Genomic DNA, 57,671 nt, shown 5'->3' on the forward strand with positions numbered 1-57,671 from the left:
TGAGATGGTAGCGATTTTAGTAGGTACAATTGTCTTGGTTGGATTTAAGTGGTGTTCACATGGATCAGGAATTAATAGCCTTTTAGATAAGAAACTTATTTGGTCGCAGTCTACTTTTAATTTTTGGATTGCATGTAATTTGATTTTGACTTTGGGGTTTATCCTATATGCGTTGATTGGTAAGATAAAAATTCGAAAAACTAAATTTTTAAGGGACTATGATTTCAATCAGAAAATGATTATGGGAACTGGAATATCTTGCTCTTTTGGAGCAATAGCAATGTTACCATTAACGGTATCATTTTTACATTCAGTAATATTTGAATTTTTGTATGTAATCCTTAGCGTTGTTATTAGTTATAAAGTAATAGTGAAACTATATAGAGAAGAAATGGCTGTTTTATATGGAAGAGCCTATCAGAATCAGCGCGCAATGAAAGCTAATAAATTTACGGATTGGATCTCAAAAAATATTATTGTATTAGGAGCAATTCTTTTTGTAGTTAAAGGTTTATTTTCAGGATTAGGAAATCTCCAAGGAATGTTAATTGGGGCATTTGGACCGTTATTTTGTATGGCTTGTTGGTGGTTTGGATTATGGATATATTTTGAAAAGACGCTTGAAGGTTACTATTTGAAAAAATACAGTGAACAATATCGACAACTTTATGGCTATTCGAAGGATGAATGGTATGGCGATAAAGTAGATGATTGGAACCGAATGAAGACAATCGAAAAGCATTTAAAACAAAATGAAGAAGAGCGGAAATTAAAAAAGAAAATTGAAAAGGAGGTAAAAGGGACTGAAAGTGATGAAGGATAGAACAGTTTTAGATGCTACCTTTGAGGAAAGCCGAAAATTAGTTGATGAATCATATGTTGAAGAAGCATTAAAAGTATCAAGTAATAAACAAGATCGGAATCGTTTTTGGGGCGAAATGGTATCGATATTAATTGGAACTATTTCTATTTTGTTGTTAGGCCCAGATACATGTACTAATTCTGCTTTTAATAAAGAACTCCTTTGGTCACAAAGGACTTTTGATTTTTGGATTATATGTAATTGGGTTTTGACTTTGGGATTTATCCTGTATGCCTTGATTGGTAAGATAAAAATTCGAAAAACTAAATTTTTAAGGGACTATGATTTTAATCAAAAAATAATCGTTGGATTGGGAATATCATGTATTTTTATAGCAATAATAATGTTACCGAATACAGCCGCTTTTTTGCATTCAGTAATATTTGAATTTTTATATATAATCCTTTGCGTTGTTATTAGTTATAAAGTGATGGTGAAACTATATAGAGAAGAAATGACTGTTCTGTATGGAAGAGCCTATCAAAATCAACGCGCAATGAAAGTTAATAAATTTACGGATTGGATCTCAAAAAATATTATCGTATTAGGAGCAATTCTTTTTGTAGTTAAAGGTTTATTTTCAGGATTAAAAAACATTCAAGGTGCTTTATTAACGGCCATTGCACCCTTGTTTATTATGGCTTTTTGGTGGTTTGGATTATGGATATATTTTGAAAAGACGCTTGAAGGTTATTATTTGAAAAAATACAGTGAACAATATCGACAACTTTATGGCTATTCGAAGGATGAATGGTATGGCGATAAAGTAGATGATTGGAACCGAATGAAGACGATCGAAAAGCATTTGAAACAAAATGAAGAAGAGCGGAAATTAAAAAAGAAAATTGAAAAGGATGTAAAGGGAATCAGGGATGATGAAGAGTAAAAAATTATACGGGGCTTCATTTGAAGAAAGTCAGAATTTAGTTGATAAAAAGTTTGTAATAAAGTCTTTAAAAGAATCAAGTAATAAACAAGATAACGGAAGGTTAGAAGGAAAAATTTTTACATTCCTTTTAGGACCTTTGGTGATTAAATTTGTTGAATTCTTTAAAAATCATGGAGGACCATCAGCATTTTCAGATAAACTCTTTTGGAGTAATAGTATATTTAACGCATTATTTTATATTACTTTGACATTTTCAATGATTTTTATATTGGAAAGTGTCTTTTGTAAAGTACAGTACAGTAAACGAAAGATTAATCGGGAATACAGCTATACTACTCGAATTTTAGGAGCTTTAAGCTGGTTTTGTATTTGTGGAGTGATGGCATTCCTTTCGGCAACCGGTTCAGCTTTAAATTCCGTATTCATGGAATATTTTTATGTGGCTTTAATTATTTTCTTGTACTGGCTTATTAACCATAAATTAAATCAAAATATTATTATCACGCTTTATAATCATGGGAAAAGGAACGATGTTTTGTCGAAGGCAGAAAAAATCACGAACTTTATTTCAAAATATGTGTTAATTTTAGCAGCAGTTTGGATTTTGATTAAATCAGTTATTACCGGTTACCAAGATTTGATTGGCGCTTTAACAGTCGACACTTGTCCACTTTTGATGGCATGCATTATGTATGCGGGCCTATATATCTACAAACAAGATATTGTTCAAGGATATTACTTAAAGAAATACAGTGAGCAATATCGACAACTCTATGGCTTTTCAAAAGAAGAGTGGTATGGGGTTGGAATCAAAGATGATGAACGAATGAAATTGGTTGCGAAACATTTAAAAGAAATGGAAAATTAAAAAGTTTAAGTCTAGGATAATTTATTGCTTTATATTCTTACTAGCTTTATTCTCAATTTCATTTTTTATACGATAAACAGTATTTCTTGTAATTCCAACTTGATCGGCAATCTGCTTGATAGTAATTGGCTCTCCATTTGCTTTTCTTTTAAGCAGTTCAACAACAGTATTATAAATTAGACGTCTTTTAGGATCTTTGCTATCTTTTGAGTATTGAACGACACCGCCTTTGTAAACACCACGTTCCTTGGCAAGTTTAATCCCTTGCTTTTGACGTTCAAGAATAGTTTTACGTTCCTGTTCAGCGGTGTATTTTTGGATTTCTAAGACAAGATTCGTTAATAAGTTTTTCAAATTGCGGTCTTTGATACCTTCAAAAGAAGGGAGATCCAAAATATTAATCGTTGCTCCTTTTTGTTTAATTTGTTCGATGATATTAGAAATATCACGACTATTGCGTCCTAAACGATCCATACTAATCACAACGACTTCATCGTCCTCACGAATAAAATCAAGCATCGCTTGTAATTGTGGGCGATTAGTATTTTTTCCAGATATTTTTTCTTGGAAGATTTTTTTGCAGTCTGCTTTTTGAAGCTGTTCGAGTTGACGGTCTAAATTTTGATCAGTAGTTGAAACATGAGCGTATCCGATTTTCATTTTGAGGCTCCTTATTATATAGATTAAACATGTAGATTACACATTGTTGATTTTAAAAGAAACCTAGTAAAAATGCTAGGTTTTGTTTTTATCGAATCTGTTCAATTAGGGTGTACCTTGTTTAAACAATATATGTAAAATAAAAACCTAACTGTTAGCCGGCAGTTAGGAATCTATATTGCTTTTTATCACAGTTAGATTATAACATAATTTTTTCATAGTGTATAATAGCAATTGGCAACTAGCCTCTGAAAGGGGGGTGGCTACATTGCTTTTTATCACTAAATATATCCTTGCACCAACGCTTGTCGGGTGCTTGGTAGCTTTATTTACGCATTGGTTGAACAAGCACTAAAAGGTTGCTAGCTAGTGCGCGTATATAAAGAAGTCGTCCGTTTGAACTTAGCCAATTCATTCGGGCGTTTTTTTTTTAATGAAGCTAAAAAACTATTAGTTTAATTGCTAGCAGCATTATATCCTTGGTCAAGATTTTTTGGCTAAGTTTTGGCTAGGTTTATAGTGAAAAACTATGATATTCTATGAAAATAAATGAAACCACTAAGATAATAAAAAAGCCGTTATATCAAGGATAGTTAAGCCTGACATAACGGAACGAATAAATATTAATTGGGTATACTGGATTCGAACCAGTACATTAAGGATTCAGAGTCCTCTGCCTTACCAATTTGGCTAATACCCAATAAACCTGACTAACCTATCGTATTAAATTTTAATTTAGATGTCAAGGGATAATTTGAGGGATAACAATAAATTTTTTCTTTAAAAAAAGGCCTAATTCGGTATAATGAATTCAAAGGATGAAAAGGGGATTGAGAAATGCATAAGGTTTTAATTGTCATGCATGACACGGTCCATAATGATTATTATCGAATGAATAAGGTAGAATTTGAAATTCTTCCAACAATTGGACAGTATGTTTACAACACAGACGGAATCGTATATCAAGTTGAGGAGATAACCAATTTTGCAGGATATGTGTCAAGTAAAGGAGCAGTTGCGCTAGTAGTTGTTCACCCGGTTGAAAATCAGTTACCGGTAAATGATTTATACGGGTTAAAGATCGAAGAAGATTTAGATGACTAAATAAAGGATGTAACGACTTGAAAGTCAGTTACATCCTTTATTTCATTTCTATTCAAATGATAATTCAACTAAATAGGCCTTTTCTTTTGTTAAATGGGCGGTGGTTGCCCAAACTTCATCAAAATTAGGACGGATTTTACCAGTTGCTTCCCAGTAATCTGCAAATAAGTTTGGATGCGATTTGATAAATTCATTGGGGAGACGGTTAACCATCAGTTTATTTGATGGAAAATAAAAATCGGCGTGTTCAACCGGAGTCGTATCAGGAATGAAGACCCGGACAACGTTTTTGTATGGTGACTTGATTGCGATTATCAGTTCGGGATGTGTTTCGATTCGCTTTAGCACATCATAAATTGGTTCGAATTCAAACTCGATCAACATGAAGCCTTCTCTCTCAATGGATATACTTTCATTTTAACAGGAAAGTCTCCAAAAAGATAATTAAGTTTATTCATAAAATCGCGGTTAATCGTTTATAATTAAAAATAGATTAAAGAAAGGAGAGTTAAGATGGCAACGGTTCATTTTTATCTTGTCCGTCACGGGCAAACGAAATTAAATCGAGTGGCACGTTTACAAGGCATTACTGACTCCCCTTTAACGCGTAAAGGAATTCGAATGGCTAAACGATTAGGACGCGAATTACAGAATATTGAATTCCGAGCAGTTTATACTAGTGACTTGAAACGGACGCAAGCGACGGCTAAGTATATTTTAGAAGAAAATCAGCGAAAAATTCCGCCAGTTTATTGTGACCCTGATTTGCGGGAAATGAGTTTTGGTCAATTTGAAGAGGCTAAAAATGTAAAATTGATTCCGCAAGCTTTGCGTACTTTAGGATTAAAGAAAATCATTCGTGCATTTTTGAATGAAGAACATGTAAGTGAATTGATTCGTCTTTTTCGAACGATGGACGGAACGGAGGAAATTGAAAATTCTGCGCAGCTAAATATTCGCTTTCGACGGGCATTAAGAATGATTGGTGATGAATATCAGGATCACGAATGCAATGTTTTAATCGTTACGCATGGATTAATCTTGTCAAACTTCATTGAAAGTTTATATGGCGAAGTCCCGTTATTTTTAGTTGATAATTCGCGGGCAAGTTTAGTCGATTATGAACAGGGTGAATTCAAAATTAGATATATAAACCAATTAAAACAGGAGGATCCGAATGAAAGCAAGCGCGGTTAAAGCAAGAATGATACAAATGGTTAATGCAGGGGTTGTTCCGGGAGTATCATATGCACATTTGCATGATGGCCAAGTTGAAACGATGGTCTATGGCAATGCAGAAACCGTTCCGGTAACTAAACCGCTTAAATGGGGAATGCTGTATGATATGGCTTCGTTAACCAAAGTTGTCGGGACAACAACGATGATTTTGAAGATGATTGAAGAGGGAAAAGTTAGTCTTGATGATCGGGTAGCGGATTTAATTTGTGATTTTAAAGATGAGCGGGTTACTCTGCGTCACTTATTAACGCATACCTCAGCAATTTCAGGGTATATCCCGCATCGCAATCAATTACCGCCTGATAAATTGATAAGGGCAATTGATTCTTTAACAGTTGCTGAATGGTTCGATAAAAAAGTCGTGTATACGGATGTCGGATTGATTATGTTGGGCCAGATTATTGAAAAATTTTATCATGTACCAGTTCAACAAGTGATTCATGATGAAGTTTTAATTCCGCTTGGCTTGACAGAAAGTACTTTTACTCCCGTTAAAGAAAACTGCGTTCCAACCGAGGTAACTTCTGATCGCGGGGTGATCCAAGGTGAAGTGCACGATCCCAAGGCGTTTATTTTAAAAGAACATTGTGGATCAGCCGGGCTTTTTATGACATTAAACGATGTAATTAAATTTGCGCAGTGGATCTTAGGAATAACTTCACATGAACTTCTTCAGCGCGCAACCATTGACTCCCTTTTTAAGGATTGGACAACCCATCATTTAGGGCGCTCTTTAGGATGGGATCTGCGGTTTTCACCAGATGGTACTCCATGGATCTATCATACAGGCTATACAGGAACGTATATTATATTAAGCAAACAGCTTCAAGAAGGATTGATAGTGTTAACGAATCGCGTGCATCCTCAAGCTGATAACCAAACTTTTCTTGATATGCGGGATCAGTTGATTGCTGATTTTATCAAATAGAAAACGTTTACACAAAATGCTAATCCTGATAAAATATAACTGAGTTTTATCAGATAAGAAGGAATGATAGATGGCAGAACCAATGTTTTTAAAGCCGTATTTTCAAGAGAAAATGTGGGGCGGGAATCGTTTAGCAACTGAATTTGGTTATCAAATCCCAAGCAATCATACTGGGGAATGCTGGGCAATTTCAGCTCATCCGCATGGCCCTGCAACAGTTGAAAATGGGAAATATCAAGGGTTAACCCTTGATCAAGTATGGAAGGATCATCGTGAGGTTTTTGGAAATGCAAACGGAGATGTTTTCCCATTACTAACGAAAATTTTAGATGCTAAAACCGACTTATCCGTTCAGGTTCATCCAGACAACGCATACGCTGCAAAACACGAGCATGAATTAGGAAAAACTGAATGCTGGTACGTGATTAAAGCTGATGAAGGCGCAATGATGTACTATGGTCATAACGCTAAGACACGTGAAGAATTTGCAGCGATGATTCAAAAGGGCGAGTGGGACAAATTACTGCGGAAAGTTCCAGTGCATGCAGGCGATTTTCTTTATGTTCCAAGCGGAACCGTTCATGCGGTTGGAAAAGGAATTATGGTACTTGAAACTCAGCAAAGTTCTGATACCACATATCGGATGTATGATTTTGACAGGATTGACGCTTCAACGGGCAAAAAACGTGCTTTGCATATCCAACAATCAATTGATTGTGCAATGATTCCACATCATGATCCGCAATTAAATCAAAAGCATTATCAGATCGGTGATGTAGCGGTAACTCAATTTGTAGCGACACAATTTTTCGCAGTTTATGAGTGGAAAATAAATGGTGGGCAAGGAACATTTAATCGCGGGCAAGCTCCGTATACCTTGGGGTCAGTCCTTGATGGCGAAGGTCAAATTGAGGTTGATGGAACGAAGTATGACTTGAAAAAGGGAATGCATTTTATTTTGCCATTTAATGTTAAACAATGGACACTTTATGGGAAAATGCAGATTATTGCATCTGAACCTGGAGAAAATGCATAAAACTTTAATATTTGAAATGAAAGATTGTGGAGAACACAATCTTTTTTTATGGATATCTAAAAAATATACGCACTTTTTTCTTTAACTTGATTAAATTTTTTAGATTAGTTCTTCGATTGTTGGAATAAGTTGTATACTTAATCATGTATTCTTTATATAAGGAGATTTATATATTATGAAAAGGAAAATTTCGTGGTTAAGAACGATTTTTAGGATATCAGTCGCATTACTAACGTTTTTTATAGCATTTGGCTCTTTTCAAGGAACGAACATTCCGCTTATCAATGCAGATAGTTCGGCTAAAACCAAGAAAAAAGTAACGATTACGTTTTGGAATGCAATGAGTGGCAGTGCGGCTAATGCGTTAAAACAAATGACAAATGATTTTGAAAAAACGCATCCGAATGTTGAAGTTAAAATTGAAAGCCAGGGCGATTATTCAGCTTTGCAAGGAAAATTGAATTCTACAATGCAAAATCCTTCAAATTTGCCAACGATCACTCAAGCATATCCGCAATGGCTTTACACGGCGGCAACTGATGGTCAATTAGTAAATTTAAAACCATATTTTGATAATTCAAAGATTGGTTTTGGTTCAATTCAACGGTCGAACATTGCCAAGCCGTTCCTTGAAGGAGCAACTATCAAAGGAAAACAATACGGGGTTCCGTTTAACAAGTCCACGGAAATTTTGTTTTATAATCCAGATATCTTGAACAAATATGGCGTTAAGGTTCCAAAGACGATGGCTCAGTTAAAACAAGCTTCAAAAGAAATTTATGAGAAGTCTGGTCATAAAGTTGTCGGAGCCGGCTTTGACGCGTTAAATAATTATTATGTAATTGGAATGAAGGGCTATGGCGATTCATTCACATCAAAGCTTAATTTTAATTCTAAGGATTCAAAGAAAGTTATTAATTATTATGCTGATGGAATTAAGGATGGCTATTTCCAAATTGCTGGTGCGCAAAAGTACATGTACCTTCCATTTACGAACGGCAAGGTTGCAATGTTTGTTGGCTCATCATCATCAGAGCAATACATTAAGCCGACCCATGCCAATTATGCAGTTGCTGCACGTCCAAGCAAGAATAACTTGCAACAGGGAACTGACATCTATATGTTCAAGCACGCTAGCAAAGCTCAACGTACGGCAGCATTTGAATACATAAAGTTTCTAACTGAACCAAAACAACAGTTATATTGGGCTAAGACAACAGGATATATGCCGGTTAATAATCAAGTTTTGAAGAGCAATAGTTATAAGAATTTAGCTGGAACAAAGGTCCCGCAAGTTGTATCTAAATCAACTAAAAACATGTTTACAATGCCAGTCGTTAAAAACTCAAATACTGCGTTTGTTCAACTGAATCAAATCATGCAGGATATTTTAACTCATCCGAATAATAATCGGAATCAACTAATTAAGCAAAATGCTCAAAAACTTAAGAATGCATGGAATCAGTAATCAAAAACTTCCTTCCGAAATTAATCGGAAGGAAGTTTTTTTAATGTTAAAATTAAAAAAAGAGGGGGAGAAACAATGAAGGTTAAAGATTTGAAGTTTACCCGTTTTCTAAAGTACGGGCGGATGAGTGTTCAGGGCGAAAAGAAAAAACATTCAATTCTGATTTATTATGATACGCAAGAACATCGATTTGTAAAATTTCACGCATCGGCGAAAACTTCTAAGAAAATGCTGATTTACAATTTGATTGTCCTAGGCATTGTTATAATTCTAATTTGCTGGGATGAATTAATTTCGTGGGTTACCCCATATCAGTATTCGATTGCAACGAAAACGCCAGCACTAACACAATGGTTAAATTCGTTTGAATGCGAATTTCATTGGTGGTTTGGGCTTCTTGCTGCTTTGGTTGCCGTTGGATGGTATCTGCTTAACCGTCATGTTGATTTGAATGAATTTGAAGATTCTGCCAATTTAAAAGATGTTGCCGATTCCAATAAAGATTATGTTTTTATGTTTATCGTTATATTACTATTTGACTGCTTTTTTATTTGGTTGGTTTATAGCGGTTCAGATTACCCGTTTCCCAATTTGGGATTAAGTGATGTGTTCACGATTTTCTTGGTAATGCTTTTCACGATTTACTTCTTGTGTATTATTGTTGAAAGTATGGTTGCATATTGTAAATATCTGTGGGATATAAAAATTAGGAAAAAATAAAAGCATCTTTTCGGATAATTTCCGAAAAGATGCTTTTTTCATTAGGTAAAGCCTATTTCATTTTCTTCTTGTTTTCCATGATTCCATCGATCAAACCATAATCAACGGCTTCTTGAGCAGTCATGAAGTTATCACGGTCAGTGTCAGCGTTGATTTTCTTGATTGATTGACCAGTGTGGTCAGCAAGAATTTGGTTGATCAACTTGCGGGTCTTAAGGATATGTTCTGCTGCAATTTGAATTTCAGTTGATTGACCCTGCGCACCACCGAGCGGTTGGTGAATCATAATTTCGGAATTTGGTAATGCAAACCGTTTACCTTTTGCTCCAGCGGTTGCAAGAATTGATGCCATTGATGCAGCCATTCCCATTACGATTGTTTGAACGTCAGCGTTAACGAAGTTCATTGTGTCGTAAATTGCAAGCCCAGCTGAAACAGAACCACCGGGGGAGTTGATGTACATGTAAATATCTTTTTCTGAATCTTGAGCATCAAGGAAAAGTAATTGGGCAATGATGGCATTGGCCATGTCGTCATTGATTTCACCTGATACCATAATGATCCGGTCTTTTAACAAACGTGAATAAATATCATAAGCGCGTTCGCCTTGACCAGATTGTTCAATAACTGTTGGAACTAAATTCATGAGAATTTGCCTCCTTAAAATAAAGTAACTAGTTTGAGTTTAGCACACAAAACCGATTGATTACATTTTAATCCTTTGGTCAAAAAAGGTCAAATAATAAATTAAATATTAACAAAGCCCGCAATTAAAAGATTTTAATAAATTAATGAATCGAATATGATAAAAATATGTCAAAAAGATTATAAAATGATTAAAAAGAATGGTATACTAAATTTAACGTTTGATTAAAGGAGATGGCGAAATGTCAGGAATGCCAGCATTAAATGATCCGTCGCTGCATTGGGAAGCACGGTATAAACGGAACTGTTTTGTATACATTGTAATTTATGGATTATTAGGTGCCGTAACCGGAATCACCAATAATACTTTGGTTTCATATCTTGACCTTGCAGCACCAAAAGTCGTTACTGGGTTAAATATTTATACCGCAATTGGATCAGTTTTAATGGCGATTATGTTGATTTACATTCATAAAACCGGATATAAAAAAGTTTTAGTTGTGGCGCCAATTTTAACGATTGCAACGATGTTAGCGATGATTTTTACTGAAAATACGCAGATTATTGCAATTTCGTATGCATTATTGACAGCAGGGGTCGGGATTTACGATTTTATGTACCCACTGATGTATTCGGTTTATGTTCCGCGTAAGATTCGGACATTTATGATGTCAGCTGTTATGATTACTAATTTGGTTACTCAAGCGATCGTGACCTTCTTTGGAGGAAAGATTGTTGTTTGGGTCTTTAGTAAGATTATGGGCATCAGTTATGGAAAAGCTTCAATTCTATCTGGCCACCAAGCTCATATGACAGGAAGCACATTACATAATTATATTACCTCATACAAATCGGTAATTTATATTGCAATAGGGTTTACAGTATTAGCATTTATTTGTTCATTATTATTAAAGGAACGTCCAAGCGACTACACTGAAACCGAAGCTGAACTTAAAGAACGGAAAGCCAAAAAGGCCGTTAACTTTAAGATGCTGGCGCAAAAAGACATTGTTTTATTTGTTACATTCCTTGCATTGATTCGGGTAGGGGCATACTTGATAACACCATACTTCCCAATTTACCTGAACAACTTCTTACATATTCAACGGGGAACCGTTTCAACGATCATTACTTTGCAAACTTTTGCGATGTTGATTGGGTATACATTTGCACCATGGCTTGAAAAGAAATTTGGATCAATCGTTTCGATTTCAGTCATGACATTATCATGTACACCATTGATGCTACTGATGGCGAAGGGGAACATCTTCGGTAGCAACGTGGCAATTGCAATCGGGATTGTATTATTCTTACGTTCCGGGCTCGCCAACGCTGCAATGCCTGTGCAACAATCATTGCAAATGGCTCTTGTTCCGAAAAACTTACGGCCTGCATTTAGTTCATTGACCACAATTGTCAATGCAGTTGTCGGAATCGGAGTTGGGTTATTCACCTCCCTCTTCTTATTAAAAGATCCATCAGGATATGCAATCGCATATTACATTGCAGCTGGATTTTACATTGTTGCATGTATTCTTCTCTTGATTTTAAAGAAGAAATATAACCGAATTATGGAAAAGGAATCTGACGAAGAAAAAATTGAACGTCAGCAAGAAGAAAAAGCAGAACAAAAAGAGCAAAATGCTTAATTGAATTTAGAAGTAGAAGGACTTGTTATTTTAACAAGTCCTTTTTTAGTTCTATGGAGATAAAATTAAATGAAAAAAGCAATTGATTTTTTTGATAAAAAGGGTAAAATTAAATTTTAGTATGACTTAAGTCAAAATAAAAAATGCCAGTGAGCATTAATTTTGGAGGAAGATATTGATGAATAACTCAAAACCGACCAGTCTCAGTAAGGATCAAAAACGCGTAATTGCATCCACTGCGGCTGGTTTTTCTTTTGAAAACATGGATTTTAATTTCATGTCGTTTGCATTAACTTCAGTAATTGCAAGTCTTGGAATTTCAACGACTCAAGCAGGAATGATTAATACAATTACGAATTTGGGAATGCTGCTTGGAGGATTAGTTTTTGGGATTTTAAGTGATAAGTATGGTCGAGTAAAGATTTTTTCATATACAATCTTTATTTTTGCCGGTGCAACAGCGCTGATGTACTTTGCTAATAATTTTACGATGGTATGCATATTGCGTTTCCTTGTAGGATTCGGTGAAGGAGGAGAGTATGGTGCCGGCATGGCAATGATTGGCGAATATTTCTCATCGAAAATGTATGGTCGAGTAACGGCAATTGCAAGTATTGGCGGTCAACTTGGTGGAATCATTGCTGCTATTTTATCAGCATTAATTTTACCTCACTTTGGTTGGCACGTTCTGTTCTTGGTTGGTGTATTCCCAGTAATTTTGGCATTCTTTATTCGGCGTAATTTAAAGGAAAGTCCGGCATTTTTGAATAATCAAAAGAAAAATGACAAACCGAAAGTTTCTTTTTCACGTTTATTTGAGACACCCCAACTTGCAGGGCAAACGATTGGTCTGATTTTTATGCTGATTGTTCAAACTGGTGGTTACTATGGTTTAATGAACTGGCTTCCAACTATTGTACAAAAACAGCTGGGAATCACTGTTCGGGGATCCTCGTTGTGGATGGTTGCAACAATCATTGGGATGTGTATAGGGATGCTTGTTTTCGGCAATATTTTAGATTATTTTGGTCCCCGAAAATCGTTTGGCTGTTTTTTGATTGGAGCTGCGTTTGTAATTTATGCATTGATTCAGGCTCGTAACATGATTGAACTGGTTATTTTAGGAGCGGTTGTTGGATTCTTTGCCAACGGAATGTATGGTGGTTACGGAGCAATCATGACTTACCTGTATCCTGCTGACATTTCTGCAACAGCGAATAACTTGATTATGAACGTTGGAAAGGCAGTTGGCAGTTTTTCAACGATTGTGATTGGCTTTTTGATGAGTAAATATTCGATGAACGTTGTGATGGGGTTCTTATCGGTTATGTATCTATTAAGCTTTGTTGTAATGTTATTGATTCCTGGATTAAAGAAAATGGGAAAGAAGAAAGCATAATAGGAAAATTTGAATATAATAAAAAGGTTGCGTCTTAGTTATGACGCAACCTTTTTTAACTTCGAAAATAATTTAAGAAATAATTAATAACTCGAAAAATTAAATAAATAATTGCACAAATCACAAAAAGCTTTAAAACAATATATAGGATCGGAATATACCATAATTCGGTTTTAAAAAGCGTGAAAATGGGATGGATTTGGCGGTAAAGTCCGGTATGCGGATTTAGCCCGATTAAAAGCTGAATACCGAAAATAATGATTCCAAGAATAACGCTGAGTTTAAATTGTTTATGGTTAATCATATGATCCCTCCCTTATGTTTTCATTATAATATGAAAAGATTTGAAAGAGAATATTAAGTTCAAAAATACAACCAAAATTTAAAATCAAAAATTTTTTATTTTATTATTGACAACGCTTACATAATGATATATATTATCAATGTAAGGTATTTAATAATTTACCTTCTAATCAATTCTCTTTCTCTCTTATGCCGAGGTTGTGACAGTTGTCATAGCCTCTTTTTTATTTGAATGTTTTTGTGTACACTGGAAGCAGAAATTAAATGGAGGCATTAAAATGAAAAGCCATGAAACATTAACGTTAATAGAAGAAATTACACGAAATGACGGTTCACGGTATTTTGAAATTTCAAACATTGTTCAAAACGGACGCGCTGAACTGGCTGCGATGCGTGGATTTATTAAAGAAGTAAGGATTATTCAGTTAAATATTCCACGCTCGAAAAATGTGATTGAATACGAAAATTATATCAATGAAAATTTTGAAATGCCCGCAGAAAACTTTGATCACTTTGAAGAGTGGAAACGAACTCCTGAAATGGAGAAAGTAGTCGAGAATATTTTGCATGAAAATCACGTTGCTTAAAGATGAAATATGATCGTTAAATGTCTGCTCAACAATGATAAATTGTAAGGGGTTAAGAGTTTGACCGAAGATAAGCTTTCAGATATGTCCTTTAATTAGGATACTTAACTTTTTAACTTATCTGAATATTATCTGCTGAAAATTTAATCAAAAATTATTGACCATATATTGCACATAGAGTCGGAGATTTCATAATAACTTTTACTAGATTACTTTGTGCTAGATAACGTTTCCTCATTTATGTTCATACAGTGGGGCTTTTTAATAGCTGAATAATCATAAAATATTTTAAAAAGTTAGGATGATACCTGTATAAATATACCCTAATAGCCGTATGGTAAATGAAAAAGTTATGTGGTAAAATAATGGCGTACTCATAAGAGTAATTACATGTATATTTTTAGGAGGCTGTTTTATGTCAGTATTCGTAAACGGTAACGCAATTTACAACGATGCTCGTAAAGGTCATTACGCTGTTGGTGCGTTCAACACAAATAACTTGGAATGGACACGCGCAATTCTTCAAGCTGCCCAAGAAACAAACACACCTGTTTTAATTCAATGCTCAATGGGTGCTGCTAAGTACATGGGTGACTATAAGTTAGTTAAGAACTTAGTAGAAAACGAAATGCGTGTCATGAACATTACAGTTCCAGTTATCATGCACTTAGACCACGGTAACTATGAAGCTGCTAAGGAATGCATCAAGGCTGGTTACTCATCAGTTATGTTTGATGGCCATGACTTACCATTCGAAGAAAACTTAGAAAAGACAAAAGAAATTGTTAAGTTAGCTCACGAACGCGGCATTTCTGTTGAAGCTGAAGTTGGTTCAATTGGTGGTACAGAAGATGGTATCACAGGTGCCGGCGAATTAGCTAGTGTTGAAGAAGCTAAGACAATGGCTGCAACAGGTGTTGACTACTTAGCATGTGGAATTGGTAACATTCACGGCAAGTACCCAGAAAACTGGCAAGGTCTTAACTTCGATCGTTTGAAGGAAATTGCAGACGCTGTTGATACACCATTAGTATTACACGGTGGCTCAGGTATCCCTCAAGAACAAATTGAAAAAGCAATCAGCATGGGTGTTTCAAAGGTTAATATCAACACAGAAAACCAACTTGCCTTTGCTGCTGCAACTCGTAAGTACATTGAAGCAGGTAAGGACGAAGAAGGTAAAGGTTACGATCCTCGTAAGTTACTTGCTCCTGGTACACAAGCAATCGTTGATACAGTTAAGGAAATCATCGGCTGGCTTGGTACACCATCAATTAAATAATTGATTATTAATTGATATAAATAAAAAGACTGTGAATTTATGATCGCAGTCTTTTTTGTTTAAATTGAATATGGATATTAAAAGAGGTTGCGTTTTCTATGTCGCAACCTCTTTTAGTAATTATCAATCTTAAATTTCTTCAACAGCTGGTTTTTCGCCATCATTGATGAAGTATACTTTGTACCATGTCAAGAATGTGTAAACATTCCAAATTTGCTTTCGACTGTCGTTTTTACCAGCATAGTAATCATCGAGCATCTTAAGCAATTTGTCTTGCTTGAAGAATTCCTTAACGTAATCTTGTGAGAATTCATCCCGCACGATCTTGTAGTACTTTTCTTCGTGTAACCAGTCCCGAATAGGGGTTGGGAAACCAAGTTTTTCACGGTTATACCATTCTTTTGGTAAGTGGCGTTTAGCAGCTTGCCGGAATGCGTACTTCGTGTTCTTTGAGTTGATCATATACTTAGTCGGAACCTTTTCTGAAACTTTAGCAACTTCAGTATCAAGGATTGGAACCCGGGCTTCAAGTGAAGCGGCCATTGTCATCTTATCGGCTTTCAATAAGATATCGCCGGGCATGAAGTGATGCAAGTCAAGGTATTGCATCTTCCGAATTTCAGCCGTTTGGTCTTCAACCTTTTCATATGTTGGACCAATGATTTGTTGAATCGTTGGTGCATCTTGATAATCATCTTGCAAGAATTCAGTTGCTTCTTCCGGTTCAAAGACCCGTGAATCACCAATGAAGAAATCTTCAGCAGGGGCGATTGATGTGTATATGTGAGTTTTTCCACGGAAATTCTTGTCGCGAATCGAATCGGCGATTTTTTTCCGGGTTTTCCGAGGTAACTTCTTCAATGCTTCAGCAATTAACCGAATCATCCGCGACTTAGTCCAGAAACCATATGCTTGGTAGCCCCCGAATAACTCATCAGCTCCTTCACCGCTCATAACGACCTTGACATCCTTAGCAGCAAGTTTTGACAAGAAGAACAACGGAATGCATGAGAAGTTTGAATCTGGTTCATCAAGGAAGTATTGAATCTGAGCAAAGTGACTAAATGCGTCGTTTGCGTCAATTGTTTCCGACTTCATGTTGGTTCCTAATTCTTTTGCCAAGTCCTCGGCGTCATTGATTTCGTTAACTTTTCCACGATCAAAACCAACAGAGTATGTTGTATGTGGCTTAAGAACAGAAGCAACGTAGCTTGAGTCAACTCCACTTGAAAGGAAAGCACCGGTTTTAACTTCCTTATCAGTAATTGAATGGGCTTTTACTGATTCAACAACGGCATTATCAATTTCATCGGTAATTTCATTGAGCGATTCGTTTGAAGGATGAGCTTTATAATCAAAGTATTGGTGAATATCCATTGTCCCATCACGATAGATAAAGTAATGACCTTCCTTTAATTTGTATACTCCCTTGAAGAATGTTTCGTTCAATGCAGAATATTGAAATGTCATGAATGGCTTCAAGGCTTGTTTGTTAAGCTCTTTCTTGAAGTCAGGATGATGCAGGAAACTCTTGATTTCAGAACCATACATAAAGGTATCACCCATTTGGGTATAGTAAAACGGCTTGATTCCAAATGGATCCCGTGCACCGAAAAGTTCCTTTGTTTTAAAATCATAAATTACAAATGCAAACATTCCGCGAAGTTTTTTTAAGATGTCGGTTCCGTATTCTTCATACCCGTGAAGAATAACTTCTGTATCGGTATGCGTTGTAAATTCATGTCCGGCAGCAACAAGGGCATCACGGAGTTCTTGAAAGTTGTAGATTTCACCGTTAAATGTGATGACCTTTGACTGATCTTCATTATAAATTGGTTGCTTACCTTCGTGGACATCAATGATGCTTAACCGCCGCATCCCAAGAGCAATATTTTCGTCAACTGCTTGACCACCGCTGTCAGGACCCCGGTGTTTAATTGCATCCATCATTTTAGTTAAAATGGGGCGTTTTTCATCAGCACCCATTGAATCATTTATGAATCCTGTAATTCCACACATAATTAAATTCCTTTCTTATATATGAACGAATTATATCGCTATTACTGTAAATAATAAAGCATATTTCAATTGTTGCAACCATTAAATCGAAATCTTGGCGATTTATTAAGGAACTTCGACCGTCTTTTGATGACGAAATATGCTAAAATATCAATATTAAGTGATTGAAAGGACGAAATTGATATGGCAGAGGGAAAACGCCGATTTAAGGTTCAAATTGACGGCGAAGAATTTACGATTATTGGGAAGAGTACCCCCGAGCATATGAATGCAGTGATGGAAGTGGCGAACCAAGAATTGGCAACGATCAAAAAAATGATGCCATCCCTTTCAGAAAAGAAAGCGGCATTACTTTTAGCAATTAATGCAGTTTCAGACCAGTTAGAGAAACAGGAAGAATTAGATAAGTTGCAACGGAAGATTGAAGATCAAACAAACTAGGTGATTAAGTGATAACATTAATTATCGTTTTATTATTGATTTTAGCTTTTCGATTCGGTCTAAAACGCGGTCTTTTGATGACACTTTTAAGCGTTGCGGGTTATGTAATTGTTTTTTTACTTGCAATTTTTTTAGCCAAACCGATGGGAACAGCTTTGGCAACAATGATGCCGGCGTTGTGGAAAAATTCGTTTTTTTCAGGAATGTTTTACAATGTTCTTTCGTTCTGGATCATCGCCATTGTCGGCAGTATTATTTATCGTTTTTTAGCACGAACAGTTAATGGGATTACTAAGCTGCCGTTAATTTCGCAGATCAATGCATTAGCAGGGGCAGTTTTGGCAACGATTTTAATGTACGTGGTAATTTTCTTTGCTCTTTTGTTGATGGCGGCTTGGCCAAGTCAAAATGTGCGGTCAACGGTTCAACAATCAACGGTTGCTGAATGGATTTTAAAGAAAACACCGGTAATTTCACAACAGATAATGAATGATTATAATGATCAGAATCAATTCTAGAAGGGAGGAACAGCATGAACAGTAAAATTTTAAGAACTTTGGAATATGATAAAATTCGACAGCAAATTGCAGAATACACAGTAACTGAAAATGGGAAAAAGCTCGTTGAACGGATGAAACCGCAAAGTGACTACGCTCGCATTGATGAGTTATTAGATGAGACTCAAGATGGAGCGGATATTCTGCGGTTAAAAGGCGGAATTCCGATGCCAAAATTACTTGATATTCGGATGCAGTTAAAACGGCTTGAAATCGGTGCAACTTTAAACGGCAAAGAGCTTGCAATGATTGCGAAGGTTTTGCGAGCAACGAATGCCGTTAAAGCTTTTTTTCGCGAGTTAATTGATGATGAAGTTGCTTTGCAACGGTTGTATGATTTGAATGACCAGCTTGAAACTTTGCCGGATGTTGCCAAACGACTATTAAATTCAATTGAAGGTGACGGGCATGTTACGGATGATGCCTCGAGTTTATTAAAGAGTTTACGGCGGCAAATTGAAAATACAGAAGCGGAAATCCGCGATAAACTTTCAAGCCTGACGCGCGGAAGCAAGTCAAAGTATTTAAGTGATTCATTAGTTACGATTCGGAATGACCGTTACGTAATTCCGGTTAAAGCTGAAAATCGTGGTCAGTTTGGCGGAGTTGTTCACGATCAAAGTGCTTCAGGCCAGACGCTTTTTATCGAACCACAAGCAATTGTTGATTTGAATAACCGATTGAAACAACAGCAATTAGCTGAAAAAGAAGAAGTCCAACGGATTTTGCGTGAATTATCAGCGCTGATTGCCCCATACACGAATGAGCTTTCTGAAAATGCATGGATTCTAGGTCGGATGGATTTTATTAATGCTAAAGCCCAATATGCTCATCAGATTAAAGCAACGTTGCCGGAAATTTCGGCCGAAAATGATGTTTATTTGCGGCAGGCATGGCATCCACTTCTTAATCCGAAAACGGTGGTCAGAAATGATATTTCGCTTGGTAAAGATTACCAGGCAATTGTCATTACCGGACCAAATACCGGTGGGAAGACCATCACATTGAAGACTTTGGGATTGATTCAATTAATGGGACAATCAGGATTATTTATTCCGGCGGCCGAAGAAAGCCGAATTGGGGTGTTTGATGAAATTTTTGCCGATATTGGTGACGAACAATCAATTGAACAAAGTTTAAGTACATTTTCATCACATATGACAAATATTGTTGATATTTTAAAACACATTACCGCTCAATCGCTTGTCCTATTTGATGAATTAGGTGCTGGAACTGATCCACAAGAAGGAGCTGCATTAGCAATTGCAATTTTGGATGCTGTCGGGACACAGGGCAGTTATGTAGTCGCAACAACGCATTATCCAGAATTAAAAGCATATGGGTATGAACGTCCTCAAACAATTAATGCATCGATGGAATTTAATAGTGAAACGTTGCAACCAACGTATCATTTATTGATTGGCATTCCAGGGCGGAGTAATGCATTTGATATTTCACGGCGGTTAGGTTTACCAGAAACAATTGTGCAATCGGCACAGCAATTGGTTACGCAAGATAGCCAAGACTTAAATGAAATGATTGCCGATTTGGTAAAAAAACGGCATGATGCCGAAGAAAAACAGGCTTTCTTCAAGAAACACTTAAAGGAAGCTGAAAAGCTTCATCATGATTTGGAAACAGGCTTTGAAAAGTTTGAGCGCCAAAAGACAACCCAGTTAGACTATGCTAAGCAGCAAGCTAATCAGATTGTAAGCAATGCACAAGAAAAGGCCGATCAAATCATTGCCGATTTACGGAAGATGCGTAGTCAGAATGCAAGTACCGTTAAGGAAAATCAACTGGTTGATGCCAAAACAAAATTAAATAAACTTGAACAGCCAATTAATTTAACCAAAAATAAGGTTTTGCGACGGGCCAAAAATCGAAAAGAATTCCATGTTGATGATGATGTATTGGTTAAGTCATATGGGCAACGAGGTGTTCTGCTTCGAAAAATTGATGATCACCATTGGGAAGTTCAACTTGGAATTTTGAAGATGAAAATTGATACGGATGATCTTGAAAAAATCAAGGTTGACGATCAACCAACAACGCATGCAAACGTAAGTGTTAAACGAAGTTCATCATCAGGATTATCGACAAGTCTTGATCTACGAGGACAAACAAAAGAAGAAGCGTTAATGAGCGTTGATCGGTACATTGATTCAGCATTACTTGCCGGATATCCGTCAGTGACAATTATTCATGGAAAAGGGACAGGGGCACTTCAACAGGCAATTAAACAGTATCTTTCAACCAATCCATCCGTTAAAAGCTTTAACTATGCTTCACCCAATGCCGGCGGTGATGGGGCAACGGTTGTTAATTTTAAATAATCAATAAGAAGTTAGGATATAAGGCCTAACTTCTTTATTTTTAGCCGTAAGATTCGGCTTTAAACCATAACAAACTTCAATATTTAAATTCTAATCAAGTAATAACTTCTTTTAGTTACCGTTTTTTGCAACTCTTTTATTTTTTCGATGCTTTATTTTGTACTTTTAGGGTAAAGAAGCGTAATTTAATAAGTGAGAATTAATTAAGGAAGAGGTAAGATAAATGATTGATGTTACATTACTTGGGACAGGTGGCAGTATTCCACTTCCTGATCGCTATTTATCATCAGCAATTATTGAATATAAAGGACGGAAAATTTTGATGGATGCCGGAGAAGGAACGGGAGTGTCAATGCGTGCCGTCCGGAGTGGTTTTAAGTCGCTTGATGTGATTTGTATTACGCACTTACATGGTGACCACGTAATTGGATTACAAGGAATCTTAGGGACAACAAGTAATACTGGACGGACAGAACCAATCACAATTATCGGGCCAAAGGGAATCAAAGACGTAATGAAAGGCTTCCGGGTAATCATGCCATGGCTAAACTATGACATTAATATTATTGAAGATCCGACCCCAGGTGAACCAATTGTAATTAATAATAAATACATTCATGGTGAATTATCAATTTCAGCTTTACCAGTTAAACATACGCGGCCGAATTTTGCTTACCGGGTTGACTTAAAGCGGGAACCAAAATTTGATCCGCAAAAAGCCAAAGCTAATGAAGTTCCGCAACGGATTTGGGGTGATTTGCAACGCGGTCAAAAACCGGTTGAATATGAAGGAAAGACTTATACTCCTGATATGGTTCTCGGTGAAGCTCGAAAAGGCATGCGCGTCAGTTGGGTAACGGACACGCGGCCAACACCTGAGATTCCAGGATTTATTGAGGGTTCAGATTTACTTTTAAGTTGTGCTAACTTTGGCTCAAATGATGACACTGAAAAGGCTAAAAATAAGATGCATATGACCTTTGCAGAAGCTGCAACGCAAGCCAAAAAGGGACATGTTAAGGAAATGGTTTTAACTCACTTTTCACAAGCAATGCGTGATCCGGAAAAGTATGTTAAAAATGCAACCGACATTTTCCCAAATACAGTTATTGGAAAAGATCATATGCACTTTACATTGAACTATGATCAAGCTTTTGCTGAACCAACGATGATTGAAGAAAAAGAAGATACAAAAGAAAATAACTAAAAAAAAAGACTGGTTTCCAGTCTTTTTTTTTAGTTATTAAATAATGATTAAAGTTGAACATCCTTTGATTTAGTTTCTTTTTTTAAGCTAAGTGAAACTAAAAGTCCAATAATTGCAAGCACAATTGTGAAGTAAAATCCGTAGTGGGTCCCGTTTGTAAACGCAACTGCAGCGTTATGTCCATGAACTGCAGCGGTACCTAAGCCAAGCAAACTTGTCGCCACGGCAGTTGCAATGGCTCCGACAATTTGTTGGAAAGTATTGATAATCGTACTTCCATCAGCATTTTCTTTAACTTCTAAGGCGTTTAATGCATGGGTTTGCGAAGGAGACATTGCTAATGGACAGCCAATCATTAAAACGCAAAGAGAAATGGTAATATATAGGACTGAACATTTAGGAGAAACACGAGTTAGCATAAATGATCCTAAAATAGCAATTATAAAACCAATAATGGCAATTTTTTTAACACCATAATTGTCATATAACCGACCAGCGATTGCCGACACAAAAGCATTAATTAATCCGCCAGGAAGCATAATGAGGCCGGCTAAAGCTACTGGAATACGCATTCCTTTTTGAATAAACTGGGGAACAATAAACATTGCTGAAAGAATCATTGCAAAATCGATCATTACTAATAATGTTCCCTTGAAGAAAGCTTCTTTTTTGAAAATTCTAAAATTTAAAATAGGGTTGGGGATGCGTAATTGTTTAGTAATATAGATGGTTAAAACGACTATTCCAATTAATAAACATAATAAAACAAATGGGGAGGTCCATCCTTTATCAGCAGCGAGACTGAATCCAATTACAATTAATCCGAAACCCAGTGCAGAAAAAATTAAGGATAATACATCAACTTTAGGCTTGGAGAGTTGATCAACGTTGATTAAAAACTTAAGTTCAAAGATAAGTGCAATTAATAAAATGGGAACAAACAGCCAGAAAATCCAATGCCATGAAAGTTTAGCTAATATTAATCCGGTTAGTGTAGGGCCAATAGCAGTTGCAAACATGATTACTAAGGAGCAGATACCCGTAGTTGAACCTAATTCTTGAGGCGGGAAAACAGCCATTGCAACGTTAAACATCATAGGAACAAGAATTTTAGTTCCAATTCCTTGAATTAATCTTCTGAGAATAAAAGAGGGAGCTAAAGCAGAAATAATTGCTCCAAATAAAAACGCAGATAATCCGCATTTAATCAATTTACCAGTAGATTAGTTAATAGGCTGCATAATGGAAGGACGATCCCGATAACATCCGGACGAATGCGCCAGGCGTAAGTCCTAACATTACAAGTCAAGTTTTTTTACATTTTTCAAAATTACTTTTTCTTTTTGAATCATAAAAAACGTAAGTATCATTCATTAATAAAGAAATTCAATATCTTTTCAAAATTATCAATTTCATTTTTAGAAAAATAGGATTTTAATTAAGATAGCTGAGTAATTTGGTAAACTTACCGGCCTTTTTAAAAGAATTAGATAAAAATATTAAATTAGCATGAAAATTCTGTGGTAATAATAACTAACTAAATAATAACCGGGTTATTATTTATACTATAATTTTTATTTTTGAAATATGAGACAAAAGTGTTATGATATCTACCAAGAGAGGAAGTGAAAAGTTTGGGTGATAAAAAAAATAAAATCGTGCATGATGGTAATTATGCACCAATCCATGCGATCGGTGCTTTTTTGTCACAATTACGATTAAAAAATAAAAATAATAAAAAGAAGTAATTGATAAGTTAAAATAAAGGACATGTTAAAGACATGATTAAAAGAAAGGCCTTAGCAGTTATAGTTGCTAAGACCTTTTTGTTATGAACCATCTTTTCAGAAATTGAAAAAGTTTTATGCTTTAAAGTTTATCCCCGAGCTTTTAAACTCCAAAGAATAGAAACAGTATCAACGATTTCTTGACATAATGCGCCAAAAATTGCAGGAAGAATTCCTGTACTTGCAATCAACATTAATCCAACACAGATGATAATTCCAATTAAAACGGATTGCTTTGAAATCTTCATTGTATCGCGTGCAATTTTAATTGAATGTGATACTTTTGATAGATCGTCTTTTAAAATAACAATATCTGCTGTTTCGCTTGCAGCAGTTGCTCCATGTGCACCCATTGCAATTCCTACATCTGCTGTTGTGAGTGCGGGTGCATCATTGATTCCATCTCCGACCATTACTACTGGACGTAAATTAGCAGGGGTCGTTTTTATGACATTGATTTTATCGGCAGGTAATAGTTCTGCTTTAACTTTAGTAATTCCTGCCTCTTGAGCAATGTGAGCAGCAATTGTTTTTTTGTCGCCGGTCAGCATTTCTAAATTATTAATATTTAGCTTTTTTAATGAACGCATGGTTGAAATTGCTTCAGGACGGATCTCATCTTCAAATGTGATATAACCAATTAATTTGTTATCAATTGAAATATAAACACATGTTGCATCAACTCTTTGCGATGGATCACAATCGCTTTTTACATAACTTAATTTTCCAACTTTAATTAACTGATTTTGATATTTTCCTTGAATACCATTACCAACGGATTCTTTCAAATTAGATATTTTTAAAGGATTTATTTTTCTTTGTTTGGCACATTCCATAACTGAGCGTGCCAAGATATGATTTGAATTTTGTTCTGCAGACATAACAAGTTTTAAAATATCAGTTGAAGAATAATGGGAATCCAGACTAACAATTTTATTAACTTTCAAGTTACCTTTAGTTATTGTGCCGGTTTTATCAAAAGCAATTGTTTTAGCTGTTGCTAACTTTTCGAGTACATTTCCTGATTTTACGATAATCCCAGCCCGTGATGCTCTGCTCATTCCAGCAACCATGGCTACAGGAGCGGCTAAAATTAGTGGGCAAGGTGATGCAACTACCAAAACTTCGGCAAATCTTACTGGATCTTTACTAATAAACCAAGCTAATCCTGCAATGAGATATGCAACAATGGTAAATGGCAATGCATAACGATCAGCCATTCTTACAAAATTTGAAGGGGCTTTTTCTGCTTGTTTAACGAGATTTACTAGTTTTTGATATTGACTATTTTGAGCTAATTTTAGGGCTTTAACTTTGATCAATGAATCGCCATTTAAAGTACCTGACATAACCATATCATTAACTTTTTTTTCGATTGGTTTTGATTCTCCGGTAAGAGAAGACTCGTTAACCAGCCCAGCTCCTTCAATAATCTGACTGTCAACAGGGACTAATTCGCCAGGTTTAACAACTAGAATATCGCCAATTTTTACTTGATTAGAATTTATATCAGTTATTTTGCCATTTTCAATTCGGTGTGCATGATCGGGAGAATTATCTAAAAGAGCTTTAAGATCTTTATTTGCTTTACCAGCTGCATAATCCTCTAATGAATCTCCACCAACAAGCATTATTAGAACAACTAGTGAAGCCCAGTATTCACCAACGATTAAAGTGGCAATAATGGCAGTAATTGCAAGTAAGTCAACACCGTATTTTCCTGATTTTAAAGTTTTAACCATCCCAATAAACATTGAAATAGAAACAAGAATACCAACTGTACTAATAATGAATCGAGCAACGAATGCATTATCAAAAATAAATTGTGAGATTAACGCGATTAGTGAAACACTTAAAATAATCCATAATTTTGTGATATTTTTCATATAGTCCTCCAATTGGGTTAAAATATAACTGTCAGTATTATATTTAATATACATTTAGAAAATTTCTAAATATAGATTATATCAAATGTCGACTAATAGGAAGTGTTTTCAATGAATGTTAAGAAAATTTTACAAGATAATGATATTACTCCTACCTTACAACGGATTGTGATTTTAAATTATTTGATGAGTAGTTCAAAACATCCAACTGCAGATCAAATTTTTAATGATATCAATCAAGATCAAAATGTTACGATTAGCAAAGCAACGGTATATAACACGTTAAATTACTTTATTGAAAAAAATTTAGTAATTAAAGTTATGACATCGAAATGTACGCAACCGCATTATGACTATTTTTTAAAGCCTCATTTTCATTTGATTTGCAGCAAATGCGGTAAGATTATCGATGCAAATTATGATAATTTTAATAATGATTTAAATCATATGGTTTTAGAGGCTCAAAAAAATGAATTTAAAGTTTCGAATGAAAGTATAAACTTATATGGAGTTTGCAAAACTTGTTTGGAAAATGATGAGGAAGATAGCGACAATTAATTATAAAAAAATGCGACGAAAGTCGCATTTTTTACTTCTATTCATCAGTTGTTTGGGTTGATTGAACTTTATCAAATTCAATCATTGAAAATGGCTCAATGCTTGATGCTTCTGTTTGAACAGGTGCATGGGAGTCAATAGTTATTGTCAAAGTCACAAGTGGCTTTTTGGAATCGATTTTTTCAACTTTAGCTTCAGTCGTTAAATTATTATGAAGTTGAAACGTTTCGGCAATAAAGCCGGCTTCAAGTTGAAAATCCGGTTTTTCAGTTGCATCAAATCGAACCTTAACCGGCTCGCCGCTTAATTCAAAGGTATGTTCTTCTTTCTTTGATTTAATATGAGTCAATGTTCCCCATCCAGCATATTCGAAAAATAAGCGCAAGTCATTATCAGTTGCAAGTAATAATTTACGCGCCAAGAGCTTTCCGGCCCAATACATAATATCTTCGTTATTGCCAACTAATGACGGAATCAAAACATCGCGCAAAAGTTCGCTTCCAAGCGTGGTTCCAGTCGAATGACTTAATACTTGATTATAAAAGTTTTTTTTCATAATTAAGCTCCTCTAAACTTATCGTTATGTTTAATTATACCTTTTTAAAGATAAAAATTCTTACTAATTTGTAAAATCAATGATAGAATAAGGATAAATTTAAGAGATGGGGAATCGAAATGCCAAAGATTTTAATTGCAACCAAAAATCCAGGAAAAGCACGTGAATATCGGAAAATATTTGAACCAAAGGGGTTTGAAGTGACAACATTGTTGGATCTTGATGCGGATCAAGTTCCAGTAATTGATGAAAATGGGAGCAGCTTTGCTGAAAATGCATTGATTAAGGCAAATGCTCTAATGAATGTTACGCATGCAACGGTTTTGGCCGACGATTCAGGTCTATGTGTTGATGCCTTAGATGGAGAACCAGGGATTCATTCGGCTCGGTATGCAGGAGATCATAATGACGTTGCGAACCGAAAAAAATTGCTTGAAGCATTAAAAGGGGTTCCGGCAAGTGAACGGACAGCTTATTTTCACACTTCAATCGTTGTTGTTCATCCTGACAAGGCACCGCTTGAAGTCAGTGGTGAAGCATTTGGACGAATTCTTAATCAGGAAAATGGAAATGATGGTTTTGGCTATGACCCGCTGTTTTATTCAAACGATTTACAGAAGTCATTTGCTGAAGTTTCAGTTGATGAAAAGAATCAGGTCAGTCATCGTGGTAAAGCAGTAAAGAAATTAATGGCTGAGTTTGATAATTGGTGGCAAGATTAATTTAAGGAATGAATTTAATGCGACACGAAATTGAAAATCTCAAACTGCGAATGATCAAGTGGAGTATTTTTACCATTATTATTTTAGTAATGAGTGAACTTTTTAAGATTAAGTTATTCTTGGTGATTGGCTGTTTGAGTTTAGGTTGGTGTCTGATATTATTTGCAATGTTTATTTATTTTTCTTGGCGGCATTTTTATGATAAGTAAACTTGATTTTTATTAACAAGAGGGTATAATAAAGAAAGTAACTTTGCCCGTTGGTCAAATTGGTTAAGACGTCGCCCTCTCAAGGCGGAGTTGCGGGTTCGATCCCCGTACGGGTGATATACTCTGGGAATGCTCGTATATTATGAGCATTTTTCTTATATCAAGGACCAAATCTTAGTTTATTGAAAGACAACTTGGTATAATAAAAGAGTAAAAGGCAGATAAGGAGGAGTAACATGCTAAAGAAAACAAAACATTTCTTAAGAGCCCATGGTGTTGACTATGAAAAAGAGCACGTTAATCCATTAATTGTGCCTGAAAAAGTGTATGTTTTAAAGTTTGGTAAAAAAGGCGAAAAACTTAATAATCGCTTTATTGTAGATCATACGTATACATGGACCGGACGCATTCGGATCAATAAGATTATTCTCCGTTTACATGGACAACACCATCCACGGGAGTTTAATAGTGAGACAGATTTGTTACTATATTTGAAAAAGCATGCCAAATCATTTGCAAAAGCAAATGCGTAATGAGCATGATCAATGAAAATTTTGAAGAGACAGGTTTTCGATTTTGACGAGAGCTTGTCTCTTTGTTTCAATATTTAAAGTTAAATCGCGAATTTAAATGATAGGGATGATTTTTCATTTCTGTTACATTTGGTAGTTTTATTCAAAATTATTTGAGGTAATTTGGGGAGTTTAGTAAAATAAAGGCATTAGATAATAATTACGGAGGTGTTCTGGATGACATCATCAGATAAGACAGTTTTCTTTGATTATAACGAAGGGGAACAAAAAGAAATTCATCAAACATTACAAACGGTATACAATGCACTTGAAGAAAAAGGATATAATCCAATCAATCAAATTGTTGGATATCTGATTTCAGGTGATCCAGCATACATTCCGCGGGCTGATAATGCGCGGAACTTAATTCGAAAATTTGAACGCGACGAAATTATTGAAGAGTTAGTTCGTTCATATCTTAATAGAGAGGATATGAAGATCAATTGGCACGAATAATGGGACTCGATGTCGGTTCAAAGACGGTCGGAATCGCTGTAAGTGATCAATTGGGATGGACAGCGCAGGGGGTAGAGATCGTCCGGATTAATGAAGACGAAGAGGTTTTCGGCTTGGACCGGGTCGTTGAACTTGCAAAGGAAAAACAAGTTGTGGGGTTTGTAATTGGATTACCTAAGAATATGAATAATACTTGCGGCCCACGCGTTGAAGCCGCTCAAAAATATGGTAAGATGTTACAAGCAAAGATCAATTTGCCAATTGATTTTCAAGATGAACGGTTAACGACGGTTGAAGCCCAACGAATGTTGATTGAAGAAGCGGATGCATCACGGAAGAAACGTTATCAAGTAATCGATAAACTGGCAGCAACATTGATCTTGCAAAACTATTTAGATCGCAAAGGAAAACTGTTAGACTTACTAAAGTGAGGTAAAAGAATGGCAAAAAATAATCAAAACCAATCAAATGATGATAATTTGATCACATTAGTTGATGATAAGGGAAATGAAAGTTTGTATGAAATTTTATTCACGTTTGAATCTGAAGATTATGGTAAATCATATATTCTTTTAATTCCAGCTGGTTCAGAACCAGAAGAACAAGTTGATGTGCTTGCTTTTGCATTTGATCCGGATGAAAACGGCGATGCAAAGGATGCAGAACTTTACGACATTGAAAGTGATGAAGAATGGGATATGGTCGAAGGTGTCCTTGATACATTCTTAAACGATGAAAATATGCAATAGACATGTTCGAGATAATCGTAAAAGGCGATGACGAAAGTCATCGTCTTTTTTTAGCGGTCTAAAAATTAAATTTTAAATGTGGTAAAATATTAGCGTTATTTTTTTAACTAATGTAAGGGAAGGAATATGATTAGTTTACTTAAATTAGTATTATTTGTGATTTCAGTAAGCTTTCTTGTCGAAATTTCACTCTTGTCTTCCGGTAATGGCCAACGTTCTTTATAAGCAGCGTCTGGATTCAGTTTGATATTGCTTCGAAGCAGGAATTGAACGATAAGAAAAGATAAATTTGACAAATCATACAGTATCAATTTTAGGAGTGCTATTGCTTTTCTGAATTTTGGCGACAATCTTTAAGAAAATTATCTTTTTTATTGTGTTTGCGGGAATTATGGTTCTCGTACCGAACATACGAAAAAAAGGTTGTCGTTGCTGAACAGGTTAGCATTGACAAATGACTTGCGGTTTTGAAGATTTTTCTTGAAGACTGGATATTTTGATGCTGGCGGTGGTGTCGTTTTATTGGCACTTTTGATTGTCAATACCTTTGCAGTCAATAATACATTAAAGAATTTTACATTGGTTTTTGCAAATGTGATTGGCGCAGTTGTTTATCTTTTTAAAATGCAAATTTTATGGAAGTATGTTATGCCATTAGCGGTTGGATTGTGATTTGGCGGTCAAAAATCGTTCGGGTTATGTCAGAACGTAAAATGCGGATCGTGACTGTATTTTGTCATGGATCCTCGGAATTTCATTATTTTTACAAGCATATCATTTAATTTATGAAAACGGATCGCAAGTTTGCGGTCCGTTTTGCGTATTTAAAGATGAGGTGGTGTAAAAATGAGATGCTCATGGGCAGAAAATGGAAAGCAAAATATGATTGATTTTCATGATCATGAATGGGGCAAGCCGCAACATGACGAACAGCGCCTATTTGAAATCCTTTCATTAATGACCTTTCAGGCAGGATTGCAGTGGCAGTTGATTTTGGATCGGCGTTCCGTTTTAAAACAGGTATTTAATGACTTTGATATCCCGTCAGTGGCGGCAATGACTGAACGCGAAGTTGAAAAAATGATTCAAGTTGAACGAATGATTGCGAATCGAAGAAAAATTCGAGCAGTTATTCAAAACGCGCAGACTTTAAATCGGCTTCATAAAAAGAAAATCTTGCTTGAACAAATTTTATGGAGCTTAACGTCAAATCAAGTCATTGACCATCGGTGGCAGTGTGCAGAACAGATTCCATCCCAAAGTGCACTTTCAGTTCAATTCGCACGTCAACTGAAATATTATGGGTTTACGTTTGTCGGCCCGAAAAACGTATATGCTTATTTAGAAACGATTGGGGTAATCAATGATCATTTAATTGGATGTGAATGGCGATAAAAAGAAAAGGTTGGAATCGTAATTGATTGCAATTCCAACCTTTTGAATTTATTCAATTATAACCCTTCACGTCGATTAGCCTTAATCAAATCCTTTGTTAAAGCAGGTTTGTTTTCAAGGTCAGTTCGAACAACAAGTACATCGCATTCAGCTGTTCGAGTTACGTATTCAGTAACGGAACCGATTAAAATTCGTTCAACGGCATTTAAACCAGTTGCACCAATCATGATCAAATCAATTTTCTTTTCATCTGGGATATCTTTGGCGATGATTACCTTTGGAGCCCCATATTCAACTGAAAAGTCAACGTTTTTAATACCTGCTTTTTTTGCTTCATCAGCATACCCACTTAATGTCTTCTTGGCGGTTTCGGTAACCTGTTCAACCATTGTGGTATCGAAACTTGAAATGTTTTGGAAAGCCCGGGTATCGACAACGTGAACGAGGTGCAACGCTGTATCTTCACCGTTCCGTTTGGCAACGTTAATGGCTTTCTTGAATGCTAATTCTGATTCATATGAACCATCGATTGGGACTAAAATATTTTTATAACTTTGTAACATTGATAATCACCTTCCTATCCTCAACTTCATTCTACAAAATTTATCTAGAAAAAGAAAGCGAAATCATTAATTTGAGAAAAGATAAATTAACAAGGTAAAAGTCATGATGGTTGCAAGGATGACATCGATTACAATCATCCATAAAAACGGAACGAGATTTGCCATGAAACTTGTAAATAAAGTTGCAAGCCCGGCGATTATCAAACATCCGCCTAAAACGGCAAGGGTAGTTGAAAAGGATGGTTTATCAGCAAGTGAGAAAATAAGAAATTTTTTCTTCCGGTGTGTCCATAGATATTCTCCAAGAAACATAATGATCAGGCTTAAAATAATAACTAAAATACGGGTAATAAGTGACATTCAGACTCCTCCAACTAATCAATTTTCTTTAAATTATTATATCAAAAAAGGATGTGACTGCTCACATCCTCGTTGCTCCATTAGTGCCGTTAATCGTCTCTTGTAGTTGAACCCGCAATATCAGCAGGAACGGATCACTTAAGATGGCTTTTGGTTCTCAAGTGAAATGAGCCTGCCAGCCACCAAATATCGTGATCCTCATGTCTAAAAGTGTTCGGTCAACCTTACATTGATGAGACAATGCGTACACCATAGAAATATTCTGACAGTATCTTAACACGCCTAAAACCTTTTTTCAAATTAGAAACTACTCATCCTTTTCAAGCGGACGGCCCTTAAATTTTTCAAGGCGATAATACTGTTCTGCAAGGGCTTTTTCATAACGCCCATTCTTTTTAGGAATGTAGTAATGTCGGTTTTTAATTTTATCAGGAAGATATTGTTGTTTGACCCAATCGTGCGGATAGTCATGCGGGTATTTATATCCGATTCCGTGACCAAGTTTTTCAGCTCCCTGATAATGTGGATCTTTAAGCCAATTCGGAATTTCGCCGTAATTGCCTTGATGCAAATCATCGAGGGCTTTGTCAATCGCACTGATTGCGGAGTTTGATTTGGGTGATAAGCATAAGTCGATGACTGCTTCAGCAAGCGGAATCCGGGCTTCAGGAAATCCAACCTTTTCAGCAGCGGTAACGGCTGCAACGGTTCGCGCGGCTGTTTGCGGATTGGCTAAGCCAACATCTTCATATGCGATTACTAAAAGGCGACGGGTCACACTTGGAAGATCATCGGCATCAGCCATGCGGGCTAAGTAATGTAAAGCTGCATCAACATCGGATCCACGAATCGATTTTTGAAAGGCAGAAACGACATCGTAGTGAGCATCGCCATTTTTATCATGAATGAGAGCTTTGTGTTGGACACATTCTTCAGCAATTTTTAACGTGATGTGGATTATGCCGTCATCGTTTGCGGGTGTGGATTTCACTGCAAGTTCAAGAGCATTCAGCGAGCTGCGTAAATCACCATGGGTTGCATTTGCAAGATGTTTAATGGCAGCATCATCAAGCTTGACGTTAAATGCTCCTAATCCATTTTTCTTATCATGAAGCGCGCGTTCTAAGGCTTGCCGAATATCCATTGCTGTTAACGGTTTAAGCTCAAAAATCTGCGTTCGGCTTCGAATCGCCGGATTGATCGTAATGTATGGATTTTCAGTCGTCGCTCCAATTAGAATGATCTGTCCGTTTTCAAGATGAGGCAAAAGAAAATCCTGTTTTGGTTTTGTTAAACGATGAATTTCATCTAACATCAAAATTACCGTTCCGCTCATTTTAGCTTCAGCAACGATTTGCTCGAGAGCTTTTTTCGAATCTGTGGCGGCATTTAATTTGCGAAATGCGTATTTTGTTGATCCTGCAATTGCACTTGCGATGCTAGTTTTTCCGGTTCCTGGCGGCCCATAAAGAATCATTGAAGAGAGGAGTTTAGCGTTGACCATTCGGCGAATAATTTTGCCAGGACCAACAAGATGTTGTTGACCAACGATTTCATTAAGGTTTTGCGGCCGCATCCGGTATGCTAATGGATGAAATGCCATGATGTCATTTCCTTTCAATAATTTTCTAGTATTATAGCACTTTTAAAGGGTACCCGTTAAACATAAAATTGAGTATAATTATAGTAAAATTAAGCATAACAGGATGAATTAGCATGAAATTAGATGAAATTGGAAAAACAATCAAGGATGAAGGATTAATTGATGCTTTGAATAATTTCAAATATTCAATAAAGCAGATGTATTTGGTTGTTGATGAAAACGGCAATGCAGTCAATGATCTTGCATCGATGATCGATGAAAATCAATATTTGCATATTAAAGGCAATCATATTGAACTTGTTCAACCGCATGGATTCCGTCTTGAACGATTAAAGCAAGAAACACGTCTTCAACTGCAGTTTTTAAAACACCAATTAGCAAGGCATGGGTTCAGACTATGGCCGTTAGCAGCCGATGAAAATAGCAGTGTGGCGATTTCGATTCAACTCCCGGAACAGCTCTTTTTGGAACTTTATCAGCGAAAATTCAAGCAATATAAGATTAATTACTATGATTTTCGAAATCAAATTTATTTAAAAATTGCTCAAGGATTTGAACTGTGTCAGCCATTTTTGACCTATTTTATGGGTTCATCCTTGGCATTCTTTAATAATCTTGATGAACGGGCACGACGGTCGGCCTTGACCTTTGATCTCCTAAAAGGAATTCAAGATTTTCAGCCGGATTTTCGGTCAGTCAAAAGTTATTTGGGAACGAAAAATGCAGTGGGAAAGGTTGCGCTTGAAGGGCAATTTGATCATCAACACGGGATCACAGCGTTAATGCTCCGAAAGCTGGATTTTAATCCAGATAGTCAATTAGGAATTGGATTGAATATTTTGAACCTGATCGATATGATGGCCGGATACTTTTTAATGAATGACGGTGTCGCAAATGACCAATTGATGGATCAAATTAAGGCTTCTCGCGAATTAGACCTTAAAGTTGCGGCCGCAAGTCCTTTCCGTAAACTTAATGAATTAGTAAAATTTAAAGCATTGATTGATAACTTAAACCACTTTGCAACTGCTTTTAATTACGGCGAAAATTGGAACGGAACCATGGAGAATATCAAAGCTAAGCTGGAAGATGGAATGCAGACGCTGGCAGCTCGTTTATTACGAGAACAGGGAAGTCAGTCACTGTTGAAGTTTTTGCTTGCGAAGATTAAGAATGAGTTGGCAAAAGAGCAATCATTGAAGTTATCTGTCAATTCAACACACGTTTTACAGGCTGCATTTGAACAGGGAATGGATTATCAGGTGATCGATAATGACCAGGATATTGTTGAAATTAACGGTCATTATGTCTGGAACGGTTTGCAAAGTGACTTAGACCAAGCAGTAACGGCAAAGATATGGGATAACAAAGAATTGACAAAGCAGTTGGTCGGGGACCTTGCAATTCAAATTCAGCCTTCATGGAAGATTACAACGGTTGATCAGGCTGTGCGTCTTTATCCAATGGTCAAAGGAAAAGCCATTATTCTTAAAAATGCTGTTGGGCATTCTGATACACATGGGATTTTATACCGAATGGCTCCAAGTAAGAAAGAGTTTATGGAAAGTGTCGGAGTGATGTTGAAGCAAACTGCACAGGTTTTAGTTGAACAGGTTTCAACGGGATCAACTTACCAAGCATTGATCTTGAACGGGAAAGTTGCCAGTTTAATTGAACGAATTCCGGAAAATGTGGTTGGCGACGGCCGAAAAACCTTAAAACAATTAATTGAAAGTAAACAACTCGAGCTTGGACGCAATGAAAAGAAAACGTTGATGATGCAGGGACTGACGCTTGACCAAGTTGTTCCGCGCGGAATTCAAGTATTATTACGGTATGATTCATTTACCGGTTCACAATTTCAAAGTGTAGATGCATTAAATGATGCTGATCAAACATATATTCAATTACTCGAAAAAATTGCCGCCCAGCTTCAAATGCGTGATGGTCTGATTGATATGATTTTTAGTAATATTTATCAACCATATTCAGAAGACCATCCTGAATTAGCAGTCTTCTTAAGCGCCCATGCAAATGGTGATTTTCAACCGCACGAAAAGATGGCATTGAATCAGCAACGCGATATTGCGTCGCTGATTGTTGAACAATTTAAATAAAGGTTTGGCATTTGCCAAGCCTTTATTTTTTATGGAATAAATTTTTTAATGAAAAACGATGTTTTGAAGGCTTTTCAGCGGAAACCGTCGCTGCATTGTTATCAAGTGGATAGCGAAGCGCAACATCAACGATTTCAGTGTGAATAGCCTGATGAGAAGCAGCAATTACGACCGCTAAATCAGAGGCTGCGTGGGGGAAGGTCAAATCGGAACTGCAGGTAAATGAAGCGTTGGCTGAATTGGCAATTTGAATTAGCCGGCTTAACTGGTCTTGATCAACGCTACCGTTGATTGTCATTCGGTATTCAGGATGCGCTTCAAGTTCTTTTTGAATTGCCGGATAATATTTTTCAGAATTAAGTTGCGCAAACGTCACGGTTAAGTCAACTCGTTCGCGGAAGGTGCCAAGATATTTGCGCTGTTCATCGGGTTTTAATTTCGGGGTCCCGTACATTCCTTTATTCAGATGTTCTTGTAATTCATCAGTCATGGTTCAACCTCCTTTAAGTATCGTTATTATATCAGATAAAAAAAGAAGGCTGCAATTGTTGCAGCCTTCCGCTTAATAATTGATAAATCATTAAAGTTTGTTGTAGTATTCAACGATAAGTGATTCATCGATGTTAGCATCTAATTCGTCACGTTCTGGTAAACGAACTAATGTACCTTCCATCTTGTCTTCGTCAAATGATACGAATGGAGCACGACCAACAACGGCTTCCAAAGCATCCTTAACGATTTGTAAGTTCTTTGAACGTTCACGTAATGAAATTACTTGACCTGGTTGAACTTCGTATGATGGAATATCAACGCGCTTGCCATCAACAGTGATGTGACCGTGGTTAACAAGTTGCCGTGCTTGACGACGAGTTGTTGCTAAACCTAAACGGTAAACAACATTGTCTAAACGTTGTTCCAAAAGGATCATGAAGTTATCACCGTGTTTACCTTCACGGATCTTGCCGGCACGTTTAAATGTGTTAGCAAATTGACGTTCTGTCATGCCGTACATCATACGTAACTTTTGCTTTTCACGTAATTGCATACCGTATTCTGATAACTTCCGACGGCTTTGACCGTGCTGACCTGGGGCGTATGGGCGCCGTGCTAATTCTTTACCTGAGCCTGTAAGGGAGATTCCCAAACGACGTGAAACCTTCCATGATGGACCTGTATAACGAGACATAATATCGTTCCTCCAAAAATATATTTTTATGGAGTAAAATAACGGTGCAGACTTAGTATTCGTGCAGTTGATTTTAGACGTTCGCTTTTGCAGCCGAAAAGTTACTTGCAGAACCAAAATGGCAACCAACTGTTGACGTTCTTACCGTCTGCTGCTGCATTATTTTACACATTTGCCATTGTACCGGTCTGCCGTCGGAAAGTCAATGGGTGATTTGGAATTTATTTATAATTAAACATTTTAATAGGAATGCCCGTTTATATGGTATAATTATGGAGAATAAAATTAGTGGTTATTTTAAATAAGAATTGATTCAAATAATTGTACGGATGAAGGATGGGATTTTATGGTTATCTTTTTGATTTCACTAATTATTATTGCGTTAGTGATCTACTTAGGAGTGTATTTGTTTAAACGCCATAAAGCAAAGCAAATTGAGGTTTACCAAGCAAAGGTAAATGAAATCACGGAAAATTCACTTGAAAAGGAACTGGCTGAAATCAGCAAGTTAAATTTATCGGGTGACAGTTTAACGGAATTTGAAAAGGTTGATAAGAACTACCGCGAGATCGTCAACCGCAAGCTTCCTGAAATTTCAGAATTGTTGAATGATTTGCGTGAATTGAACCAGCACTATCAATTTGGACGAATCAATCATGAATTAAAAGATGTGGATGAAAAGTTAAGCGGCACTGTTGCTCAATTTGAAAAGATCAAGGAAGAATTGAAGAATATCCGTAAGGTTACGGAAGAGCATCAAAAAGCGGTTGAAGAATTAAGCGAAAAGTATAAAGATTTGCGGAAGACGCTTCTTGCTAAGAGCTTTTCATTTGGCCCAAGCAGTGACAAACTTGAGGAACAACTTGGCAAATTGGAACAGCAGTTCAATGATTATACGAAATTGATGGAAAGTGGCGATTATGTTAAATCAGCTAAACCACTTTCAGATTTACAAGATGCAACCGCTGAAATGGAAGAAAAGGTGGAAAAGATTCCGCCGATCTTTAAAAGTTTAAAGAGTGTTTTTCCTGACCAACTCAAGGAATTAAATAGCGCTGTTGATCAGCTGCTAAAAGAAAAATACGTTTTTCATGAAGATTTAAAAAAGAAACTTGCTGACATCCAAAAAATGGTTGATAAGAATTTCGAAAACTTAAAGAAGGTTGACTTGAAGAATGCAACCAAACTTGATGAAAAGCTCACAACGGATATCGACAAGGTTTATGATGAGATTGATCAAGAATACCGAGCACGCAAAGTAGTTGAAAAGAATTACAATTATTATCAAGATTTTGTTGAACATGCAGAACGGCAAGAACATGAATTGTTGATCGACTTGGATCGGTTATCTCAAAATTATGAATTAACACATAATGAATTTGAAGAGGCTCATGATCTTCAAGTTCAAATTCAAGCAATTCGGAAAGATTTTGATAACTTTACGAAACAACGGTCAGAAGGCGTGATTTATTCAGACGAATTGAAACGGCAAAAAGATAACATTGATAAATTGACCAAGATTGAAAAGAAGCAAAAAGAAATCAATGATGGGGTTTCAAATCTTTGGAAAGAAGAAAAGGAAGCTCAGAAAGCCGTTCAAGGATTCGATCTTGAAATTCACCGGATGCGCCGGGATGTTGAAAAGTTAAATTTACCTGGCCTTTCACGTGAATACACTGATTATTTCTTTAAGGTGAGCGATGAGATTGAAAACTTGGATGAGGCGTTAGGTCAAATTCAAATCAACATGGATGAAATTACGAAAGCGTTGATTAATACCCAATCTGATTTGGACGTTTTAGGCGATAAAACAAAAGAAATCATTGATTGTGCAACGTTATCTGAAGAATTCTTGCAATATGCCAACCGGTATCGGACACGTTATCCGGAAGTTGAAGAAGCATATAAGAAAGCAAGCCAACTATTTAATAAAGAATACAATTACGTTGATGCGCTTGATACGATTTCAAATGCAGTTGAAGAAGTTGAACCGGGAGCATATAAGCGAATTACTGATGATTATGAGTCACAGGAACAGGCTCAACGGCAATATCCAATGAATTAAAAAATTGCGGCAGATGCCGCAATTTTTTGTTACTGAAATAATTAGCGAATGATCAGTTGAATCAAGGCTGACGTTCGGTTTTTCCCTTTACAAAAAGTTAGTAAGATGATTAAATTAGTTACGAGTCGTACCAGAATACATGTAAATAAATTTTAACGGAAAGGATAATTTGATGATTTATTTTGATAACAGTGCAACAACTAAAATGGATCCGTCAGTTTTGCAAACGTATGACGCGGTTTGTCAAAATATTTGGGGAAATTCATCATCGCTTCATTCATGGGGTGAAAAGGCGTTCAATCTTCTTGAACAGTCACGGAAGCAGATTGCCGATTTGATGAATTGTTATCCGGATGAGATCTATTTTACAAGTGGCGGAACGGAAAGTGACAATTGGGCAATTAAGGGAACTGCCATGGAAAAGCGCCCATATGGAAAGCACATTATTACGTCAAGTGTTGAACATGCAGCAGTAATGAACAGCATGAAACACCTTGAAAAGATGGGCTTTGATGTGACTTATCTGCCGGTCGATGATGAAGGTCGGGTTTCGCCCGAAGATGTTCGCAAAGCAATTCGGAAAGATACGATCTTAGTTTCAGTTATGGCAATCAATAATGAAATTGGAACGATTCAACCAATTGAAGAAATTGCTGAGATTTTAAATGATCATCCGAAGATTCATTTTCATGTTGACTCTGTTCAAGCGATTGGCAAAGGGGTTGAAAAGTTGATTCGGAACCCACGGGTTGATTTTCTTGCATTCTCAGGTCACAAATTCCATGCACCGCGCGGAACAGGCTTTATGTACAAAAAACGTGGCCGAATGATTCAGCCACTGGTCGATGGTGGTGGTCAGGAAAAGAACTTGCGCGGTGGAACTGAAAACTTACCGGCAATTGCCGGAATGGCTAAGGCACTTCGCCTTTTGATGGACGATGAAGACCAAAAGGTTGCTCATCAACGGGCAATTAAAAATCGAATTTATCAACATATTAGTCAATTTGATAAAGTGCATATTTTCTCAAAAAATGATGAAACGTTTGCACCGCATATTTTATGTTTCACAATTGATGGTGTTCGTGGTGAATCAATCGTGCATGCATTTGAAAAATATGATATTTATATTTCAACGACGAGTGCTTGTTCATCAAAGAAGGGTGACATTGCGGGAACATTAGCTGCGATGAAGGTTCCAGAAAAGATTGCAACTTCAGCTGTGCGGATCAGCCTTGATGAACATAATACGCTTGAGGAAGCAGATGAATTCAACCGCGTTTTCGATAAGTTATATGAAGAATTTAAAATGATCAACTCATAATGGAGGACTTTGATGCAATATTCAGAAATTATGGTTCGCTACGGTGAACTTTCAACGAAAGGAAAGAACCGCAAAAATTTCATTGACAGGTTAGGATACAATGTTCGCCAAGCATTGCATGAATTCCCAAATTTAAAGATTGCGGCGCACCGTGATCGGATGCACATCCAATTAAACGGTGAAGACTCAGAAAAGGTAATGGCTCGGTTGGGTCAAGTTTTTGGAATCCAAAACTTTTCACCATCGGTAAAGGTTGAACGTGATGTTAAGAAAGTTCAAGCAATGGCAATTGAAATGATGAAGGAAAAGTATCATCCCGGATTAACGTTTAAGATTAATACTCGGCGTTCAGATCATAAATTCAAATATGATACAAATGCGATGAATGATCTTTTAGGTGGCACAATTTTACAAGCCTTTGATGATATTCACGTTAAAATGAAAGACCCGGATGTAACGTTAAGATGTGAAGTGCGGCCGGATGGAATTTTCTTATCATACGGAAAGATTAATGGAGCTGGCGGTTTGCCAGTTGGAACAGCTGGTAAGGCAATGCTGATGTTGTCTGGCGGAATTGATTCGCCGGTTGCGGGGTACCTTGCAATGAAGCGTGGGGTTGCTATTGAAATGGTTCACTTCTTCAGCCCGCCATATACCAGTGAACAGGCATTAAATAAGGCTAAGCAATTAACGGCAAAACTGGCACCATATGTTGGAACAATCAAGTTTATTCAAGTTCCATTTACAGAAATTCAAGAAAAGATTAAACATGAAGTCCCAGAAGGATATTTGATGACAATTCAACGGCGCTTTATGTTGCGGTTAGCCGAAAAGATTGCTAAAAAACGGAAAGGTCTTGCTATTTTTAATGGTGAAGCGTTAGGCCAAGTGGCATCGCAGACGCTTGAAAGTATGGCAGCAATTAACGATGTTACTACCATGCCGGTTTTGCGGCCAGTTCTTTCAATGGATAAAAATGAAATTATTGAGATTGCCCAAAAGATTGATACGTTTGACTTATCGATCCAACCGTTTGAAGATTGCTGTACCGTCTTTGCACCGCCAGCTCCGAAAACTAAGCCGCGAATTGATCGGGCACGGCAATATGAAGAACGCTTAGATGTTGATGGTTTGATTCAACGGGCACTTGATGGAATTCAAATTACCGAAATCAATAGTTCTGATGAATTTATGAATGCTAATCAGGAAAGCTTTGCCGAACTTCTTTAATCTGCTTGACGATTATTAAATTGCAGATTAGAATACAACTATAAGCAGAGAACAAGAGGGATATCTGATGTTCATTTTCCAGAAAAGACGGAGGTTGTGAAAGTCGAAATGGATCGGATATTTGTAGCTTGGGAGCTGTTATTCTGAACGGATATTAAGAATAACCGGACTGGCTGACAGTTCGTTATCATTAATCAGCTAAGCGGAAAGTGAATTAGTTTACTTTCAATTTAGGTGGTACCACGGCATTGTCGTCCTATGTTGACGGCAGTGCTTTTTTATATCCGCCAGTAAAATTTAAAAATGAAAGGAATCGACTGATGAGAGAAATCGATATGTCAACCAAGTACGATCCAAAAGAAGTTGAACCGGGTCGTTACGAAAAATGGGTTAAAGACGGTGTTTTTAAGCCAAGCGGCGATAAAAAAGCCAAGCCATATTCAATTGTTATTCCGCCACCAAATGTTACCGGAAAGTTGCATTTAGGTCATGCATGGGACAACACTTTGCAAGATATGCTGATTCGCCAAAAACGGATGCAAGGCTATGATACATTATGGGTTCCAGGAACCGACCATGCGGGAATTGCAACTCAGGCAAAGGTTGAAGCGCAATTGCGTGAAGAAGGCGTTACCCGTTATGACCTTGGCCGTGAAAAATTTGTTGAAAAGGTTTGGGATTGGGTTCACGAATACAGTGATATTATCCACAAACAATGGGCTAAGATGGGAATTTCCGTTGATTATGATCGCGAACGGTTTACTTTAGATGAAGGATTATCAAAGGCCGTTCGAAAAGTCTTTGTTGATTTATACAATAAAGGCTTGATCTACCGTGGCGAATACATCATCAACTGGGATCCGCAAGCGCGAACCGCCTTATCAGACATTGAAGTTATCCACCAAGATGACGAAGGGGCATTCTATCACGTTAAATATCCGTTTGTTGATGAAGACTACACCTTCAACGGCAAACACTACATTGAGATTGCAACGACGCGTCCGGAAACAATGTTTGGGGACGTTGCCGTTGCGGTCAACCCAAGTGATGAACGGTACAAGGAATTAGTTGGCAAGGAAGTTGTTTTGCCGCTTCAAGGTCGTCACATTCCAATCATTGCTGATCAATACGTTGATCCTGAATTCGGAACTGGAATGGTTAAGATTACTCCGGCTCACGATCCGAATGACTTTAAGGTCGGTAACCGGCATAATTTGAAACGCATCAATACCATGAATGAAGATGCAACGATGAATGAAAATGCCGGCAAGTACGAAGGCCTGGATCGATTTGAAGCTCGGAAAGCAATTGTTAAAGACCTTCAAGATGAAGGTTACATGTTGAAGATCGAACCAATCGTTCACAGCGTTGGTCACTCAGAACGGACAGGGGTTCAAGTTGAAGCCCGGTTGTCAACACAATGGTTCGTTAAGATGAAGCCGTTAGCTGAAATGGCATTGAAGAACCAAAAAGATGGCGAGAAGGTCAATTTTGTTCCAAAACGATTTGAACATACTTGGAATCAGTGGATGGAAAACATTCACGACTGGGTTATCTCACGTCAATTATGGTGGGGGCACCGCATTCCAGCATGGTATAACAAGCAAACTGGTGAAACATATGTTGGTATGGAAGCACCTGAAGATGCTGAAAACTGGGAACAAGATCCGGATGTCTTAGATACATGGTTCAGTAGTGCATTATGGCCATTTTCAACAATGGGGTGGCCAGATACGGATGCGGAAGACTTCAAGCGTTACTTCCCAACAAGCACCTTGGTTACAGGATACGATATCATCTTCTTCTGGGTATCACGAATGATTTTCCAAAGTCTTGAATTTACCGGAAAGGCACCGTTTAAGAACGTTGTTTTGCATGGCTTGATTCGGGATGAACAAGGCCGAAAGATGAGTAAATCACTTGGAAACGGAATCGATCCAATGGATGTTATTGATAAGTATGGAACGGATGCTTTACGGTGGTTCTTAACAACGGGTTCAACTCCAGGGCAAGATATCCGGTTCTCATACCAAAAGATGGATGGCGCATGGAACTTCATCAACAAAATTTGGAACGCCAGCCGGTTCGTAATCATGAACCTTGATGAAGATACTAAGGCTGAATTACCGCCAAAAGAAGAGTGGCAATTAGCTGATAAATGGATTATCAGCCGGTTGAACGACACGGTCAAAGATGTCATTCACTTCTTTGATACCTTTGAATTTGGTGAAGCTGGTCGGGCAATGTACAACTTTATCTGGAATGATTTCTGTGATTGGTACATTGAAATGGCCAAGGAAAACTTAAATGGTTATGATGAAAAGTTAAAGAAGAATACCCAAGCAATCCTTTGCTACGTGCTAGATCAAACATTGCGACTCCTTCACCCGGTAATTCCATTTGTAACTGAAAAGATTTGGTTGACAATGCCGCATGAAGGCAAATCAATCGTAGTTGCAAAGTATCCTGAAGTTCACGCTGAATTTGATGACCAAGATGCTGAACGGCAAATGGAAAACTTGATCGAATTGATCAAGTCTGTTCGGAACAGCCGAGCAGAAGTAAATGCACCAATGTCATCAGCAATTGATATTTTAATTAAGACTAAGGATGACGAAACCAAGAAAATCTTTGAAGACAATGTTGATTACATTCAACGCTTCTGTCATCCAAAGCACTTAGAAATCAATGCGGATGTTGAAGCACCGGCGTTGGCAATGACATCGGTGATCACCGGAGCCGAAGTTTATCTGCCGCTTGCCGATTTAATTGACTTGAACGAAGAAATTAAACGGCTTCAAGGTGAAGCAGCAAAACTTGAAAAAGAAGTTGCTCGCGGTGAAAAGAAACTTGGCAATGAAAAATTCGTTGCCAATGCACCAGAAGCAATAGTTGGCAAAGAACGCGAAAAACTTGCAAATTACAAGGAAAAACTTGTATCAACTAGTGATCGAATCAGTCAATTACAAGCTGAATTGGATAAATAATTTAGAAGAGAAGATTGAAGTTCAATCTTCTCTTTTTATATAATGAAGGAAATGATACAAGAAGGGGATTTAGCGTGAAACAATTAACTTATCAGGATGCTTTGGCGTTTATTCACGGACGCACGAAATTTAAAAAGATTCCGACGCTTGATCGAATGCGCGATTTTTGCAAGCGGCTAGGTGATCCGCAGCAAAAGCTTAAAATGATTCATGTAACGGGGACTAATGGAAAAGGGTCGACAACGGCCTATATTCGACAGATTTTAATTGAAAACGGATTTAAAGTCGGTTCGTTTACCTCACCATTCATTATTAAGTTCAATGATCGCATCTGTATTAATGGTGAAATGATATCGGATAATGATTTAGTGCAAATGGTAAGTGAAATTCAGCCGATTGTTGCGCAAATGGATGAAGATTGGGCCGATCGTGGCGGAGGTCCGACTGAATTTGAAATCGACACGGCAATTATGTTTAAGTATTTTGCAGAACAGCAGGTTGATTACGCGGTAATTGAAGTGGGGTTAGGTGGAACATATGATTCAACCAATGTTATTCAGCCATTGGTATCGGTTATCACTGGAGTAGCGAAGGACCATTTAAAATATCTTGGCCCGACATTAAAAGATGTCGCGCGAAACAAAGCGGGAATAATCAAGCCAGATACACCAGTCGTGGTTGCCGATTTACCTCAGGATTTTTTGGCAATCATTACGGAAAAAGCGCAGCGGATGAACGCTTCCATATATAAAATTAATGCCCAAATCAAAACGACGTTGCTTCCGAATAATGGATGGGGTGAGAATTTTGATTATGATTTTAGCGAAGTCCATTTGAAAAATGTTCACCTTGAAATGATGGGGGATTATCAGGTGGCAAATGCGGCTTTGGCAATTACGGCAGTTGAGTTGCTTGCTGAAAAAGAGCATTGGAATCTGCAAGGTGCGGATGTCAAGCACGCCCTTACCCAAACGAAGTGGCCGGGAAGATTTGAACGTGTAAACGAATCGCCATTGGTCATCTTAGATGGAGCACATAATATTCAGGCAGTCAAAAAGCTCGCAAAATTATTAAAGGAACGTTTCCATGATCGTCAAATCCACATTATTACTTCAATTTTAGCTGATAAGCAACCGAAAGAGATGCTGACAGAACTGTTAAAACTTTCAAACATTGATGTTACGATAACGCGGTTTAATAGCCCGCGGCCGGTAATCGATCCACAAAAAATTAAAGAAGAATTTCCAAAAGTGAATGTTGCCGCTCAGTGGCAACGAGCCCTAGTTAATACAGTTCAAACGATGGATGAAGATGACGTTTTACTCTTTACGGGATCCCTTTACTTTATTTCAGAAGTGCGTCATTATTTTGTAAATGATAAGGAGAATGCAAATGAAAATTGATGCAATGATTTTTGATATGGATGGGGTCGTATACGACTCTGAAAAAATGTATTTTGCAGCTGATCAAAAAGCAGCTCAAAAATTAGGATTTGAATTTACATTTGATTATTACAAACAGTTTATTGGCGGCGGTTACGATTTAATGTATAACCAAATGGTTGCCGATTACGGCGATCCGGAATTGATCAAACGTTTTTTGGAATTAAGCCGGGATGAAATCCTTCCGGTTGTAAAAGAGGGAATGTTGAATTTTAAACCGGGCTTTTTAGATTTAGCCAGATATTTAGAAGACCATCATATTCCATATGGGCTGGCTTCAAGCAACTATCGGGAAGATATTGATTTTTATCTTAAGGAAACAAATTTTGAAAACCGGTTTGATTTTATTGTTTCAGCTAACGATGTTCAGAAGGCGAAACCTTCACCGGCAATTTTCTTAAAAGCATGGGAAAAAGCTGGCCGGCCAGATAAAGAAAAAACGATTATTATTGAGGATTCAACCAACGGGATCAAGGCAGCTAATCAGGCCGAGATTCCAGTAATTATGGTGCCGGACTATATTCAACCTGAAGAATTTGAACGCAAACACACGTTAACAATTCAACCAGACTTAGATGCAGTAATTGATTTTATTAAAGATTAAAAGACACCTCCATTTGCGAATTTGTAAGTGGAGGTGTTTTTGAATGTCATTAATCAATCAATTTCAAGCTGATTGTTTAGAAAAGCAGGTTAAACGTTACGGGACAGCCCAGCTGAGTGACCGGGAGCTATTGGGACTCTTGCTTTCGCAATTTTGTTCTGCACGGGCGGTTTCGCAACTGACAGACCAATTTTTTGCTGAAAATTTTGATTTGACGCATGTTAGTTATTTAACCGCAATGGATTGGGAAAGATACTTTAATAACCAAACGAAAGCGGTCAGAATGCAAGTGATCTGCGAATTTGTGAAACGTTGCCGGCAAAATCCACCACTTGTTTTAGGCCAAGTTGGTTCCAGTCAAATGATTGGAAACCATTTGATTGAAAAATTGAAATTTAACCGGCAAGAAGTTCTTTATGGAGTACTGTTGGATACGAAAAATCAAATTATTCACGAGAAGGAAATTTTTAAAGGAACGCTTGATAGCGCCACGGTTCATCCACGCGAAATTTTTCAGTTGGCAATTCAATTTACAGCGGCGCGAATCATTATTGCGCATAACCATCCGAGTGGAAAACCGGAACCATCAAAAAACGACCAGTTACTAACTGATCGTTTAGTGAAGTGCGGTGAGCTTTTAGGAATCGAATTGCTCGATCACATTATTATTGGTAAAAATAATTATTTTAGCTTTCGGGAAGCTCAATTAATTTAAAGGATTCCTTTAATCAGATTGTATGTTCCTGCAAGTAACATGACGATGTAAGCAATTTTACGAACGGTTTTCATCGAAATACGTTGTAAAATTTTAGTTCCAACAAAAGTGCCAATTAAGCAACCAATGATTCCGAAAAGGGCAAGCATGCCAATTTTTAAAGAAAGATGGATGCAAAGAATGTCCTCGGTTACCATCGCGATCGAAGTTAAAAAGAAAAAAGTTTGAATCGTCGCTTGGTATGTAACCGGGTCATCAATGACGGAATCGTAGTAAGCAACCATTGGCGGGCCGCCAACCGCAAACATTCCGCCGGTAAACCCGCTGACTGCACCGACGCCGAGTTCAGCCCAAATATTTTTCTTTAGTCGAACTTTTGGCGCAATTAAAATTAAGTAAATTGCGAGGATCCAAAGAAAAATTCCAAGCAGAATCGCCATTGTTTTTGATGAGAAGCCAACCATCAGATGGATTCCAAGATATGAAGTAAAGAATGAGATAATGGCGGGGGCAATGATCAATTGCCATTGAATCTTTTTAAAATATTTAATAATAATTGAGATCTGTAAAAACATACATGTGATTATTGAAATAAAAGTTGCATAACGATAGGCAACAATCATTGAAACGAGCGGAACAAAGAGAGAACCAAATCCAAAACCACCAGTTGTTTGAATAATTGCTGCACAAAATCCGATAAGCGTGATGAAAATAATGCTGGTCATTTGTTTTCTCCTTTAAGATGATGCTTCCATTATATCATTAACCATTTCTTGTTTATCAAAATTTGATATGATAGAATTTTGTTGCGTAAAGAAAGAAGGGCAATCATGTTAACGGGAACAGTTCATCAATTTAATAAACAAAAAGGATATGGGTTTATTACCCCGGATGATCACGGAAGGGACTTATTTGTTCATTTTTCAGCGATTGTTACCCCGGGATTTAAGACCCTTGATGAAGGACAACGGGTTCGGTTTGTTGAAATTGAAGGTAAACGCGGAATGCAAGCTGTCGAAGTTGAACCGTTGAATAGGGAACCCAACGATTGATTTTAGTGCTATTTAATTAATTTTAACTGTGGTATAATTTTACTAAATATTAAATTAAGCGGACGAAGGGATGAGAAAGAGTGTTCGGATTTGGTGCAAGAAATATCGGGATCGACCTTGGAACAGCGAACACAATTGTTTTTTCAGAAGGAAAGGGCATTGTATTACGTGAACCATCAGTGGTTGCAAAGAACACAAAGACAGACGAAATCGTTTCGGTTGGCTCAGAAGCACGAGCAATGATTGGAAGAACGCCAGCAAGCATTGTTGCGATTCGCCCAATGAAAGATGGGGTAATTGCCGACTATGATACGACGGTTTCAATGATGAAATATTACATTGATAAGTCACTTGAGCCTCATTCAGGACGGCCAGACGTAATGGTTTGTGTGCCAAGTGGAGTAACCGAGGTTGAAAAGCGGGCCGTGATTGATGCAACTAAAGTCGCAGGAGCAAAGGATGCATATGTAATTGAAGAACCGTTTGCGGCTGCAATCGGTGCCGGTCTTCCCGTAATGGATCCAACCGGAAGTATGGTTGTTGATATCGGTGGGGGAACAACAGATGTTGCAACGATTTCGTTAGGCGGAATCGTATCGAGCCGTTCAATTCGAATGGCAGGTGATAAACTCGATGAAGCGATCACAGCATATGTGCGGCAACATTACAATTTGTTGATTGGTGAACGGACAGCAGAACAATTGAAGATCGACGTTGCTTCAGCTTCAGTTGAAGCTGCGAAAGAATTAGATAGTCAAAGCGTTCGGGGCCGTGATTTGATCAGTGGATTGCCACAAACGGTCGAAATCAAGCCAGAAGATGTTGCGAAGGCGATTCAAGAGGTTGTTCAAGCAATTATTACAGCAATCAAAGAAACATTGGAAGAAACTTCTCCTGAAATTGCTGCCGATGTTATTGATCACGGAATTGTGTTAACTGGTGGCGGAGCACAATTAAGACATTTACCAGAAGTTATTTCAGAAGCAACGAAGGTTCCAGTATTTGTTGCCTCAGAACCACTTGATTGTGTTGCCATTGGTACGGGTGAATCATTAAAGAATATTGATGTGATGAAGAAATAACATGGCAATTAAAAATCGTATCATCTCGGTTTAAAATGATACGGTTTTTATTTTGAGGAGGATTTTAAATGCAAAAACCATTTTTCAATAAGAAACTTGTCGTTACAATGGTATCGTTAATTATCGCGTTCTTATTGATTGCATTTTCGATTTTTGTCCGGAATGATCGTTCGACACCTTCCTTTATTCAAAATATTGGAAACAGTGCCGCTGGAATTGTTGATAAGGTTGTAAATGCTCCAGTTGAGGGGATTTCACGGGTGACCGGATCTGTTTCGAACTTAACTGATACATATCAAGAAAATGCGCAACTGAAGAAAAAATTAGACTCAATGAATGCCCTTCAAGTTGAAAATGAAACTTTAAAGCAAGAAAATAAGCAATTAAAACAACAATTATCATTGAATAAGAGTTTGACATCATATAATGATATTTCAGCCTATGTTATTTCGCGTTCACCTTCAACCTGGCAAAATCAAATTGTAATCAGTAAAGGATCGAATGCAGGAATTACAAAGGGTTCAGCTGTTGTGTCAGATAAAGGCCTGATTGGCCGGGTAATGGAAGTTAATAAAAATAACAGTAAAGTCGAATTGGTAACGACCCAGGATGACGCAGCTGATCGGTTTGCCGTTCAATTGATTGATAATAACGGTCAGACTGTAAACGGTTTGATCACGGGTTACGATACAGATACAAACTTATTAGTCATGGGACAGATTACCTCAAAGGAAAATATAAAAAAAGGAGCCCAAGTAATTACTTCTGGTTTAGGCGGAACTACACCCAAAGGATTATTTGTTGGGACAGTTGAAAAGGTCGTTAACCAACAAGCAGGACTTCCAACTAAGATTTACATTAAGCCGGCAGCTGATATGACAAACTTAAACGTTGTAACGGTTGCTAAACGGCAAGATTAGAGGTGCACTATGCGAATTCCTAAAATGAGATATATCTTTCCGCTTGGATTGATTCTTGCAATTTTTTTGGATGGAACGTTAACGCACGTTTGGTCAGGATGGATGATTACCCCAACAACGTTTGTTGAATGTCGGACAGTTTTTCTGTGGATTTTTATAGCTGTTTGTTTTGGCGAAGTTGATCATATCATTCCATGGGCAATTTTTGCAGGCTTGATGTACGACATGTTCTATACCGGTATAATCGGGGTCTTTTTGATTCTTTTTCCATTGATGATTTATATTACGCGGTGGATCATGCAATACTTTGAGCCTTCATTTATTGTATTGCTGTTAATTTATTTGATTGATATTACTGTTTTAACGGCTCTTTCATATGGAATGAATTTGATTGTTGGCCAAACGTCAGTGTCAGTCGTTAATTTTATCGGAAGGACTTTAGGACCGACGTTGGCTTTTAACTTAGCATTGTACGTGGTTTTATATTATCCACTTAAAAGACTTTTTCTCAAATATTCATAGTAATTAAAAGAGGTGAGCGACTTGGCAAACGAAGCAATTTCACTTAAAGGACATAAAGATGGATATGAGATCGTTCTTCGAAGTGCTGCAAAGTTCAGTGACATTGAGCAGGAACTTAAACAACTGTTAGATCATCTTTATAAAGATAATTCCAAGTTTGACGCTGATCAGGTCGATTTTAAGATTCAAACGGGCAACTGGTTATTGTCAGCGGATGAAAAAAAGAAAATTGAAGATATTTTTGCAAACTACCCGTTATTTTCAATTCACCGGATTAAGGCTGATGTTATTTTGAAAGATGACGCGGCAGCAATTATTGAAAAGAATATGATTCATGCGAATGCGGATATTATTCGAAACGGACAGATTAAAACAATTGATGGGGACGTGCTCTTTATGGGAACGGTCCATGAAGGTGGAATCCTTCAAGCAACTGGAAATGTTTATCTTTTAGGAAAGGCTGAAGGAATCGTTTCGGCCGGCTTTCCAGATAACAATTCAGCGGTAATTGTTGGGGATGTTACCCATGCTCAACAGGTTCGAATTGCCGATCTAGTTACGATTTTTGATGATGAAGTGCAGCCAGATGAGTCAAAGCCAGTCGTTTTTGTAAATGATTTACATAAGCTTGCATATTTGAGGATGGATGAATTAAAGAAATTAAGGCCTAAGATTTATGCCAAGTTTGGAGGATTTTAATTATGGGAAAATCAATTGTAATTACTTCAGGAAAGGGCGGAGTAGGGAAAACAACAACCTCTGCTAACCTGGGAACAGCTTTGGCATTAATGGATAAAAAAGTTTGTTTGATTGACCTTGATATTGGGTTACGGAACCTTGACGTTGTGTTGGGACTTGATAACCGAATTATCTATGACATTGTCGATGTTGCACAAGGACGAGCAAAGTTACACCAAGCATTAATTAAAGATAAACGCTTTGACGATAAGCTTTTCCTTCTTCCGGCTGCTCAAAACACAGATAAAAGTGCACTTGAACCTGAAGAAGTGAAGAAGATCGTTGAAGAATTACGTCCAGACTTCGATTATATTTTGCTTGATTGTCCAGCAGGAATTGAACAAGGATTTATGAACGCTGTTGCCGGTGCAGATCAAGCGATTGTTGTTTCAACGCCAGAAATATCATCTGTTCGCGATGCTGACCGGGTTGTCGGCTTATTAGAACAAAAGGACTTAAAGGAAGCGCCGATGCTAATCATTAACCGAATCAAAAAACATATGGTCAATGACGGCGATATGATGGATGTTGATGAGATTACGCGTCATTTGTCAATCAAATTGTTAGGAATCGTCTTTGATGATGAAGACGTAATCAGTTCATCAAATAAGGGTGAACCAGTGGTGTTAAACGAAAAAAGTGCTGCGGGACAGGGATACCGCAACATTGCCCGGCGACTTGAAGGTGAAACGGTTCCGTTAATGTCCCTTAAAGAACAGAAGAAAAAAGGACTCTTTGAGAAAGTTACAGAATGGTTTAAGAGAAAATAAATTTGATTTAAAGGGCATTTGGAGTAGATCAAATCTAAATGTTCTTTTTTATTTTAATTTTTGAGAAAGAGAGAATGAGAAATGAAAATGGCAGAAAAGAGAAAGAAAAACTGGCTTTGGTTAAAAATTTTAATTGGTTTTTTAATTGCATTAATTGTAATTTATCTTGGAATTTGTTTTTACTTCATTAACTATGGGTTTGGAAGAAAGACCAAAACACCGGATCAATCGACCCACGAAGCAATTGAGTGGCTCAATAAGACGTCGCAACAAACTTGGCACGAAACAGCGGTTGGTAACAAGGATATTCAGTTAGTTGCGCGATATGTACCTGCAGCTGAAAAGACAAATAAAACAATTGTGGTTGCCCATGGTTGGCATGAAAATTCACAACTGATGGCCCGGTATATTAAAATGTTCCATCAATTAGGATATAATGTTTTAGCTCCTGATGATCGTGGAAGTGGGCGCAGCGGTGGCAAGTACCTTTCATTTGGCTGGCTTGATCAGTTAGATTATGTCAAGTGGATTCATCAAATTATTGATCGGGAAGGCTCAAACGTTGAAATTGGTCTTTTTGGTGTAAGTATGGGTGGAACAACGGTTATGAATGTTAGTGGGCAAAAACTTCCGCCCCAAGTCAAATGTGTGGTTGAAGACTGCGGCTTTAGCAGCATTTATCAAGAATTTTATGATGTGATCACGCACGACTTTCATATTCCAGCGGGACCAATTTTAGCCGGCGGGGCCTATTTAGCGCAGCCAGTGATTGGGTTCAACTTTAATGATGCGAATACATTAAAGCAACTTGCAAAGGATAAACTTCCAATTTTATTTATTCATGGTGATAAGGATGATTTTGTCCGAACATACATGGTTTATCAAAACTATCGCGCAACGAAAGCACCAAAAGAAATTTGGATCACCAAGGATACAGGGCATGCCCATTCGTTAAAAAATCATTACCAAGCATACAGGGCGAAAGTCGGTGCATTTTTTGCGCAATATTTAAAGTAGTTTGCGCAGAATATGATAGAATATAATCTATTAAATTAAAATTAGCGAATGCCACTTCATTTTATTTTTGATTAAAATTATGGCAAAATTAAAGTCAAGAAGTTAGTGATTTGAGTGAAGGTGAGAACATGGCAATTAATTTGGAAGATGCGCAAATTTTACTGGAAGAACATCATTTGCTGAAAGAGCAGTTTAATGGTCGAAAATATAATTTCAAACATGTCACGTATGATTCGCGACAGGTTGAGCAGGATACATTGTTTTTTTGTAAAGGAAACTTTAAAAAGGAATATCTTACAGATGCAATCGATCACGGAGCAACCGGTTATGTCGCAGAAGAAAAATACGTTGATGACGGTCAGACTTCTTTTTTGATCGTAACGGATGTTCAAAAAGCAATGGCGCTTTTAGGGGCTGCATTTTATGGTTACCCGCAAAATGATTTATTTGTAATCGGAATCACTGGAACGAAGGGAAAAACGACCAGTTCTTATTTTGCAAAGGGAATCCTCGATCAAATGACCGCCAAGCGCACCGCTTTGTTTTCAACCGTAAATCGGGTTGTGGGGCAGCGACCAGAAGATACATTCAAATCAAATTTGACGACCCCAGAATCGCTTGATTTGTTTCATGATATGCGCAAAGCCGTTGATAATGGGATGACACACTTGGTGATGGAAGTTTCATCTCAGGCGTATAAGAAAAATCGGGTCTACGGCCTTCATTATAATGTCGGAATTTTCCTTAATATTTCGCCGGATCATGTTGGTGAAAATGAACATCCAACGTTTGCAGATTACCTATTTTGTAAGGAACAGATTCTTGCCAATTCCGATTATTGTATTTTAAATGTTGATACAGAACATTTTAAGGATATCTATTATGCGGCAAAATCGGATGTTGAGTCAGAACGGTTATTGACATTCACGCATACTGATAATCAGACTTTACCGGATGAGAATCCAATTGATGTTCAAATTGAAAATCTTCAGGAAACGTTACTCGATAGTCAATTTAAATTGCATGCCTTAACTGCCAAGGCCAAGGATCTTCACCTTGAGGGGACTTACTCGATTACAATTCCAGGGGATTATAACGAAGGAAACGCAACTGCAGCAATCATTGCATCGATTCTTGGTAATGCTACTCAAGAAGATGCAGTTCAAGGATTAAAACACGTTAAGGTCGCTGGGCGAATGGAGATGGTTCAAACTAAGAACCATGGATTAGTTTATATCGACTATGCGCATAACTATGCAAGTTTGCATGCGTTGTTAGAATTCTTAAAAGCTCAGCGAAAAGTTGAACGTCTGATTGTGGTTGTCGGCTCAACCGGGAATAAGGGCGTTTCACGCCGTGAAGGTTTCGGGAAAGCAATCAGTCAAGGAGCAGACGTTGCAATTTTAACAAGCGATGATCCGGGATATGAAGATCCGATGAAGATTGCCCAAGAAATTGACCAATATATTGATCATCAAAGAGTTCAGGTTTTCTTTGAAATGGATCGAGCAACGGCAATTAAAAGGGCAATTGAAATGGGAAAGCCGAATGACGTGGTTGTTCTGGCTGGTAAGGGAGAAGATAAGTATCAAAAAATCAATGGAGTTGATACCCCATATCCAAATGATTTAAATGTTGCAAAAAATATTGTGAAGGGATTAGAAGATGAACAGTAATTTACCAGATTTTACACCAGTTTTATTAGGAAGTGACTTTAATGTATATGGAATGGCGCGTTCGTTTTATGAATTAACGGGCAAACCAGTTAAGGCGTTTGCAGAACAGCAATTAGCCCCGACCCGGTTTACCAAAATCGTTGACTTGGAGTTAATTGACGGCTTTGCCGATGATCCACAATGGATCAATTCAATGCTTAAAATCAAGGAACGGTACCGTGGTCATCAAGAACCCGTAATTTTAATCGGCTGCGGGGATGGTTATGCCGAATTGATTTCAAAACATAAAGACGAATTAAGCGATGTTTTTGTGTGTCCATACATTGATTTTGATTTGTTGAGACGGTTGAATAAAAAAGAATCATTTTATGAAATCTGTGATCAATACAACCTGCCATATCCGAAAACAAAGGTTATTACAAAAGAAATGTGGGCTAGTGATGAACCCATTGAACAGCCATTTGATTATCCGGTGGCTTTAAAGCCATCAAACAGCGTTGAATGGGTTGATATTCATTTTGATGGCCGGAAGAAGGCTTATCGGGTAAAATCACGACCTGAATTAGATGAGATTTTACAAAAAGCCTATACAAACGGATATGAATCAGATTTCATCTTGCAAGATTTTATTCCTGGTGACGACAGTAATATGCGGGTATTGAACGCTTATGTCGATCAAAATCACCATGTTAAAATGATGTGTTTAGGCCATCCATTATTGGAGGACCCATCACCATCTGCAATTGGAAATTACGTTGCAATTTTGCCTGAATATAATAAAGACATTTATCAACGTTTCCAAAAGTTCTTGGAAGATATCAAGTTTACCGGCTATGCAAATTTTGATATGAAATATGACTCACGTGACAACACGTATAAATTGTTTGAAATCAATTTGCGGCAAGGTCGGAGCAGTTTCTTTGTTACACTTAATGGTTATAATCTTGCTCAATGGGTTGTTCGTGACTACGTAACCAAAGATCTTGCAGATGCCGAAGCTGTATATGGAAATAAAGATGCAAATAAACACCAACTCTGGCTTGGAGTTCCTGTGAAGGTCTTCAAGAAGTACGCTCGTCAAAATGGCGATAAGGAACGCGCACTTGATTTGATCGATCATAAACGTTATGGTATGACATACCGTTATGATAAGGACATGAATATTAAACGATGGGCACTCTTAAAGTGGATGGAACACATCTATACTAAGAATTTCAACCGTTACTTCAAAGAAAACAAAGGATGATCAGAATGAAGAAATTCTTTACGATTATTGGCGGAATGGGCACGATGGCAACAGAAAGCTTTATCCATCAGTTAAATAAGCGGATTCCGGCAAATTGCGATCAGGATTATCTGGATTATATTTTGCTGAATCATGCAACGATTCCAGATCGGACAGCTTATCTTTTGGATAACTCCAACCCAAGCCCATTTCCAGATTTAGCGGAAGACATTAAGCAACAAGCTAAATTGAATCCGGAATTTTTTGCAATCCCATGTAATACCGCCCATTATTTTTATGATGATTTGCAAAAATTAACGGAAATTCCGATTCTTCATATGCCCCGTGAAGCGGTTAAGGAAATCGGAGACAAGTATCCAAAAGCCAAACGGATCGGGTTGTTAGCAACCCATGGAACGATTGCAGATCATGTTTATGAAAATGAGATCAAAAAAGCGGGATATGAATTTGTCGGCCCGACGGATGCAATCCAAGCTAAAACCAATGAATTGATTTATACGGATATCAAGGAACATGATCTTGTTGACCGTCAGTTATTCCACGGATTGGTTAAAACAATGATCAATGAACGAAAGTGTGACGTAGTAATTTTAGGATGTACTGAATTGTCACTTGCACAGGAACGGGAACCGATCGATGGAATGCCGATCGTTGATGGTCAAATCGTCTTGGTTGAACGGACTCTTGAAAAGGCAATGAAGCTGCAAAAAGGAAAGTAATAAAAAACGGTTTTCAGTTGAAAACCGTTTTTTATTTTTATAAATTGAAAAGACTCCCGAATGCACCAAAAATAACCGCACCGATCGTAAAAATCAACATTAACCACACAACGACCATGGTGACCTTTTGGAAAGTCGACTTTTTCTTTTTCTTTTTTGCCACAATAAATCATCCTTTAATATCAATTACACAAGTTACTATACCGTTGATAATTTGGAGTGTCAAACTAAGATTCAATCTAAAATTGAAAATTATAATCAGAGTTTATATAATTGAATGCAGAGTTCTTTTTAAATGAGGGTATGAAATGATTAAAGAATGGTATATCCAATTATTGATTTTGATTTTGGTGTGGTTGATCCTCACCCTTTTGAAAAAAAAGTTTTTCAGAAAACAATTAAAAAATTTCAAACGGCTTGATGTGATGAGTTTATTCTTAGTAGTTGCGATTCATTTTCTTTCGCAAGACGTGATGGGACTATCGATCATTCCATTTTTGATCTGTGGATTATCGGCTTATGGATTGATTATGACGATTTTGTATGCATTAATGGAAGGACAGATCCTATATAAGAAGTTTTTAATTAAGTTTTGGCGGGTTGCTGATATTTTATTTTTGGGAACGTACTGTGTATTATTGATTTTT

The 57,671-nt window shown here is 37.2% G+C and carries 61 protein-coding genes, 2 tRNA genes and 1 other RNA gene (1 of these 64 running past the window's edge); 47 read left to right on the forward strand and 17 right to left on the reverse strand.

Going from position 1 to position 57,671, the window contains the following annotated elements; all coding sequences use genetic code 11:
- From FC64_RS04835 to FC64_RS04845, 3 genes are all read left to right on the forward strand, one after another.
- Positions 1-823, forward strand: an 823-nt coding sequence (locus FC64_RS04835) for a hypothetical protein (protein ID WP_202987264.1), incomplete at its 5' end; no start/stop codon positions are given.
- The gene (locus tag FC64_RS04840) at positions 810-1,748 is read left to right on the forward strand and encodes a hypothetical protein (RefSeq protein WP_202987265.1); all 939 of its coding nucleotides are present in this window, start codon (positions 810-812) and stop codon (positions 1,746-1,748) included. The genes FC64_RS04835 and FC64_RS04840, both read left to right, overlap by 14 nt.
- A complete protein-coding gene (locus tag FC64_RS04845; RefSeq protein ID WP_057906803.1) occupies positions 1,735-2,619 on the forward strand; it encodes a hypothetical protein in 885 nt (294 codons plus the stop codon). The genes FC64_RS04840 and FC64_RS04845 overlap by 14 nt, the downstream gene beginning before the upstream one ends.
- 21 nt (positions 2,620-2,640) lie before the next feature.
- Here FC64_RS04845 and FC64_RS04850 read toward each other — a convergent pair whose 3' ends face one another.
- Positions 2,641-3,279: a recombinase family protein gene (locus FC64_RS04850; protein WP_057906804.1), complete on the reverse strand. Its 639-nt coding sequence runs from the start codon at positions 3,277-3,279 to the stop codon at positions 2,641-2,643.
- Positions 3,280-3,538: 259 nt separating this feature from the next.
- On the opposite strand from FC64_RS04850, the gene FC64_RS07405 reads away from it, so the two are divergent.
- Positions 3,539-3,634 (forward strand): type I toxin-antitoxin system Fst family toxin, encoded by a 96-nt coding sequence (locus FC64_RS07405; RefSeq protein ID WP_235804838.1) that lies wholly within the window; start codon positions 3,539-3,541, stop codon positions 3,632-3,634.
- Positions 3,635-3,906: 272 nt separating this feature from the next.
- Here the strand turns inward: FC64_RS07405 and FC64_RS04855 are convergent.
- Positions 3,907-3,979 (reverse strand) — tRNA-Gln (locus tag FC64_RS04855).
- Between the two features lie 137 nt (positions 3,980-4,116).
- Between FC64_RS04855 and FC64_RS04860 the strand changes: the two genes are divergently transcribed.
- Positions 4,117-4,383: a hypothetical protein gene (locus FC64_RS04860; protein ID WP_057906805.1), complete on the forward strand. Its 267-nt coding sequence runs from the start codon at positions 4,117-4,119 to the stop codon at positions 4,381-4,383.
- A gap of 48 nt (positions 4,384-4,431) precedes the next feature.
- On the opposite strand, the gene FC64_RS04865 is transcribed toward FC64_RS04860, so the two are convergent.
- The gene (locus FC64_RS04865) at positions 4,432-4,767 is read right to left on the reverse strand and encodes a hypothetical protein (RefSeq protein WP_057906806.1); all 336 of its coding nucleotides are present in this window, start codon (positions 4,765-4,767) and stop codon (positions 4,432-4,434) included.
- 129 nt (positions 4,768-4,896) lie between these two features.
- Between FC64_RS04865 and FC64_RS04870 the strand changes: the two genes are divergently transcribed.
- From FC64_RS04870 to FC64_RS04890, 5 genes are all read left to right on the forward strand, one after another.
- On the forward strand, positions 4,897-5,580 hold the full coding sequence (locus FC64_RS04870) for a histidine phosphatase family protein (protein WP_057906807.1): 684 nt from the start codon (positions 4,897-4,899) through the stop codon (positions 5,578-5,580).
- The gene (locus FC64_RS04875; RefSeq protein WP_057906808.1) at positions 5,561-6,550 is read left to right on the forward strand and encodes a serine hydrolase domain-containing protein; all 990 of its coding nucleotides are present in this window, start codon (positions 5,561-5,563) and stop codon (positions 6,548-6,550) included. Before FC64_RS04870 ends, FC64_RS04875 begins: the two co-directional genes overlap by 20 nt.
- A 70-nt stretch (positions 6,551-6,620) precedes the next feature.
- Positions 6,621-7,586 (forward strand): mannose-6-phosphate isomerase, class I, encoded by a 966-nt coding sequence (gene manA, locus FC64_RS04880; RefSeq protein ID WP_057906809.1) that lies wholly within the window; start codon positions 6,621-6,623, stop codon positions 7,584-7,586.
- Between the two features lie 175 nt (positions 7,587-7,761).
- Complete coding sequence (locus FC64_RS04885; RefSeq protein WP_235804839.1) at positions 7,762-9,054, forward strand: extracellular solute-binding protein; 1,293 nt, start codon at positions 7,762-7,764, stop codon at positions 9,052-9,054.
- 75 nt (positions 9,055-9,129) lie between these two features.
- On the forward strand, positions 9,130-9,774 hold the full coding sequence (locus FC64_RS04890) for a hypothetical protein (protein ID WP_057906811.1): 645 nt from the start codon (positions 9,130-9,132) through the stop codon (positions 9,772-9,774).
- 52 nt (positions 9,775-9,826) lie between these two features.
- Here FC64_RS04890 and clpP read toward each other — a convergent pair whose 3' ends face one another.
- The gene (gene clpP / locus FC64_RS04895) at positions 9,827-10,420 is read right to left on the reverse strand and encodes an ATP-dependent Clp endopeptidase proteolytic subunit ClpP (protein ID WP_057827673.1); all 594 of its coding nucleotides are present in this window, start codon (positions 10,418-10,420) and stop codon (positions 9,827-9,829) included.
- Positions 10,421-10,661: 241 nt separating this feature from the next.
- On the opposite strand from clpP, the gene FC64_RS04900 reads away from it, so the two are divergent.
- Both FC64_RS04900 and FC64_RS04905 read left to right on the forward strand, forming a co-directional pair.
- Complete coding sequence (locus FC64_RS04900; RefSeq protein ID WP_057906812.1) at positions 10,662-12,068, forward strand: MFS transporter; 1,407 nt, start codon at positions 10,662-10,664, stop codon at positions 12,066-12,068.
- Between the two features lie 178 nt (positions 12,069-12,246).
- The gene (locus FC64_RS04905) at positions 12,247-13,467 is read left to right on the forward strand and encodes an MFS transporter (protein ID WP_081035643.1); all 1,221 of its coding nucleotides are present in this window, start codon (positions 12,247-12,249) and stop codon (positions 13,465-13,467) included.
- 55 nt (positions 13,468-13,522) lie between these two features.
- Here FC64_RS04905 and FC64_RS04910 read toward each other — a convergent pair whose 3' ends face one another.
- The gene (locus FC64_RS04910; protein ID WP_057906814.1) at positions 13,523-13,771 is read right to left on the reverse strand and encodes a hypothetical protein; all 249 of its coding nucleotides are present in this window, start codon (positions 13,769-13,771) and stop codon (positions 13,523-13,525) included.
- Between the two features lie 277 nt (positions 13,772-14,048).
- On the opposite strand from FC64_RS04910, the gene FC64_RS04915 reads away from it, so the two are divergent.
- Together FC64_RS04915 and fba are read left to right on the forward strand one after the other, a co-directional pair.
- Positions 14,049-14,357: a hypothetical protein gene (locus FC64_RS04915; protein ID WP_057906815.1), complete on the forward strand. Its 309-nt coding sequence runs from the start codon at positions 14,049-14,051 to the stop codon at positions 14,355-14,357.
- 415 nt (positions 14,358-14,772) lie between these two features.
- Positions 14,773-15,639 (forward strand): class II fructose-1,6-bisphosphate aldolase, encoded by an 867-nt coding sequence (gene fba / locus FC64_RS04920; RefSeq protein WP_057906816.1) that lies wholly within the window; start codon positions 14,773-14,775, stop codon positions 15,637-15,639.
- 129 nt (positions 15,640-15,768) lie between these two features.
- Here the strand turns inward: fba and asnB are convergent, their stop codons facing one another.
- Entirely contained in the window at positions 15,769-17,658 is a 1,890-nt protein-coding gene (gene asnB / locus FC64_RS04925; protein WP_057906817.1) for an asparagine synthase (glutamine-hydrolyzing), read from the reverse strand.
- 183 nt (positions 17,659-17,841) lie between these two features.
- On the opposite strand from asnB, the gene zapA reads away from it, so the two are divergent.
- From zapA to FC64_RS04945, 4 genes are all read left to right on the forward strand, one after another.
- Positions 17,842-18,099, forward strand: coding sequence for a cell division protein ZapA (zapA, locus tag FC64_RS04930; protein WP_057827680.1), 258 nt, complete (start codon positions 17,842-17,844; stop codon positions 18,097-18,099).
- An 8-nt stretch (positions 18,100-18,107) separates the two neighbouring features.
- Entirely contained in the window at positions 18,108-18,617 is a 510-nt protein-coding gene (locus tag FC64_RS04935; protein ID WP_057906818.1) for a CvpA family protein, read from the forward strand.
- Between the two features lie 14 nt (positions 18,618-18,631).
- A complete protein-coding gene (locus FC64_RS04940) occupies positions 18,632-20,992 on the forward strand; it encodes an endonuclease MutS2 (protein ID WP_057906819.1) in 2,361 nt (786 codons plus the stop codon).
- A gap of 223 nt (positions 20,993-21,215) precedes the next feature.
- Positions 21,216-22,199 carry a ribonuclease Z gene (locus tag FC64_RS04945; protein ID WP_057906820.1) on the forward strand — a complete coding sequence of 328 codons (984 nt, stop codon included), beginning with the start codon at positions 21,216-21,218 and terminating at the stop codon, positions 22,197-22,199.
- Positions 22,200-22,246: 47 nt separating this feature from the next.
- Here the strand turns inward: FC64_RS04945 and FC64_RS04950 are convergent, their stop codons facing one another.
- Both FC64_RS04950 and FC64_RS04955 read right to left on the reverse strand, forming a co-directional pair.
- Complete coding sequence (locus FC64_RS04950) at positions 22,247-23,410, reverse strand: MFS transporter (protein ID WP_081035644.1); 1,164 nt, start codon at positions 23,408-23,410, stop codon at positions 22,247-22,249.
- A gap of 665 nt (positions 23,411-24,075) precedes the next feature.
- Positions 24,076-25,872: a heavy metal translocating P-type ATPase gene (locus FC64_RS04955; protein WP_057906822.1), complete on the reverse strand. Its 1,797-nt coding sequence runs from the start codon at positions 25,870-25,872 to the stop codon at positions 24,076-24,078.
- A 111-nt stretch (positions 25,873-25,983) separates the two neighbouring features.
- Between FC64_RS04955 and FC64_RS04960 the strand changes: the two genes are divergently transcribed.
- On the forward strand, positions 25,984-26,430 hold the full coding sequence (locus FC64_RS04960) for a Fur family transcriptional regulator (protein WP_057906823.1): 447 nt from the start codon (positions 25,984-25,986) through the stop codon (positions 26,428-26,430).
- A gap of 37 nt (positions 26,431-26,467) precedes the next feature.
- Here FC64_RS04960 and FC64_RS04965 read toward each other — a convergent pair whose 3' ends face one another.
- The gene (locus FC64_RS04965) at positions 26,468-26,986 is read right to left on the reverse strand and encodes a DUF2507 domain-containing protein (protein WP_057906824.1); all 519 of its coding nucleotides are present in this window, start codon (positions 26,984-26,986) and stop codon (positions 26,468-26,470) included.
- Positions 26,987-27,105: 119 nt separating this feature from the next.
- Between FC64_RS04965 and FC64_RS04970 the strand changes: the two genes are divergently transcribed.
- From FC64_RS04970 to FC64_RS05005, 9 genes are all read left to right on the forward strand, one after another.
- Entirely contained in the window at positions 27,106-27,708 is a 603-nt protein-coding gene (locus FC64_RS04970; RefSeq protein ID WP_057906825.1) for an XTP/dITP diphosphatase, read from the forward strand.
- A gap of 17 nt (positions 27,709-27,725) precedes the next feature.
- Positions 27,726-27,917, forward strand: a complete 192-nt coding sequence (locus FC64_RS07410) for a hypothetical protein (protein WP_202987266.1) — start codon at positions 27,726-27,728, stop codon at positions 27,915-27,917.
- A 44-nt stretch (positions 27,918-27,961) separates the two neighbouring features.
- Positions 27,962-28,034: transfer RNA gene (locus FC64_RS04975), tRNA-Glu, on the forward strand.
- Positions 28,035-28,153: 119 nt separating this feature from the next.
- A complete protein-coding gene (locus FC64_RS04980; protein WP_057827687.1) occupies positions 28,154-28,450 on the forward strand; it encodes a hypothetical protein in 297 nt (98 codons plus the stop codon).
- A 216-nt stretch (positions 28,451-28,666) separates the two neighbouring features.
- The gene (locus FC64_RS04985; protein ID WP_057906826.1) at positions 28,667-28,945 is read left to right on the forward strand and encodes an IreB family regulatory phosphoprotein; all 279 of its coding nucleotides are present in this window, start codon (positions 28,667-28,669) and stop codon (positions 28,943-28,945) included.
- A complete protein-coding gene (gene ruvX, locus FC64_RS04990; protein ID WP_081035645.1) occupies positions 28,933-29,376 on the forward strand; it encodes a Holliday junction resolvase RuvX in 444 nt (147 codons plus the stop codon). The genes FC64_RS04985 and ruvX overlap by 13 nt, the downstream gene beginning before the upstream one ends.
- Positions 29,377-29,385: 9 nt before the next feature.
- Positions 29,386-29,694, forward strand: a complete 309-nt coding sequence (locus tag FC64_RS04995) for a DUF1292 domain-containing protein (protein ID WP_057827690.1) — start codon at positions 29,386-29,388, stop codon at positions 29,692-29,694.
- Between the two features lie 480 nt (positions 29,695-30,174).
- Complete coding sequence (locus FC64_RS05000) at positions 30,175-30,366, forward strand: hypothetical protein (protein ID WP_057906828.1); 192 nt, start codon at positions 30,175-30,177, stop codon at positions 30,364-30,366.
- A 174-nt stretch (positions 30,367-30,540) separates the two neighbouring features.
- On the forward strand, positions 30,541-31,089 hold the full coding sequence (locus FC64_RS05005) for a DNA-3-methyladenine glycosylase I (protein WP_057906829.1): 549 nt from the start codon (positions 30,541-30,543) through the stop codon (positions 31,087-31,089).
- A gap of 56 nt (positions 31,090-31,145) precedes the next feature.
- Here FC64_RS05005 and FC64_RS05010 read toward each other — a convergent pair whose 3' ends face one another.
- The 4 genes from FC64_RS05010 to FC64_RS05020 form a co-directional block, all read right to left on the reverse strand.
- On the reverse strand, positions 31,146-31,652 hold the full coding sequence (locus FC64_RS05010; protein WP_057906830.1) for a universal stress protein: 507 nt from the start codon (positions 31,650-31,652) through the stop codon (positions 31,146-31,148).
- Positions 31,653-31,718: 66 nt separating this feature from the next.
- The gene (locus FC64_RS05015; protein ID WP_057906831.1) at positions 31,719-32,012 is read right to left on the reverse strand and encodes a hypothetical protein; all 294 of its coding nucleotides are present in this window, start codon (positions 32,010-32,012) and stop codon (positions 31,719-31,721) included.
- 70 nt (positions 32,013-32,082) lie between these two features.
- A non-coding RNA gene (gene ssrS, locus FC64_RS07335) (6S RNA) lies at positions 32,083-32,273 on the reverse strand.
- Positions 32,274-32,319: 46 nt separating this feature from the next.
- Complete coding sequence (locus FC64_RS05020) at positions 32,320-33,615, reverse strand: replication-associated recombination protein A (protein WP_057906832.1); 1,296 nt, start codon at positions 33,613-33,615, stop codon at positions 32,320-32,322.
- A gap of 113 nt (positions 33,616-33,728) precedes the next feature.
- Here FC64_RS05020 and FC64_RS05025 point away from each other — a divergent pair, with 113 nt between their 5' ends.
- Complete coding sequence (locus FC64_RS05025) at positions 33,729-35,732, forward strand: hypothetical protein (RefSeq protein ID WP_057906833.1); 2,004 nt, start codon at positions 33,729-33,731, stop codon at positions 35,730-35,732.
- 22 nt (positions 35,733-35,754) lie between these two features.
- Here the strand turns inward: FC64_RS05025 and FC64_RS05030 are convergent, their stop codons facing one another.
- Together FC64_RS05030 and rpsD are read right to left on the reverse strand one after the other, a co-directional pair.
- The gene (locus FC64_RS05030; RefSeq protein ID WP_057906834.1) at positions 35,755-36,222 is read right to left on the reverse strand and encodes a YueI family protein; all 468 of its coding nucleotides are present in this window, start codon (positions 36,220-36,222) and stop codon (positions 35,755-35,757) included.
- A 90-nt stretch (positions 36,223-36,312) separates the two neighbouring features.
- Positions 36,313-36,918, reverse strand: coding sequence for a 30S ribosomal protein S4 (gene rpsD, locus FC64_RS05035; protein WP_057827697.1), 606 nt, complete (start codon positions 36,916-36,918; stop codon positions 36,313-36,315).
- Positions 36,919-37,264: 346 nt separating this feature from the next.
- On the opposite strand from rpsD, the gene ezrA reads away from it, so the two are divergent.
- The 7 genes from ezrA (at position 37,265) to radC (ending at position 47,282) form a co-directional block, all read left to right on the forward strand.
- Positions 37,265-38,983, forward strand: coding sequence for a septation ring formation regulator EzrA (gene ezrA, locus FC64_RS05040; RefSeq protein WP_057906835.1), 1,719 nt, complete (start codon positions 37,265-37,267; stop codon positions 38,981-38,983).
- Positions 38,984-39,155: 172 nt separating this feature from the next.
- On the forward strand, positions 39,156-40,304 hold the full coding sequence (locus tag FC64_RS05045) for a cysteine desulfurase family protein (RefSeq protein WP_057906836.1): 1,149 nt from the start codon (positions 39,156-39,158) through the stop codon (positions 40,302-40,304).
- A 12-nt stretch (positions 40,305-40,316) separates the two neighbouring features.
- Positions 40,317-41,534, forward strand: coding sequence for a tRNA uracil 4-sulfurtransferase ThiI (thiI, locus tag FC64_RS05050; protein WP_057906837.1), 1,218 nt, complete (start codon positions 40,317-40,319; stop codon positions 41,532-41,534).
- A 320-nt stretch (positions 41,535-41,854) separates the two neighbouring features.
- Positions 41,855-44,521 carry a valine--tRNA ligase gene (locus FC64_RS05055; protein WP_202987267.1) on the forward strand — a complete coding sequence of 889 codons (2,667 nt, stop codon included), beginning with the start codon at positions 41,855-41,857 and terminating at the stop codon, positions 44,519-44,521.
- A 74-nt stretch (positions 44,522-44,595) separates the two neighbouring features.
- The gene (locus tag FC64_RS05060) at positions 44,596-45,924 is read left to right on the forward strand and encodes a bifunctional folylpolyglutamate synthase/dihydrofolate synthase (protein ID WP_057906838.1); all 1,329 of its coding nucleotides are present in this window, start codon (positions 44,596-44,598) and stop codon (positions 45,922-45,924) included.
- On the forward strand, positions 45,914-46,567 hold the full coding sequence (locus FC64_RS05065) for an HAD family hydrolase (protein ID WP_057906839.1): 654 nt from the start codon (positions 45,914-45,916) through the stop codon (positions 46,565-46,567). The genes FC64_RS05060 and FC64_RS05065 overlap by 11 nt, the downstream gene beginning before the upstream one ends.
- A gap of 43 nt (positions 46,568-46,610) precedes the next feature.
- Complete coding sequence (gene radC, locus FC64_RS05070; protein WP_081035646.1) at positions 46,611-47,282, forward strand: RadC family protein; 672 nt, start codon at positions 46,611-46,613, stop codon at positions 47,280-47,282.
- On the opposite strand, the gene FC64_RS05075 is transcribed toward radC, so the two are convergent.
- A complete protein-coding gene (locus FC64_RS05075; RefSeq protein ID WP_057906840.1) occupies positions 47,279-48,007 on the reverse strand; it encodes a sulfite exporter TauE/SafE family protein in 729 nt (242 codons plus the stop codon). The genes radC and FC64_RS05075 overlap by 4 nt on opposite strands.
- Positions 48,008-48,112: 105 nt before the next feature.
- On the opposite strand from FC64_RS05075, the gene FC64_RS05080 reads away from it, so the two are divergent.
- The 10 genes from FC64_RS05080 to FC64_RS05125 all read left to right on the forward strand — a co-directional run bounded on the left by FC64_RS05080 (position 48,113) and on the right by FC64_RS05125 (position 57,024).
- A complete protein-coding gene (locus tag FC64_RS05080) occupies positions 48,113-48,334 on the forward strand; it encodes a cold-shock protein (RefSeq protein ID WP_057906841.1) in 222 nt (73 codons plus the stop codon).
- A gap of 80 nt (positions 48,335-48,414) precedes the next feature.
- The gene (locus FC64_RS05085) at positions 48,415-49,416 is read left to right on the forward strand and encodes a rod shape-determining protein (protein WP_057906842.1); all 1,002 of its coding nucleotides are present in this window, start codon (positions 48,415-48,417) and stop codon (positions 49,414-49,416) included.
- 68 nt (positions 49,417-49,484) lie between these two features.
- Positions 49,485-50,336 (forward strand): rod shape-determining protein MreC, encoded by an 852-nt coding sequence (mreC, locus tag FC64_RS05090; protein WP_057906843.1) that lies wholly within the window; start codon positions 49,485-49,487, stop codon positions 50,334-50,336.
- 9 nt (positions 50,337-50,345) lie between these two features.
- A complete protein-coding gene (mreD, locus tag FC64_RS05095; RefSeq protein WP_057906844.1) occupies positions 50,346-50,858 on the forward strand; it encodes a rod shape-determining protein MreD in 513 nt (170 codons plus the stop codon).
- Positions 50,859-50,879: 21 nt separating this feature from the next.
- Positions 50,880-51,557 carry a septum site-determining protein MinC gene (locus tag FC64_RS05100; RefSeq protein ID WP_057906845.1) on the forward strand — a complete coding sequence of 226 codons (678 nt, stop codon included), beginning with the start codon at positions 50,880-50,882 and terminating at the stop codon, positions 51,555-51,557.
- A gap of 2 nt (positions 51,558-51,559) precedes the next feature.
- Positions 51,560-52,366 carry a septum site-determining protein MinD gene (gene minD, locus FC64_RS05105; protein ID WP_057906846.1) on the forward strand — a complete coding sequence of 269 codons (807 nt, stop codon included), beginning with the start codon at positions 51,560-51,562 and terminating at the stop codon, positions 52,364-52,366.
- Between the two features lie 87 nt (positions 52,367-52,453).
- Positions 52,454-53,383, forward strand: a complete 930-nt coding sequence (locus FC64_RS05110) for an alpha/beta hydrolase (protein ID WP_081035658.1) — start codon at positions 52,454-52,456, stop codon at positions 53,381-53,383.
- A gap of 128 nt (positions 53,384-53,511) precedes the next feature.
- A complete protein-coding gene (locus FC64_RS05115) occupies positions 53,512-55,059 on the forward strand; it encodes a UDP-N-acetylmuramoyl-L-alanyl-D-glutamate--2,6-diaminopimelate ligase (RefSeq protein ID WP_057906848.1) in 1,548 nt (515 codons plus the stop codon).
- Positions 55,049-56,305, forward strand: a complete 1,257-nt coding sequence (locus tag FC64_RS05120; RefSeq protein WP_057906849.1) for a carboxylate--amine ligase — start codon at positions 55,049-55,051, stop codon at positions 56,303-56,305. Before FC64_RS05115 ends, FC64_RS05120 begins: the two co-directional genes overlap by 11 nt.
- 5 nt (positions 56,306-56,310) lie before the next feature.
- On the forward strand, positions 56,311-57,024 hold the full coding sequence (locus FC64_RS05125; RefSeq protein ID WP_057906850.1) for an aspartate/glutamate racemase family protein: 714 nt from the start codon (positions 56,311-56,313) through the stop codon (positions 57,022-57,024).
- A gap of 37 nt (positions 57,025-57,061) precedes the next feature.
- Here the strand turns inward: FC64_RS05125 and FC64_RS07415 are convergent, their stop codons facing one another.
- On the reverse strand, positions 57,062-57,190 hold the full coding sequence (locus FC64_RS07415; RefSeq protein ID WP_086427353.1) for a DUF4044 domain-containing protein: 129 nt from the start codon (positions 57,188-57,190) through the stop codon (positions 57,062-57,064).
- Positions 57,191-57,332: 142 nt separating this feature from the next.
- On the opposite strand from FC64_RS07415, the gene FC64_RS05130 reads away from it, so the two are divergent.
- Positions 57,333-57,671 carry the 5' portion of a DUF3397 family protein gene (locus FC64_RS05130; protein ID WP_057906851.1) on the forward strand. It continues 24 nt past the right edge of the window, so the window shows 339 of its 363 coding nt (coding positions 1-339); the start codon lies at positions 57,333-57,335; its stop codon lies off the right edge, out of view.

The organism is Ligilactobacillus araffinosus DSM 20653 (assembly GCF_001435375.1).
GTDB lineage: Bacteria > Bacillota > Bacilli > Lactobacillales > Lactobacillaceae > Ligilactobacillus > Ligilactobacillus araffinosus.

Bases quoted from the DNA above. Each gene is read 5' to 3' on its own strand.
- FC64_RS04845 (WP_057906803.1), top strand. From the start codon at position 1,735: ATGATGAAGAGTAAAAAATTATACGGGGCTTCATTTGAAGAAAGTCAG.
- FC64_RS04850 (WP_057906804.1), bottom strand. From the start codon at position 3,279: ATGAAAATCGGATACGCTCATGTTTCAACTACTGATCAAAATTTAGAC.
- FC64_RS04860 (WP_057906805.1), top strand. From the start codon at position 4,117: ATGCATAAGGTTTTAATTGTCATGCATGACACGGTCCATAATGATTAT.
- FC64_RS04865 (WP_057906806.1), bottom strand. From the start codon at position 4,767: ATGTTGATCGAGTTTGAATTCGAACCAATTTATGATGTGCTAAAGCGA.
- FC64_RS04870 (WP_057906807.1), top strand. From the start codon at position 4,897: ATGGCAACGGTTCATTTTTATCTTGTCCGTCACGGGCAAACGAAATTA.
- FC64_RS04875 (WP_057906808.1), top strand. From the start codon at position 5,561: ATGAAAGCAAGCGCGGTTAAAGCAAGAATGATACAAATGGTTAATGCA.
- manA (WP_057906809.1), top strand. From the start codon at position 6,621: ATGGCAGAACCAATGTTTTTAAAGCCGTATTTTCAAGAGAAAATGTGG.
- FC64_RS04885 (WP_235804839.1), top strand. From the start codon at position 7,762: ATGAAAAGGAAAATTTCGTGGTTAAGAACGATTTTTAGGATATCAGTC.
- FC64_RS04890 (WP_057906811.1), top strand. From the start codon at position 9,130: ATGAAGGTTAAAGATTTGAAGTTTACCCGTTTTCTAAAGTACGGGCGG.
- clpP (WP_057827673.1), bottom strand. From the start codon at position 10,420: ATGAATTTAGTTCCAACAGTTATTGAACAATCTGGTCAAGGCGAACGC.
- FC64_RS04900 (WP_057906812.1), top strand. From the start codon at position 10,662: ATGTCAGGAATGCCAGCATTAAATGATCCGTCGCTGCATTGGGAAGCA.
- FC64_RS04905 (WP_081035643.1), top strand. From the start codon at position 12,247: ATGAATAACTCAAAACCGACCAGTCTCAGTAAGGATCAAAAACGCGTA.
- FC64_RS04910 (WP_057906814.1), bottom strand. From the start codon at position 13,771: ATGATTAACCATAAACAATTTAAACTCAGCGTTATTCTTGGAATCATT.
- FC64_RS04915 (WP_057906815.1), top strand. From the start codon at position 14,049: ATGAAAAGCCATGAAACATTAACGTTAATAGAAGAAATTACACGAAAT.
- fba (WP_057906816.1), top strand. From the start codon at position 14,773: ATGTCAGTATTCGTAAACGGTAACGCAATTTACAACGATGCTCGTAAA.
- asnB (WP_057906817.1), bottom strand. From the start codon at position 17,658: ATGTGTGGAATTACAGGATTCATAAATGATTCAATGGGTGCTGATGAA.
- zapA (WP_057827680.1), top strand. From the start codon at position 17,842: ATGGCAGAGGGAAAACGCCGATTTAAGGTTCAAATTGACGGCGAAGAA.
- FC64_RS04940 (WP_057906819.1), top strand. From the start codon at position 18,632: ATGAACAGTAAAATTTTAAGAACTTTGGAATATGATAAAATTCGACAG.
- FC64_RS04945 (WP_057906820.1), top strand. From the start codon at position 21,216: ATGATTGATGTTACATTACTTGGGACAGGTGGCAGTATTCCACTTCCT.
- FC64_RS04955 (WP_057906822.1), bottom strand. From the start codon at position 25,872: ATGAAAAATATCACAAAATTATGGATTATTTTAAGTGTTTCACTAATC.
- FC64_RS04960 (WP_057906823.1), top strand. From the start codon at position 25,984: ATGAATGTTAAGAAAATTTTACAAGATAATGATATTACTCCTACCTTA.
- FC64_RS04965 (WP_057906824.1), bottom strand. From the start codon at position 26,986: ATGAAAAAAAACTTTTATAATCAAGTATTAAGTCATTCGACTGGAACC.
- FC64_RS04970 (WP_057906825.1), top strand. From the start codon at position 27,106: ATGCCAAAGATTTTAATTGCAACCAAAAATCCAGGAAAAGCACGTGAA.
- FC64_RS07410 (WP_202987266.1), top strand. From the start codon at position 27,726: ATGCGACACGAAATTGAAAATCTCAAACTGCGAATGATCAAGTGGAGT.
- FC64_RS04980 (WP_057827687.1), top strand. From the start codon at position 28,154: ATGCTAAAGAAAACAAAACATTTCTTAAGAGCCCATGGTGTTGACTAT.
- FC64_RS04985 (WP_057906826.1), top strand. From the start codon at position 28,667: ATGACATCATCAGATAAGACAGTTTTCTTTGATTATAACGAAGGGGAA.
- FC64_RS04995 (WP_057827690.1), top strand. From the start codon at position 29,386: ATGGCAAAAAATAATCAAAACCAATCAAATGATGATAATTTGATCACA.
- FC64_RS05005 (WP_057906829.1), top strand. From the start codon at position 30,541: ATGAGATGCTCATGGGCAGAAAATGGAAAGCAAAATATGATTGATTTT.
- FC64_RS05010 (WP_057906830.1), bottom strand. From the start codon at position 31,652: ATGTTACAAAGTTATAAAAATATTTTAGTCCCAATCGATGGTTCATAT.
- FC64_RS05015 (WP_057906831.1), bottom strand. From the start codon at position 32,012: ATGTCACTTATTACCCGTATTTTAGTTATTATTTTAAGCCTGATCATT.
- FC64_RS05020 (WP_057906832.1), bottom strand. From the start codon at position 33,615: ATGGCATTTCATCCATTAGCATACCGGATGCGGCCGCAAAACCTTAAT.
- FC64_RS05025 (WP_057906833.1), top strand. From the start codon at position 33,729: ATGAAATTAGATGAAATTGGAAAAACAATCAAGGATGAAGGATTAATT.
- FC64_RS05030 (WP_057906834.1), bottom strand. From the start codon at position 36,222: ATGACTGATGAATTACAAGAACATCTGAATAAAGGAATGTACGGGACC.
- rpsD (WP_057827697.1), bottom strand. From the start codon at position 36,918: ATGTCTCGTTATACAGGTCCATCATGGAAGGTTTCACGTCGTTTGGGA.
- ezrA (WP_057906835.1), top strand. From the start codon at position 37,265: ATGGTTATCTTTTTGATTTCACTAATTATTATTGCGTTAGTGATCTAC.
- FC64_RS05045 (WP_057906836.1), top strand. From the start codon at position 39,156: ATGATTTATTTTGATAACAGTGCAACAACTAAAATGGATCCGTCAGTT.
- thiI (WP_057906837.1), top strand. From the start codon at position 40,317: ATGCAATATTCAGAAATTATGGTTCGCTACGGTGAACTTTCAACGAAA.
- FC64_RS05055 (WP_202987267.1), top strand. From the start codon at position 41,855: ATGAGAGAAATCGATATGTCAACCAAGTACGATCCAAAAGAAGTTGAA.
- FC64_RS05065 (WP_057906839.1), top strand. From the start codon at position 45,914: ATGAAAATTGATGCAATGATTTTTGATATGGATGGGGTCGTATACGAC.
- radC (WP_081035646.1), top strand. From the start codon at position 46,611: ATGTCATTAATCAATCAATTTCAAGCTGATTGTTTAGAAAAGCAGGTT.
- FC64_RS05075 (WP_057906840.1), bottom strand. From the start codon at position 48,007: ATGACCAGCATTATTTTCATCACGCTTATCGGATTTTGTGCAGCAATT.
- FC64_RS05080 (WP_057906841.1), top strand. From the start codon at position 48,113: ATGTTAACGGGAACAGTTCATCAATTTAATAAACAAAAAGGATATGGG.
- mreC (WP_057906843.1), top strand. From the start codon at position 49,485: ATGCAAAAACCATTTTTCAATAAGAAACTTGTCGTTACAATGGTATCG.
- mreD (WP_057906844.1), top strand. From the start codon at position 50,346: ATGCGAATTCCTAAAATGAGATATATCTTTCCGCTTGGATTGATTCTT.
- minD (WP_057906846.1), top strand. From the start codon at position 51,560: ATGGGAAAATCAATTGTAATTACTTCAGGAAAGGGCGGAGTAGGGAAA.
- FC64_RS05110 (WP_081035658.1), top strand. From the start codon at position 52,454: ATGGCAGAAAAGAGAAAGAAAAACTGGCTTTGGTTAAAAATTTTAATT.
- FC64_RS05115 (WP_057906848.1), top strand. From the start codon at position 53,512: ATGGCAATTAATTTGGAAGATGCGCAAATTTTACTGGAAGAACATCAT.
- FC64_RS05120 (WP_057906849.1), top strand. From the start codon at position 55,049: ATGAACAGTAATTTACCAGATTTTACACCAGTTTTATTAGGAAGTGAC.
- FC64_RS05125 (WP_057906850.1), top strand. From the start codon at position 56,311: ATGAAGAAATTCTTTACGATTATTGGCGGAATGGGCACGATGGCAACA.